Origin of the sequence: Bacillus sp. SRB3LM (assembly GCF_015712745.1) — a bacterium.
Taxonomy (GTDB): domain Bacteria; phylum Bacillota; class Bacilli; order Bacillales; family Bacillaceae_G; genus Bacillus_A; species Bacillus_A thuringiensis_K.
On record NZ_VWVQ01000021.1, the window covers coordinates 346029 to 403699 of the forward strand.

Consider the following 57671-nt stretch of genomic DNA (forward strand, 5'->3'; position numbering starts at 1 on the left):
AGGTGCTCAAGGATTAATCGGTAACCAAGGTCTAATTGGTGATATTGGAGTACAAGGGTTAGAAGGAATACAAGGAGCTACGGGTCCTGCTGGTAGTCAAGGTATACAAGGCATACAGGGAATACAAGGGGAAATAGGTGAGCGAGGACAAACAGGAGCACAAGGAATGCAAGGAGAGAGAGGCATAACTGGACTCTCGGGTGTAACTGGTTCACAAGGTCCTCAAGGTGTTCAAGGAATACAAGGAGAGCAAGGGGCTACTGGTATACAAGGAGAAGACGGCTTCCAAGGGATACAAGGAATTACTGGGGAGGAAGGCCCGCAAGGAGCACAAGGAATACAAGGTGAAGTGGGTCCAACTGGTTCTACTGGAATGCAAGGTGCCCAAGGTATAAGTGGAATAAAGGGGATAACAGGTGCAATAGGTTTACAAGGACCACAAGGTGTGCAAGGAATACAAGGTATAACGGGAGCAACAGGTTTTCAAGGGATAAAAGGAATAAGAGGTATAACTGGAGCGACGGGTAGCATTGGTATTCAAGGCTCAGAAGGACCGCCGGGCGGTCCGACAGGAACAACAGGTCCAATTGGTCCATCTAGTGGGGTGACTGGACCAGCTGGCCCACCCGGTCCACCAGGAGGTCCAACCGGTCCGACGGGTGCGACTGGTTCAACAGGCGTAAGCGGAGGGATAGGACCAATTGGAGCGCAAGGAGTGCAAGGTATAACAGGTCCAACCGGTCCTCAAGGTGTAAGGGGAGCACAAGGTTCACAAGGTGTAGTTGGAGCAGTTGGAGTACAAGGGGCACAAGGTCCTCAAGGTAACCAAGGAATAACAGGTCCAACGGGTGCAGAAGGTTCTCAAGGAATACAAGGTACGCGTGGAGTAACAGGTCCAACAGGTGCAGAAGGCTCTAAAGGTATTCAAGGTATTCAAGGTGTAATAGGCCCAACAGGAGCACAAGGAATGGTGGGAATACAAGGGATAGCCGGTCCAGCTGGTGTTACAGGAGCAGAAGGAGCTCAAGGTGCACAAGGAATCCGAGGAGCAACCGGTCCTGCTGGAGCACAAGGTATACAAGGAGTGCAAGGAATACAAGGAGAAACAGGAGCAGCTGGAATACAAGGTCCTCAAGGTGTTCAAGGGATACAAGGGGCTACCGGATTGACAGGCACACAAGGTGCACAAGGTCCTCAAGGAGTGCAAGGAATAATAGGACCGACTGGAGCTATTGGCTTGCAAGGTCCTCAAGGATTACAAGGAATAATGGGTCCAACAGGAGCGCAAGGAGTGCAAGGAATACAAGGAGAGCAAGGAATTATCGGTCCAACAGGTGCGCAAGGAATTAGAGGTCCCCAAGGAAATACAGGGGAAGTCGGTATAACAGGCCCTCAAGGAGTCCAAGGGGCGCCAGGTAGTCAAGGACCTCAAGGCCCACAAGGGAATGTTGGAATTACTGGTGCAATGGGTGAAACTGGAGCTACTGGAGCAACCGGGGCAACTGGACCACAAGGTTTGCAAGGTTTTCAAGGGATTACGGGAATACAAGGAATAACGGGAACGACCGGCAATACAGGTGCAACGGGTCCGCAAGGAATACAAGGTATACAAGGGGTTCAAGGATTGCAAGGCCCAAGTGGAGTAAGTGGGGTGATAGGTGCTAGTGGTAGTATAGGCCCAGTTGGAGCACAAGGTAGTCAGGGCCCGAGTGGCGTGGTGGGACCGACAGGAGCAACTGGTAGTGCAGGTTCAATAGGTTTCTTGGGAATAGCGGGAGCGACAGGAGCGACTGGCTTACCTAGCGGGGGCGGTTATTTCTTTTCTACTTCAACGAGTACAATTGCAGCGAATGCGTTAATACCAATTAATTCTGGATCTACAATTTTTGGATCAGGAGTTAGTTTAACAAATGCGACAACTATAACGTTAAGTACGCCAGGGATATATTTGATAAGTTATTATTTTCAAGGTGATGCAATTTTTGGGAATGAAACAATTTCAGTAAGTCTTGTGTTAAACGGAACGCAAGTCGCAGGGAGTTTTATTTTTTATGTTACAAAAGGTAATTTTATATTAGAACCAGCGATTTCCAATACGATGGTAATCGAAGTTACTTCTCTAAATTCCACTTTGTCATTACAAAATGGTCCATTAGCTATTGGGCATGTAACGACATTAGCGGGAGTAATAACAGCCAGTTTAAATATATTGAAAATAGTTTGATGCGTTACAAACGGGAGGAGATGCTTGTGAAGAATCAAGATAAGTGTAGTAAGTTTCAAGCACCTATTCCTTTTCCGCCGCCAGGTATTACGGGGCCTACTGGACCAACCGGTCCGACAGGTTCTTTAGGTGGACCAACTGGCCCTCAAGGAATACAAGGGATACAAGGAGTGCAAGGTGTAATTGGTCCGACCGGTCCAACCGGTTTACAAGGTGATCCAGGTCCAACCGGCCCCACAGGAGCAACTGGGATAACTGGTCCGACAGGTTCTGCAACTGGCCCGACCGGAGCAACCGGTCCAACCGGTCCACCAGGAGGTCCAACCGGTCCAACCGGCCCTCAAGGTCTACAAGGAATAACCGGTCCAACGGGAGCAACCGGACCGACTGGAGAAACGGGTCCCCAAGGTCCTCAAGGAATTCAAGGACCACAAGGGGAAACTGGTCCAACGGGAGCAACCGGCCAGACTGGAGTAACCGGTCCTCAAGGAATCCAGGGAATCCAGGGTCCCCAAGGGATAACCGGTCAGGCGGGAGCAACCGGACCGACTGGAGAAACGGGTCCCCAAGGCCCACAAGGAATCCAAGGTCCCCAAGGGATAACCGGTCCAACAGGTGCAACCGGCCAGACGGGAGTGACTGGTGCAACTGGACCGACCGGAATACAAGGCATACAAGGAATGACTGGAGCAACAGGGGTAACGGGGGGAACGGGCCCAACAGGTGCTACGGGTCCAACTGGCTTGACAGGAGCAACAGGATCATCTGCTATATCGACAGGTGGCGGATATTTCTTTTCTACATCAACAAGTACAATTGCAGCAAATGCCAACATCCCAATTAATTCTGGATCCACTGTATATGGAACTGGTGTATCTTTAACTAGTGCTACGACAGTCACAGTAGCGACGCCAGGAATATATTTAGTAAGCTACTATTTCCAAGGGGACGCGACTGGTGGGAATGAGACAGTATCTGTTAGGTTGCTATTAAATGGAACGCAACTAACAGGGAGTTTTATACAAAACGTAACGACATCAACTGTAGTAATTGAACCAGCTATTTCAAATACACTTCTTGTGAATGTGACGAGTGCCAATTCAACATTAATATTACAAAATGGCCCGTTAGGTGTAGGTCATGTGACTACTATAGCAGGTGCGATTACAGCAAGTTTAAATGTAGTGAGAATTTTATAAAGAATATAAAAAACACAAGGAATGTCTTTGTAAGACACACCTTGTGTTTTTTAATATTAAATAAACATTTTCTTCATCTTTTCGGTTGGAAAATATGCTGAAAGAAGTATTTGTGATGTAAGTTATCTACAACTTTATTTGCTTGATATGTGCGTTGTTTTTCAATTCGGAGTCTTTGCTCCATCATTTTTATTGCGTGATCAGATAAACGTAACATAATACATTCTCCTTTTCTATAAATATAGGTGACTATTTGATATCGATCCCATATTGATAATTAAGGAGGCAAAATGTGTAACATAGGCAAAAAGCACCTTCCTCTCCCATTACGCTTACGAGGTTAGCTGTCGGACTCGGGAAGTGAGAGTTTCCCTACTTAAAAAAGATTCGCCCCAAGTAGCATAGCTACAAAAATGGTTCCCCCGCTCCAAAATTTGGACTCAGCAAAAGGTTTTATAAAGTAAAAAATAACATAAAGGAGCGAACAAGTCAAATTATTTTGTGTATTCTGTCTTTTTTAATTGCGTAAGAATCATACCGTCAGGAAGTATTGTATCTGATACTGTAATGAATCCGTGTTTTTTATATAAAGTAATAGCAGGGGTATTCGCTTTACCTGTTTGTACAATGTATGTCATTGAAGAGGGAAACATGTTAAATATATGAATTAGGAGTTTCGTTGCGATTCCTTTTTGAAAAAAATCGGGCGATACAACTAACCTGTGGATATCGATTAGTTTTTCTTCTTGTACAAAAGAAATAAAACCGACAAGTTTATTTTCAGAAAAATATCCATAGAATGTTTCACCACAACTTTGAATATCGTTTACAGTATCATATAAACGAGGTATGGCAGTACTATTTAAGTAGTCTGCTTCAACTTTATAAGCTGGAATTTGAACCTGTAAAATGGATGTTGCTACTTCAATAGAAGTGGAATTTAACTTAAGAATCATAGATAATGAAGCCTCCTTTGAATATGGTATATGAATATAATTGCTTTATGAGTGAGTTTGACAATATTTTTCTTTTTTGCATATAATATATGTATCTCCATATGTAAAATAGTAGTAAATATATTTCTATAGTGAAATATGATTAGCAATGATAAATACATATGTTTGTATTGAATCATACAAACTATAATAGAAATGGAGGACTAAAAATGGGATGGATTATCACATTTTTAGTTGGTGCTATTATAGGTGCAATTGCTAGTTCTATAACGGGTAAAAATTTCCCAGGTGGTATGTTCGGAAATATTATCGCAGGTTTATTAGGTGCTTCGTTAGGTGGTAGATTATTTGGATCCTTTGGGCCATCATTTGGTGGGATTCATGTCGTGCCAGCATTATTAGGTGCAATCGTGTTAATTTTTATTGTATCATTTGTAGTGAAAGCTGCAAAGAAATAGATATATAGATTATGATGAAGAGCCCTGAATAAGGGCTTTTCATCATTCGAAGAGGTGGTTTCATTGGAGAAAATAAATATAAGAAAAAGAGATAAGTTAAGAAAGTTTTTTAGAGAACAAAATTATTTGGCGGTATTACTTGGATTTGCGTTATTGTTCATTAATATTTTATTGCTAACAAAAATATCATTTGTTTTTACACCGTTTATCGTATTTTTAAAAACAATTTTCTTCCCAGTACTATTAGCAGGCGTGCTATTCTATATTTTACATCCATTCGTTTCGCTTTTAGAAAAGAAAGGTGTTTCAAGAATTGTATCGATAGCTTCCATATATTTAATCGTACTAGGATTATTTGTATTTTTAGTTGTAACGGTTATCCCTATTATTAAAGATCAAATTGATGCATTAATTGATAACTTACCTTATTTTGGTCATGAGATTGAACAAGCAGCACGTAGATTCGGGGAAAGTAATTTACTCGGTAAAATTCAGGAGAATTTAAATATTAATGTTGCGAATATGGTAAAAGACTACACAGTTGATTTTACGAAATCTTTATCATCAGTAACAGGAAATGTAACTGGATTTTTGAGTACTGTTACAGAGGTTGTTTTAACATTTGTAATGGTTCCATTTATATTGTTCTATCTTTTAAAAGATGGTGAGCAATTGCCGAATCACTTTTTAAAGTTTATTTCAGAGCAAAGACAACCAGCAGCAATGAGAATACTAGACGATATGCATTATGCGATTAGTTCGTACATTAGAGGGCAAATTATCGTGAGCTTGTTTATCGGTATTATGCTATTAATCGGTTACCTTATTATCGGTATAAAATATGCGGTATTACTTGCGATTTTAGCGATGATTGTAAATATCGTTCCGTACGTAGGACCAATTATCGCGATTACACCAGCGTTAATTATCGCATTTATCGACTCGCCAGCAATGGTGTTAAAAGTAATTATCGTTATGATGGTTGTACAATTAGCAGAAGGTAAATTTATTTCTCCGCAAGTTATGGGGAAAAAGTTAGACATTCATCCGATTACTATCATTTTTATTATTTTAACTGCCGGAAATTTATTTGGGATTATGGGCATTATTTTAGCGATTCCAGGGTATGCGATATTAAAAGTGTTAGTAACGCACGGTTATAGATTTGTTAAGTTGAATACGTGAAAAAAAGAGCTAAAACAGTGGGAACTGTTTTAGCTCTTTTTTATTAACAATTCATTTGCATATTGGCGCGCCCATTGATCCGCTTCTAATATAGCATCTAGTGAAGGATCTTTTACGTTATGATGAGCTTCAACTGTTTTGTAAATTGTTTTTTCAATATCGAAAAAGGCAATTTCATTTTTTAAGAATAGTGCATTTGCAATTTCATTTGCTGCGTTTAATACAGCAGGAGTAGTGCCACCAATTTTGCCACATTCATATGCGTATTGTAGACAAGGGAACTTCTCTAAATCTGGTTTTTCAAAATGTAAACTACCAATTTCTAATAAATTTAATTTTTCATAGGAAGAAGGTAGCCGAGTAGGGTAGTGAAACGCATATTGAATTGGCATTCTCATATCAGGAGCACCGAGCTGCGCAATAACTGATCCATCAATAAACTCTACTAAAGAATGAATAATACTTTCTTTATGAATCATTACATCAATTTTTTCATAAGGAATATCAAATAGCCATCTTGCTTCCATTACTTCGAATCCTTTATTCATTAATGTGGCAGAATCAATCGTTAGTTTTGCCCCCATTAACCAGTTTGGGTGCTTTAAAGCATCTTTTGCTTGTAAAGTTTTCATTTCTTCACGTGTTTTATCACGGAATGCACCGCCAGAAGCTGTAACGATTAATTTCTCAATTTCTTTATTATTTTCGCCGTTTAAACATTGGAAAATAGCTGAATGTTCGCTATCGACTGGAATTAAACGACATCCGTTTTGCTTGGCCAGTTCAGTTACGATATGACCAGCTGCAACTAACGTTTCTTTATTAGCGATGGCAATATCTTTCTTCGCCTTTAATGCTTCAATCGTTGGAAGTAGTCCGAAAACTCCGACAACAGAACTTAATACAAGATTTGAATCAGGGTGAGTAGCTACCGCAATTAAGCCATCAGTTCCGTATGTGATTTTTGTATTCGCTGAAATACGCGTACGAAGCGTGTCTGCTAAGTCTTTTGTTGCAACGCTTACAATACGAGGTTGAAACGTTTTGATTTGTTGCTCAAGAAGATCGATATTATAATTTGCGGTTAAACCGACGATTTTGAAATGTTCAGGATGAGCTGAAACGACATCTAATGCAGATGTGCCGATGGATCCTGTGGAACCTAAAATGGATATATATTTTACCATGAAAAAACCTCCAAAGTTGTTTCGAATATTTCTGCAAACCTATATATCATTAGACAATTGAAGTGGAAATTCCTGCTATATAAAATAGAAAATTCGGGTTTGTTTAGAAGTGAAATGTGATAAACTGTAAAAAATAACGAAAAAGCAATGAAAGAGAAGAGTACATATTCGAAACTTTTCAGAGAGCTGATATGTGGTGAGAATCAGTAAGGGATGAATATGGAATGGACTCTGGAGCTTCTAACTGAAATGAGTAGGTAAAGACGGTTACTTCACGTTATTGAAGTATGAAGTGAGCTAATGATAGCTAATTAAGGTGGTACCGCGGGAGTCTCTCGTCCTTTTTTAAGGATGAGGGGCTCTTTTTATTTTGAGAAAGGAGGAGTTAGTGTGAGTGAAAAAATAATGTTAACAGGAATTAAGCCGACAGGTTATCCGCATTTAGGAAATTATATTGGTGCGATTAAACCTGCATTACAAATGTCAAAGAATAATGAAGGAAAAGCATTGTACTTTATAGCTGATTATCATGCATTAAATGCTGTGCATGATCCGAGTCAGTTTAGTAGTTATACGAAAGAGGTAGCAGCTACTTGGCTATCGCTTGGACTTGGAGAAGATGTGATTTTTTATCGACAAACGGAAGTGCCGGAGATTCTAGAATTAGCTTGGATTTTAGCTTGCCTAACTCCGAAAGGTCTTATGAACCGTGCTCATGCGTATAAAGCGAAGGTGGAGCAAAATAAAGAAGCAGGGTTAGAGGTCGATGCGGGAGTGAATATGGGGTTATACACGTACCCGATTTTAATGGCAGCTGACATATTATTATTTCAAGCTACTCATGTACCAGTTGGAAAAGACCAAATTCAGCATATTGAAATTGCTCGTGATATTGCGACGTATTTTAATCATACATTTGGCACGACATTTACACTTCCAGAGTATGTCATACAAGAAGAAGGGGCTATTTTACCTGGTCTTGACGGAAGGAAGATGAGTAAAAGTTACGGAAATGTGATCCCATTATTTGCAGAGCAAGAAAAACTACGAAAATTAATATTTAAAATCAAAACAGATTCTTCACTTCCAAATGAACCGAAAGAACTAGAAACCTTATTTACAATTTATAAAGAATTTGCGACAGAAGACGAAGTACAGTCATTACGTGAAAAATATGAGACTGGAATCGGATGGGGCGATGTTAAAAAAGAGTTATTTCGCGTTGTAGATCGTGAGTTAGCTGGACCTCGGGAGAAATACGCAATGTATATGAATGAGCCAAATTTATTATATGAAGCGTTAGAAAAAGGTGCTGAGCGGGCACGTGCTATTGCGAAGGTAAATTTAGCGGAAATTAAAAAGCAGATTGGATTTGAGAGGGAACGTTAAGCGTTCCCTTATTTTTTTAGATAATCTGTAATAATCCTCTCAATAACAGGAGGAAGATTATTAGGTAATTTATCAAGTGAAAAGAAGCGTAGTTCTTTTGATTCACTTTGATCGCATACAAGTTCACCATGAAATTCTCGGCAAATATAAACAACGAGTACACCGTGTACTTGATCGCCGTTTGGATAGATTTGAAAGAAGTCTGGCCCTGAGTATGTACGGAATAGTTCTGGATTTTTAATAATAAGTCCAGTTTCTTCAAACACTTCTCGTTTTAAAGCATCTTCTAACGTTTCGTTATATTCTAGGGCACCACCAATAATGCCCCAGCGTTTAAAATCTGTACGGAGTTGCAGCAATACTTCATCTTTTTCATTTAATATAATGGCGTGTGATCCTATTAAAATAAGTGGATGATTTCCTACTAGATTTCTCATATCTTCAATATAACCCATGTCATTGCTCCTTGTATTTAATAATAGTTAGGAAGTTCTTTTAACATTCTTTCTGTTTTACGTGCTGTAAAGGCTAAGTTATGGTCATCTTTTGTTCTGAAAAATAATGTGCGTAAAAAGGTTTTAATATTGGCACATAAAATACAATACTCATTAAGCGAAAGGCGTTTTCTAATTTGAGGAAGCCTTTTTATTTTTTTATGAATAATAGAAATTAACTCGTTTTGAGGAAAATCATGATACAGCATTGCTAGTAATGGCGTAACAATGCGTTCATCTTCGTTATTATGAAAAAGGTCAGATGGAATAAAGATTTTATTTAATAAACAATGAATTAATTCTTCGTACCATTCAAAAGTTGTATACGTATTATGAACAATTTCAGTAAAGGCATCAGATACATGAGCAAGACAATGAGCCCATCCTTTATTTTCGATATAGCCCCGAAAATCCGTTTCTAAGTTTGTGTATGTAATGAGTTTATTTTTTATTTCTTCGATATCCTCCTCTGTACAAAAGTAGTGCGAATTAGCGAATTGGAGTATTAACGCAATTAACGAAACAGTGTAAGAACGTGTGAAAACCCCATCTGTATGTGGGGAGTAAATGTCACAATATAAATACTCATCACTTAAACAAGTTTGCAGAAGTAATTTCAGCTGATCGTCCATAAGGAATTCATGATGAATGAAATGCGCAAAACATTTATATATAAGTTGGTAACGAACGTAGCTATCAGTCGTTCCGATATACTGAAGCATGTTCAAAGTTAACTCATTTACATCTATATGCTGTAGTTGCGTATAGTCATTTTGTTGTATAAGCTCTAATTGTTGTTGCAATGCTGTAATATCCACTGGAGAACCTCCTCCGCACTTTAAAGATGCGATCTTTTCTAGTATTCTATATATTCAAGGACAATCCTGCTCATGCAAGGAGAACGATTAGAAATTCGAGTATGATATAGATGAGGGAAGAATATGACGACGATAGAACAGTTAGAAAAACATTTTAAAATAAGAAGAAGTGCTTCTTCTATTATGATAAAAGAAAATAATGCAGAGGTTTTTACAGAAGAGCAATTAGAGGGAATGATGCAGTATTGCGTTGCCGAAGCTGAAAAAGATGGATTAGAAAAATTACATTTTGAAATTTCTTCAAAAAGCCCAAATTATGATGTGTATAAAAAATGTTTTGAAACGTATTCATTTGAATATGTTACGGAAAGCATGATTGTATTTAAAGATATATACGAAGTAGAAGATATAGAAAGTGAAGTTGATTTTAAGTTAATTGAAGAAGTAGGGGAAGAGGCTTTTTATTCACTGTGGAATGAAGCGACGGGAGAACCAGTCGTTCATGATCAATTTGTGCATATGATGCTACAAGAAATTGGTGAGCAATGGAAAGAACATTGCTTAACAGCGAATGTCGATGAAAAGCCGATAGGAATTGTAATCCCGCATATTGAAAGAGGTACGTTAGAAGAAGGGAAACTTATGTACTTCGCAGTTACTCCAAATATGCGTAATAAGGGATATGAAGCTGCATTATTTGCAGGTGCGTTGTTTGTCTTAAAGGAAATAGGTGCATCTTATTATATTGGTGAGACAAATATGAAAAATGAGTGGATGAAGGATGTTTTTGAAAAGAATGGATGTCAGTTGCTGAGTTGTACTGAGCGGTATGTGAGGGAGTTTTAGGAGGGTGAATGATGTACTCTCTCGAACTCATTTAGTGGGAGGGGTATATATGTTAAAACAATCCATGCATTCATTCGTTTTACTGTATCCAAATGTGTTGTTAGAAGGGTGGAGGATTGAAAAAGTTTCAGAACGTTTTGAAGGTGAAAAGTGGGAAACTGTTTGGTTTCAGATTGATACTCCAACTGGAATGTTTCGAGTAAAGGAGTTTTTTCTCGATATAATGGAGCCAGTATTTCCAGATACCTGTATTTCTCAAGCAAAAGGGGATTGTTTTCAATATAAAAAGCTTGTGTATTAAAAAGGTGTAAATTATAAAGGAAAAGAAAGTTACGTTACATCTACATGGAAAACACAAGTTGAAATTTCTGTTGATCATGGATATGTAAACCTAGGCGAAATGGAAAGGTTTCTACTCGGATTACAACCGGTACATACAGAGTTTGCGAAAACGATATTACATACACCATTTTACTTATTAAGCTTTCAAGCTAAGAGAGGTGAAATGGGTGAGATAGGAAGATGTCGTGAGTGGAATGATCCAGATAACATACGCTATGTAAAGTTATCAATTCATAAAAAGCTGAGTTGGAAACTTGAATCGGTCGGTTTTGGAAATGATGAAACGCAGTATGTATACTGGGACGAAGATAATAAACTATATGCACTTTGGGTTTGTAGGCATAAAAACAAAGCGTATTATCCTGTTTCTTCATGGATAATGAACTATGGCCCAAAACAAATTATAACCGGGTTAGAGTTTTATTCTCACCCTGATCACGGAACAGTTGTATATGAAAATCTCGGTAATGAACAAATCGCATACGTATTTCGAGGGAATCCATGTACAAATTTTGAACAAGTAAAAGAACTTTTTGCCTCTTTGTAAGATAAAAAGAAAAATGAGAACGACAAAGTAGATATTCCTATAATAAAATAGAGAAGGATTAGACTATACGAAGAAAGCGTTGGTGAAAGAATGGAGCAGCAAAGACATTGGCTACAAGCAACTGTAGAAAGAAATGAAACGAATACGTTACATATAAAGTGGGAAGATAATATAGAAGAAGTTCGCATTTATTGGAGTACTTCACCAGATCATATTGAAGAAAATGGGGAGTTACTTGCAACGGTAAATGGAGAATCATCATATACAATTGGAAATTCAAGTGAAAATGAGCGTCCATATTTTAGACTAATAGGTAGTAATGGACAAGCAGTGACAGTAGCTGAGCGTAGACTGCCATTACAAGGCGCGTTTAACTTCCGTGATATGGGAGGGTATGAAACGCTTGAAGGCCGTAAAGTAAAATGGGGCAAGTTGTACCGTTCTGAAGAGTTAGCAGGATTAACAGAGTGGGATATTGAGTATTTACAAAAGTCTGGCTTAAAGTTAATTTGTGATTACCGTACAGACTTCGAAGTGAAGCATAAGCCAAACCCTGAGATTACAGGAGCTCGTCAAGTGTGCTTACCAGTTATGCAAGATTTAGCGAAAGACTTGAATATAAATGAGTTTTTCCAAGTTGGTGACCTTTCTATGTTAGGGAAACCAGGCGAATACCTTGTAAAAATGAATCAAGATTTCGTAAGTGGTAACGAGGCGTTCGTAAGCTTCTTAAACTTAGCGCAAAACCCGGAAAACTTACCGTTAGTAAACCACTGTACAGCTGGAAAAGACCGTACTGGATTTGGATCAGCATTATTATTACTTTTACTAGGTGTACCAGAGAAAACAGTAATGGAAGATTATTTACTAAGTAACGGTTTCCGTGAAAAGTTAAACGAGAAAATGATGGCCTTTTTAGGTGCAAAACTACAAAACGATGAGAGTAGAGCGATATTAGGTGCGATGTTCGAAGCTCGTGCTGAGTATTTACAAGCTGCGATTGATGAAGTGAAAAAGCAATATGGTTCAGTTGAAGCGTATGCTGAAAAAGCACTTGGCTTTACGAAAGAGTCGTTAGAGGAAATGAAAGTGTTATTACTAGAAGATTAATAAGTAAAAGGAGGCTGAGCAGATTAGCCTCCTTTTACTTATAGCGTAGTTGAAAATAGAAGATAATGGTGTATTCAATAAAGAGCAGGTTAAGCGCCTCATAATGAAATATATAAACTTATATTACTATCGTGTTATTATGTTAAGTGACGGTAAATTGGTGTAATTTAACATGCCTACTTTAATAATGATTATAAGTTATTAAACGCAGAGGTGTAATTTTAGTTATATAAAAATTGAATTAAAGTGTGCTTTAGTTAAAAGAATTAAATAAATTTTAAGCAATGAGAACGAAGCTTTTAAAATAGGAGTTGAGGAGAACATCATGAAATACAAAGTTATATTATTCGACGTAGATGATACATTATTAGATTTCCCTGAAACGGAAAGATACGCACTACATAATGCGTTTGTACAGTTTGGTATGCCTACAGGGTATAATGATCATCTTGCAAGTTATAAAGAGATTAGTAATGGATTATGGAGAGATTTAGAAAATAAAATGATTACGCTAAGTGAATTAGCGGTAGATCGATTTAGACAATTATTTGCCCTTCATAATATAAAAGTAGATGCACAGCAATTTAGTGATGTATATCTTGAAAACTTAGGAAAAGAGGTACACCTTATAGAAGGTGCAGTGCAATTATGTGAAAATCTACAAGATTGCAAGTTAGGTATTATTACGAATGGATATACGAAGGTGCAACAATCAAGAATCGGAAATTCACCTTTATGTAATTTCTTTGATCACATTATTATTTCTGAAGAAGTTGGTCATCAAAAACCAGCACGTGAGATTTTTGATTATGCGTTTGAAAAGTTTGGGATTACTGATAAATCAAGTGTACTAATAGTTGGAGATTCGTTAACTTCTGATATGAAAGGCGGAGAAGATTACGGCATTGATACGTGTTGGTATAATCCGAGTTTGAAAGAGAATAAGACGAGTGTTAATCCGACTTATGAAGTGGAGAGTCTGCTACAAATTTTAGAAATTGTAGAAATGGCGGAAGAAAAGGTAGCTTCATTTTAATTGTGCTGATATTTGTCGAAAAATCGATATATTGAAAAAATCGTTGATATATTGTGAGTTGTGATAGATATATTGAAAAAATCGTTGATATATTGTGAGTTGTGATAGATATATTGAAAAAATCGTTGATATATTGTGAGTTGTGATAGATATATTTGAAAAATCGATGATATAAGTTCATATACTAAGATATAGAACAAAAAATAACGCTACTATACAAGGTCATTCACGTGTTATAATGCGTGAATTAAATATACGTATATAAATAGTTTCTCAGAGTGATGCGATGTCATGTATGATTAGTGTAACAACTAGAGGTGAATAAAGGATGTTAACGTTTTTATTTGAGTTAGACAAGAATCTCCCGCAGAAGGATGAGCCACGGTATGATGCTTATTCAAAGGGTTTTATCGAAGGAGATGTAACGATTTGTGCGAGTGACAGCGTATTTTTTCAAAAATCATGTATAAAGGTTGCAGAGCTGGGCATTTATTTAGGTCAGTGGATGGAACAAGTTCAACATGGGCAGAACGTGCCTATGAAATATGAAACGGCTAACCGTGAAGAGGTAATTCTTGGTTTCTTCTATGAAGAGGATCATAATCAATGGAATGTTTCTTCCAGCTGGCAAGAATTTGAACTGCAAGAGCGTATAGCTACTACAACATTAATAGAGAGTGTTCAACGCTATTTGTATGAGCTAAATAAAGAACTGCGCATGATGGAATATCCTGTGACATTTGATCAGTACTTAAGAGGAGAGCGAATGATGCAGCTCTCTTACAAACGACCGTGTGACAGCAAAGCAGATACGACGCCGATAGAGGTTTATAATGGAAGCGAGCAAGTAGGCGTAGTACGGGGCTATTATAAAAATACGTTGATGAGAGTGCTGGATTTTATTCCGAAAATTGGTAGTAATATCATTTATGAAATAAAGGATAGTAAGGGAAATATTCGCGTCATTGCAAAGGATGTAAGTAGGCAGCGTCAAAGAAGAATTTTAGTAACATATAAAGATAATCATGATGCAGAGCATGAAATACTTGTATGTGACGGAAAGTTATTGGATGCAAATTTCTTATTTACCTTTACATATAAGAAAGAAGAATATGTTGTTCATAAAACTTCATTTGGAATGGGAAAGTTATTACGAAAAGGCTATGTAATCGCAGATTGGAATATTCGTCTTGAGGAAGATATGTATTACATTGAGATGAATGTATATGATGAAGATTACATGCAGGATCAATACTTACTATTAGGCATATTTCATGCGGTTTTATATGGATAATCAATGAGAAATACCGTCATTCGTCTTGGAAAGAATGACGGTATTTTTTATGTGATTCTTGTGACTGGATGCCTTTAATCAATCCTCAAAAATAAAAACCTCATCAATCGTACTATGAAGTGCCCTCGCAATATCGTGAGCAAGCTGCAAGGAAGGATTATATTTTCCTTTTTCGAGATGGCTAATTGTTTCACGACGTACACCAACTTGTTTCGCTAAATCTTCTTGCGTCATGTTCAATTTGGCGCGGTATTCTTTTATTTTCGTTACGAACGCCATGGTGCATCTTCCATTTCATCAACTGGTTTATCGTAAAAGAACATAGAGAATCCGAACGTAAGAATAAGTGTGCCGAAAATAAGAGCGATATCAATTTCTTGTAGCACCGGGTTTGGAAATAACATTTCAATGAACATAATGATAGCGGTAGTTAGTAACGTAACGATAAAGGCATTGCGGCACGATTTATTAACGATTTGTTCAAACAGTTCATCGTGTTGAACCGTTCTATATGAGGTGAAAAAGGAGAAGAAACAAAACATAGTAAACAATCCTTTTCCATAAAAAAAGCCAAGAAAACCGAAGAAACCAAGAAATCCTAAATATTTTATCCAAGTTGTTTTCATGATAGTTCCTCCTTATCATGTTAGAAATAAATCACGTTATGTTATAAATATATCACATATGAATAGGAATGGTAATAATAGTTTTCCAGTTTGCTTCATAATAATAGTAAAAAGAGGAAATAGGCTGCGAAATAAAGAGGATAATATTGTAAAATGGTTGTAAGGAGGGGGAGGAAGGTATGCTAAATTGGATTATGATCGTTGTATTACTTGTAGTGATTACTGTAGTCGCGACGGTGTTAATTGGGCGAAAGGGTGATGCAAATTATAGTAAATCTACAAAGGGGAATATTAGAAGACTTACGATGATTTATATTATACTAGCTGTCGTTTTAATCGTTGGGTTAGGTCTGTATATTTATTTTAAAGGTTAAAAACTGAAAAATACAAAAATCTAAAAATATAAGTATGCTATAATGTTAATATAGTTATTTGGTAATTAAGGAAAGGATTGGATGTAATGATTGAAATTACGAATGTGTCAAAAAGTTATAATGGTTCTACCTATGCAGTAAAAGATTTAAGTTTATCTGTGCCTAGCGGAGAAATCTTTGGATTTTTAGGACCGAATGGTGCCGGTAAATCAACGACAATTAAGATGATTACTGGTATCCATGGGGTGGACAAAGGAACGATTACGATTAATGGTATAGATATTATGAAAAATCCGATGGAAGCGAAAAGGACGTTTGGTTATGTCCCAGATAGTCCAGATATGTTTTTACGATTAAAGGGAATTGAATATTTAAACTTTATGGCAGATATGTATGAAGTGCCGAAAGAAGTACGCCAAGAACGAATTGAGTCCTTAGCGAAGAAATTTGATCTTTATAATGCTTTATCAGATCAAATTCAAAGTTACTCGCACGGTATGAGACAAAAGATTGTTATTATTGGTGTGCTCGTGCATGAGCCAGATGTATGGATTTTAGATGAACCGTTAACGGGGCTGGATCCGAAATCTGCATATATTTTAAAAGAAATGATGAGAGAACATGCGGATAAAGGAAAGATTGTATTCTTCTCTACACACGTATTAGAAGTGGCAGAAAAATTATGTGACCGCGTCGCGATTATTAATAAGGGGAATTTGCAGTTCAAAGGGAATTTAGATGAAATGAGAGATCATTTTAAATCCAATGAATCACTTGAAAAAATGTTCTTGGAGATGACGGGCAATGAGTAAAATTTGGACGTTAACGAAAGTATTATTGAAATTAAATTATGCAGATTTTATAACAGATAAGAAGAAGCGATGGGCGTATGTATTTTCATTTGCAGCTATTTTATTTGTCGGCTTTTTACTGTTTGGTTCTATCACGCATGCAATGTATGAGGGAATGATACATTTAGGGCAAGATCCAGGAATGATTATCGCAATGGGACTTGCGATTGCGAGTATATGGGTATTTTTAATGAGTATTACGAACATTTTAACTGTATTTTACTACAGCAATGACATTGAAATGTTACTTCCGTTACCATTAAAACCAGCGCAAATTATTTCGGCAAAATTTTTAACGGTATTAATTACACAATACGTAATGAGTTCATTTATTTTATTACCAATCTTCATTACATACGGTTTAAAAAGTGGCGCATTTATTACATATTACATATATATGATTTTTATTTACTTACTCTTCCCAATCGTGCCGTTAGTATTAGCTTCGTTACTGATGACAATTATTATGAGGTATACAAATATAGCGAAAAATAAAGACCGAGGAAATATATTTATTGGAATCGTAAGTATATTATTTATTGTAGGAATTAACGTATTTATGCAGTGGAGAAATAAAAGTGCGTTTTCTGGAGACGGGGCTGCGGAATATCTTGTAAATAATCAATCTTCTCTTTTAGTACAAATGACAAATTATTTTCCAACTACATATTTTGGAGCAGTGGCATTAGTAGAAAATGCAAATTGGAAGGGACCTTTATATGTAATAATCTTTGCAGTTATTTCATTTGTCTTCTTTGTGTTGTTTTATTACATTGCAGAGCGTACATATTTAAAAGGGGTTATTGGACTTTCAACGAGTACAGCAAAGAAACAAGTCATTTCCGCGGAAGGTTTACAGAAATCAACAGTACAAAGTTCGCATTTAAAAGCGTATGTGAAAAAAGAATTTAAAACGTTATTCCGTACACCACAATTTTTCTTAAATTGCATTGTACAAACTTTCGTTATGCCAATTATGTTGTTCTTTATTTTATTTGTGCAAGATGGAAATTTAAAGTTTATTACAGAGTATATTAACAATCCAGAGACAACGGGATTTGCAATTGGTGTTGGCCTTTGTGCATCTTTATTTTTAATGGGTAGTAACGTCATTGCAACAACGTCATTTTCGCGAGATGGAAGCTCTTGGTTTGTGAATCGTTATTTACCAGTAAAGGCTTCGGATATCTTTTTTGCGAAAGCAATCACTGCTTGGTTAATTAATGTAATTATTTTAGCAGTATTCGGTATTACGATGGCAGTTGTAGCGGGAATTTCTCCAGTATTTATGGTTCTTTGGTTCTTATTAAGTGCGAACGGTTTATTGTTAATTAATTTAATCGGAACACGCTGGGACGCACAAACTGCAGATATTCATTGGGATACAGAGCAGAAATTATTTAAAAGTCGATATACAACTTTGTGGAATTTTTTAGTTAATATTTTAATAGCTTTAATTATTGTGGGGGGAGTAAGTGTATTATACTTCTTCCTTCATGTCGGACTGTGGGTTATGTTTATCGTTTTATTTGTAATGTTTACGATTGTAAATTATATTTTTATTAAAATGTTAAAATTAGGTGCTGAACGTATACTGTCAAATATTCAATAAGAAGATAGATCCTCTGTATTCATGCAGGGGATCTGTGTATAGATGGAGGAGAAAAAGGTGAAGAAAATAGCAATTGTAACAGGGGCAACTCGTCTGAATGGAATTGGTGCAGCTGTATGCAAGGTGCTTGCTCAAAAGGGGATAGACATTTTTTTCACGTACTGGCCAAAGTATGATAAAGCGATGCCATGGGGAATGAGTGATCAAGAACCCTTTTTGCTGAAAGAGGAAATTGAAAGTTACGATGTTCGATGTGAAATGGCAGAAATCAATTTATCGCAGTCTTATTCGCCAAATCGTTTGTTTTATATGGTATCAGAACGGTTAGGTGATCCATCTATTCTAGTTAATAATGCAGTATATTCTATTCATACGAGAATTGAGGAATTAGATGTAGAGCAGTTGGATAAACATTATACAGTTAATGTTCGGGCTACTATGTTATTAAGCTCATTGTTTATAAAACATTATTCACTTAAAACGGGCGGGAGTATTATTAATCTTACTTCAGGACAGTCAGTAGGTCCAATGCCAGATGAACTAGCATATGCAGCAACGAAAGGGGCAATTGAAGCATTTACAAAGTCAGTAGCACCAGTTGCGATGGAGAAGGGGATTACAGTGAATGCTGTAGATCCAGGACCGACGAATACAGGATGGATTACAGAGGAGCTGAAGCATCATTTAGTATGGAAGTTCCCGCAAGGTAGAGTTGGAGAAACAATGGATGCTGCGCGCTTAATTTCTTTTTTAGTAAGTGAAGAAGCGAAATGGGTTACTGGGCAAGTCATTCACTCGAATGGTGGTTATTCATAAAAATATTATGTTAACAAATGTTGAGAAACAAAAAACGAAAGAAAATTTTATTTTTTTGTATAAATAAAATGTCAAGAAAGATAAAAATTTGATAGAAGAGTATATCGTCATATGAAGATAGTAATTCTTAATGTGACAATATACTCTTTTTCTTTTACTTACGAGCAGAAAAATGAAGTAGAAGAAACTCGAATATTCGAATTGATTTATCAGTTTTTGTACGTATTATTATGAAGATTACTGTCGGAAAGATGGTAATTCGTATGAAAAGGGATTTTTTAAGGGGAAATCGAATCGTAAAGGGGAGGATAAATAAAGTAAACATAGGGGGATTTATATGAAAATGAAAAAGGTCGCTATCGCATCGATAACAATTGGTACAATGCTTACTATGGCAGCTTGTAGTCCATCAGCAGATAAAGAGGCAGAAAAGAAAGAGCAAGTAACAGCGCAAAATGAAGGAGAAGCAAAAACGACAAGTGCAGATGAAGCGTCCAAAACAACGAAAGATACTGAAAAAGAAACAAATACTTCTTCAAATGAAAAAACAGATAAAGATGCAAAAAATACGAAAGAATCATCAGGAACAGAAAGTAACGGTAAAACATCAACTCAAAATGAGAATGTGAAAACAAAAGAAAAAGAAACGACAGGAAAAACGAATGACCAAACGACTAGCGGGAAAACAGCAGATCAAAGCACAAGTACAAGCTCAAACACAAACACAAACAATAACGAAAAGACAACGAAAGATCCGAAGAAAAGTGTTGCTGTGAAAACGAACGTTAAAGAAGTGGTGGCATTAATTGATAGCTTGGATAAGCAGTTAGCTGCTAATCCAAAATTGGAAACAGTGAATAAGCTTGGCAAACAAATTAATGAAAAGTGGGACGTGATTGAAAAAGAGCTAGAAGCATCACATCCGACGGATTCTAAAACAATCGGTCAAAGCATGTATCCGTTAATTGTAGGAGCGGAGAAAGAAAAAATCGATATTAATAAAATGAAATCATTAACGACGAAAACGAAAAAAGATTTAAATCAGTTATTGACGAAACTTTCATAGTTTCAAAAGCCTACTCGTGTGAGTAGGCCTTTTTTAGGTTGTTGTAATGTGCATAGTATAACTTATTTATTTTCATTTTCAATTACGATGCGAAAGGAACTGAATGCTTGTTGACTGATATAATCTTCTTCGCTAACTTTAAAAGGAAATGGAAAAGCAACGAGTTGAAAATTACTTTCCTGATCCACTGAAGGCAATGTGAAATTAAAGATTTGTCTTGTTTCAGGTGCAACCTTAGTATAAACGACTTTTCTATTGTTAAATATTTCAACTTGTTTCCAATCTTTAAAAGCCACGATTGCGTAAGTCATTTCATCATTTGTTTCATTACCGCTTGATAAAATTAATTGCTTGCCTTCCTTTTCAAAGAAGACAGTTTGTAAGTTCTCTTCACGGTTCGTAACAAATAATGGTTCGTAAAGACCATCTTTTAAAATAGCATCTGGATCTATAAGGGAGAATTTTATTTTTTCGTTTTCTTTCTGAAGAGGATGCATTGAATATCGCATACTTAGAATATCTTCTAAAATAGCTGCTTTATTTAAGTTATTATCTTTTAATTTGTATTCAGGTTTTTTAATTATTAAAAAGGTTAATTCATTTGCATTAGGAGAGGTGTGTAAAGAGATTTTCGTAGTAATTGAACTGTTTGGTTTCATATCAAAAAAATAGTGTGATATTTCATTAGTAGTATCTTCTATTTTAAAAGGTTTTTGTACGTAATCTTCTAGAACAATTAATCCATATTTTCGGTTTTCATTAATAGTATGTACGAATGATAATGTTACATTAACTCTATTATCCTCACTAGTAATGGTACTACCATTGTTAATATGTTGACCTTGATTATCCTTCAATCCGTAAGAAATAGTATTGGTTTGTTGCTCTCGTTTATTTTCTATGGAAGGTGGATGAGGTTGTATGATTGAAGTATTGAACAAAATATAAATTGTAAGTAATGAAATAAGTAAAACACCGCTAATAATATATATTTGTTTCATAAATAGCACCTCAATATATGTAAAATATTAGAGAAAAAAGATATGCAAGATGCATATCTTTTTTCTCTTTCTTACCAGAAAGCTTTTGTTTCGTGATTCACATCATTATAACCACTTAATTTATAGGTATGATTACCGATAGCGTAATCATCTCCATAATAAATGCTTGTGTTGGTCGCTGTAGCACTTACAAAGGATGATTTTTTTGCACTATTACTTTTCGTATTTACTAATGAGCCATCGCCATTGAAAGTTCTTGCTTTTGCATAAACATAGTCTTCGGTCGTAGTTGATTTCGATTTCGCAACTGCATATGGGTTACCAAAAAAGGGAGTATATACGCTAATGTTAGAGTCATTCTTAGGTGCAGCTGCAACAGTCAAACTAGGAACAATAGATGTTTTTGTTGATTGAATTGTATCAAAGTCAACTAAAATGGGCTGCTTGTCTACAGTATCGACCTCTGAAGCACTTGCGTTATTAGTAAAACCAAAACCTAAAACCGCTAACCCTAAAGTTGTCACCGATAAAGATTTTTTCATATTCACTAATTTTCCCACCTTTTAAAATTTTTGAGTTCGAACTCAATTCATACAATATATGAAAATTTCGAAACTCTCAATGTTTTATCCCATACTTAACTTTTCTTTTATTTTCAATTCAACATATCTTCATTTGGAAAAAAGCGAATATATCTTCTAATGCTTAGCCAGCAAGGAATACAGGTTTAACCTTATGAATTTCGTGTAAATTTAAATCTATTCATGTCATAATCTCTGTTATTTTTAAGTTCATATGGGAAACGTATTAAAAAAAGGATGGTGACAAAAATGACAATTGATCGAATTTGTACAATTGGACCCGCAAGTAATAATAAAGAAACGTTAGCGCAGTTAATAAAGAATGGTATGAAAATTGTTCGACTGAATTTATCGCATGGGACGCATGAAAGTCATAAAGACATCATTCGTTTAGTGAAATCATTAGATGACTCTATTAAATTTTTGGGTGATGTACAAGGTCCTAAAATAAGATTAGGTGAAGTGAAGGGAGAGCAAATTACACTTCAGGCAGGAGATTCTTTTATTTTACATACAAAACCAGTTACAGGAAGTAATACAGAAGCGAGTGTTGATTATGAAGGAATTGCGAATGATGTGAAAATAGACAGTAGAATTTTGATTAATGATGGAGAAGTTGAATTAATTGTTGAAAAGATAAGTACGGACAAAATAGAAACAAAGGTTAAAACAGGTGGCAATATCTCATCTCATAAAGGAGTTAATTTACCAGGTGCGGTTGTTCGTTTACCAGCTATTACAGAGAAAGATAAAAAAGATATTCAGTTTCTTTTAGAAGAGGATGTTGATTTTATCGCATGTTCTTTCGTAAGAAAACCTAGTCATATAAAAGAAATACGAGATTTTATACAACAGTATAAAGAAACTTCACCTAATGTAATTGCAAAAATAGAAACGATGGAAGCAATCGAGAATTTTCAGGATATATGTAAAGAAGCAGATGGAATTATGATTGCAAGGGGCGATTTAGGAGTAGAGTTACCATATCAATGCATTCCGCTTTTACAGAAAATGATGATTCAGGAATGTAATCGAACGAATACATATGTCATTACAGCAACACAAATGCTTCAATCTATGGTAGATCATTCTATTCCAACAAGGGCTGAGGTGACTGATGTGTTTCAAACTGTACTGGACGGGACGAATGCAGTTATGCTTTCAGCTGAAAGTGCATCAGGAGAACATCCAATCGAAAGTGTGAGAACATTACGTCTCGTTTCAGAATTTGCGGAGCATGTTAAAAAAGATGGACCTTTTGCGATGAAAGATGTACTGCGATTACTGCGTGAGTCTCTGGATGAGTAATAAAAAGAGGGCGGATATACATCCGCTCCCGTGTTTTTCATTCATACTATTCTTGCTCATCCAAAATCTTTTCAAACGCAGCAGATACTTTATCAAACTCTTCATCATTTTCAATGTATGAAAACTCATTATCTTCTTCTACTTTTAAAAAGAAAATATCAATGTCTTCCTCAGTTTCTGTTTGGATATCTTCAACAAAGGCAACTGCAATATATTCTGCGCCTTCGACATCCATCGCTCCAAGTACTTCTACTTCTTGCTCTTCGTTATTCTCATCACTAAGAGTAAACACTTCGCCAACTTCAATATCAGACATATTCATTCTCCTCCTGTTCGACTCTAAAAAATAGAGTGCTCAAACTGCATACATACTAATATATCTTTCCATGAAAAACCAAATTCATACATAAGAAAAACGACTGATAGTTCTTTAGTATAAGTATCCAGCTATTAGGAGCATTATTTGTGTGTGCTATATTACTTAATCCATTCAACAATTGTATCCATAGTCTGTCTTGTTTTATCACGTTTTGGATCTTCTTTACGGTAACCAAAGGCAACCATAACTGATACTTCAAGATTTTCGCCTTGTATAATGCCTTCTTGACGAAGTAAGGAGTCTACTTTCTCTTTATCGAATCCTTCTATCGGACAAGAATCAATGCCGATTTGAGCTGCGCTCGTCATCATATTACCTAAAGCAATATAAGTTTGTTTAGATGCCCAATCAAATACAGTACGATCGGATTGTAATAAGTTAAAATCTGTTTCCTGGAACTTTTTGAAGAATTCATATCTAATTTTTTGAATGTCTTCAGGCAATCCAATAATATCGTTCATCATATATTTAATATACTCTGCATCATAGTGCATATCTTTAATGTTTCTTGAAAGAACAATGACGAAGTGGCTTGCTGTTGCAAGTTGCCCACCAGCGCCCCATGAATATGGTTGTAGTTTTTCTCTTAATTCTTTATTTTGTACGACAATAAATTTCCAAGGTTCATATCCAAAAGAAGAAGGAGATAATCTGCCTGTTTCTAAAATGAATTTAAAATCCTCTTCTGAAATTTTGTGCATAGGATCGAACTCTTTACATGCATGTCTGAAATGAAAAGCCTCCATAATCTTTTCTTTTGTAATTTCGTTTGTATTTGTCATAAAAGTTCCTCTTTTCATAAATTTATTTTTGTAAGTAAATTATATTTTTAAAGTAACATAGATACAAGTACGCACATTTATGTGGTATAGTATCAAAAAAGATACTATTGATAAGGGAAGGGATTTATTATGGATTGTCCAAACGAAAATAATATAAATTACCCATTTTTAAACAAATATTCTTGTCCAGTTGAAGCGATGGTTGAGGTTATTGGTGGAAAATGGAAAGGTGTTATTTTGTATCATTTATTAGATGGGAAAAAGAGGTTTAATGAATTAAAAAGATTAAAACCTAATATCACACAAAGAATGTTAACACTTCAGCTTAGAGAACTTGAAGCAGATGGCATCATACATCGCGAAGTATACCGTGAAGTGCCGCCAAAAGTAGAATATTCATTAACTGAGCTTGGGGAATCTCTTCGTCCAGTAATTCTATTAATGATGGAATGGGCAACCCATAATATGGAGAAAGTCTTGGAGAGTAGGAATACGAAAAATAATAATTAAGAGTTGAAATTGGTATAGACGAGATATGTGAAATAGTTGTAGAAATAAAAGGTGTTTTCCATATGTGAAGACACCTTTTATTTTCATGTTTTTTACTTTTTAACATCAACTGCTGAAATTGCGAAGTCATTCAAGTTTACAGTTTTGCCATACCAATCAGCGTGTTTAAAAACAACACCTTTTCCATATCCTTCAGTTGAAGTATGTTCCCATAGCGTTGTTGAATAGCTAGCAGTAGGGGATGCTGTACTTATGGAAGAAATTCTATTTTGCCAACTAGGAGGCAAATTTTTAAAACCACTGCTATGAGAAAAATACTCGCCACCTTTATTTGCATGTTCATAGAAGTCTGTACTATTAGGTCCGCTCCCGCCAACCCCAAGGGGAGTAATTGTATTATTCAATCTTTGTTTATCTTTTTCAATAAAAGACTCTAAACTTTCTTTGCTCGAAAATCCATAAGATAACCAGTCTCCATTTTGATTTTGTTTCGGTAGTACTAACGTTATTTTTATGTCTTCCTTTAATGGCGCACTCAATTTGTTAAACGAATCTACAGTCTTTTCATCTACAGTTACATATTCAAAAGAGGTAATCGAATAATCCTTTTCGGTACTAGCTGATACTAATCCCACTCCTCCAGTTAACGACGAAACAGTTAATAATGCACCTGCTATCAACTTTTTCAGCATGGATTCATCTCCTTAAAACTTAGATTTTTTTCATAACTAAAATGTATGTTAATTTGAATGTATTATAAATATTTAGAAATTTATAAAGATTAAACAGAATATTCTTTTATTAGCCTGGAGTAAGGAAAGTAATTAAAAATGAAAAAAGGTTTACTTAAAAAGTAAATCCTTTTTGCTGACCTATTTCAAAACTCTATGAATTGAAGTTTTATTTTACCCAGCTATGAATTATACACTTCTTTTGTATTCGTAGAAACCGCATCTAATAAAAGTAAAATGGCTGCTATCATATGTAGAACGAGGTCTATATAAGGGAAAAAGGCAACTAGAGTAACGATAATACCGATATAATGAGGGCACGTATTCATGTCTTCTTTTTTAGCTAATAAAAAAGTAGTGATATGTAAAGTAATCAATAGTAGTAAAATTATCCCATCTAAGTTAACAAGTTCCTGAAATGAATAATAACAAGGAAGTAATAAAAGATGAGAGATCCCTGTGGTCCACTTTAGTGCTTGTATGTAGACTTTCAAAATAAATCCTCCTAAAATAATTAATATCTGTATATCACCAAAAATAATAGGTAATTGGATATTATATATTTTTAGTTTTAAGTAGCTTGTAATTATTTTATGTAAACTAATTATTGATTATCTATAAAATAGGAAAGCCACCCAAACGAGGGTGGTTTGTATTATAAATAACTGCTTAAAGAAGAAAGGGAGACCTTTACTTCACTACCTTCTTTCATATTTCTTAGCATAACGGTTTCTGTACTAAGTTCTTCTTCACCAATAATAAGCACATAAGGGATATTCTCTTTATTGGCATAATTAAGGGCACGTTTTAATTTGCGTCCTGCTAGTTCTAGTTCGATTTTTAACGAAGTAATGGTGCGTAATTGCTGGGCAATTTGTAAGCATTGTAACTCTGTCCCGAGTGGGATGATAAATAGATCCGCTGTAGATGGGTTTGTTTCTTTCTGCGATAGTGCTGTATAAATAACGTCTAAACCGAATGAAATACCGACTGTTGGATAGTTCATATTATCACCACGGAATGCTCCGATAATGTTATCGTAACGGCCGCCGCTACCGATGCTGGATGTAATCGATCCATCTTTTAAAAAGATTTCATATACGGTGCCAGTATACATTGTGAGTCCTCTTGCTAAAAACGGATTGAATATCGTATTTTCATTTATTCTGAGAGCGATTAAATATTGCTGTAATTGTTGCAATTCGTTTACTCCATCGGCAACGAGTTGGTTATTGAAAGCTTCTTTAAAGTCGGCAATTGAAAGTTTTAGACAAGATAATACGGTATTACATATCGTATCAGCCATTTCTTCAGAAATTCCGCGTTCTAATACATCTTTTCGTACACCATCAATCCCAATCTTTTCGATTTTATCTAATGATAAAATGACGTCACTCGTTAACTCAGTAGGGATGTTAATGAACTCGAGAATACCGTTTAACAATTTTCGGTTATTATATTGGATCGTTACTTCTAAGTTTAATATTCGGAACAGCTCAAACGCCATGCTCATGAGTTCCGCTTCAGCCATGACTGATTCTACACCGACTATATCAACGTCGCATTGTATAAATTCACGAAATCTTCCTTGTTTAATTGGCCCATCTCGAAATACTTTCCCAATTTCATAACGTTTAAACGGAAGGCGGATATTCTGATTCATTGCCACAACTTTTGCGAATGGAATAGTTAAATCGTATCGTAACGCAAGGTCACGTTTTCCTTGATCCTCAAGTTTATATATTTCTTTTAATATTTCATCGCCACCACCGTACTTGTAAGACATAAGCTCATACATATTTAACGTTGGTGTCTCTAACGGCTTGCATCCGTATCGTTCAAACGTATCTTCACAAGCCCTTTTAATTTTATTTCGCAGCACTTGCTCCTCTGGTAAATAGTCTTTCGTTCCTTTTACATTTCTCATTTCCATCATAATCACTCCTTTTTTAAATTAAAAAAAGCTATGCAGGTATAAAAATACCCACATAGCTTTATGAACGCTTCGTAGGTCAACAGGAAAAGCCCTGTACCCACGAAGAAAAATTTTTCTTCGGATACACGGCGTTACGTATGATGATGAAGTTGGAAAGAAGTATTAAAATTTCTCATTACAAATCTCTCCTTAACATAAGTTTTTCCAAATTATATCAGATGATTTTTCAATTATCAATATTTTTAGTTTTGAAAAATACGTGAAGTTATGTAGGAGAAATGGAAAAGGGTGTATAATAAAAGCAAAAATAATGTTATGAAATGACTTTTTAAGGAGAAACCCATGAAAAAAGATAAAACAAATGCGATGCGAATATTAGATAAAGAGAAAATTGAATATTCGATGATGTCATATGATCCAGATGATGGGAAAATTGATGGCGTATCAGTAGCCGAGAAAATTGGAAGAGAAGTGAAAGAAGTATATAAAACGTTAATCGCTCAAGGGAATAGTAAAAATTATCATGTGTTTATCATCCCGGTAGATGAGGAACTAAATTTAAAAGCTGCGGCAAAATCAGTAAGTGAAAAAAAGATTGAAATGATTCCTGTTAAAGATATTACGAAAGTGTCAGGGTATATTCGCGGTGGTTGTTCGCCAGTCGGAATGAAAAAGCTATTTTCTACATGTATCGATGAAAGCGCCCAATCACTTGAAACGATGATAGTAAGCGGCGGGAAAATCGGTATACAAATTGAGCTTAAAGTTGATGACTTGGTGAAAGTGACGAGAGCGCAGTTTGGTGAGATAACGAAATAAATAGTAAGACTTGAAGGGATATAGAATCCTTTTACAAATGGGAATGAAAAAAGGGATGTGTGAGACACATTCTTTTTTTATTTGTAGAGAAAAGAATTCATATTAGCATCGGATTTTTAATTTCTATATTAAATTTTATATATTTGAGCACAGTTTTCTTTAAATGCTTTTGAACAAATTATCAAATATGTATTATTGCATAAATAAATTACAATTTATAAGTTAATATTAAACTACTTTTAAATTGTAAAGAATATTTTAATAATCTTTATAAGAGAAGGATATTCCTTGTAAAAAGTGAAATTGTTTGGAATGTGAATAAACAAAAAGTTTAGAAGTGATACAGACTGGATAGAGTCTTGTATTAAATAAACAGAAAAGGGGTATGGGTTTCTAAAAGGTTTCGGGGGTTAGAAAGCGCTTTTTAGTTAATAGCTTCAAATTATATTTTAAAGGGGAATGGGTATATGAAGTTTCGAAATACAAAGATTGCTATGATTACACTATCTTCATTTTTTATTTTAGGTTCTGCATCTCTATCATTCACAGATACTATACACGGTGAAGTAGCTCCTGCATCAGCACAAGAGATTATTGTAAAAAGTTATGACGATACATATTATAATAACGCAATAGGAAAAACGGGCTTAGAATTAAAGAAGGAACTGCATAATATTATTGATAATCATACAAAGTTATCATACAGTGCGGTTTGGGAAGCACTAAGAGATACTGATGAAGATCCAAATAATGAAAATAATGTGATACTCTTATATACTGGTCGTTCGCAAGGGAAGCTTACGAATGGATCAGGAGTAAATAACTGGAACCGTGAGCATGTTTGGGCAAAATCTCACGGTGACTTTGGAACGACTGCAGGACCTGGAACAGATCTACATCATTTAAGAGCGACGGATGTATCTGTAAATAGTTCACGTGGAAATCTGGATTTTGATAACGGTGGTGTAAATCATTCTGAAGCGACAGAATGTAAATATGATAGTGATTCTTGGGAACCTCGTGATAGTGTAAAAGGAGATATTGCTAGAATGCTGTTTTATATGGCTGTTCGTTACGAGGGGGACAACGGCGAAATAGATTTAGAACTAAATGAAAAAGTGAATAACAATAAAGATGCATACATGGGGAAACTATCTGTTTTATTAAAATGGAATGAACAAGACCCGGTCGATGATTTAGAGCGAAAGCGTAATGAAGTGATTTTTACAAAATATCAACATAACCGCAATCCTTTTATTGATCATCCTGAATGGGTAAATAAAATTTGGAACTAAGATTTTTAAAGGTATTATATTTTGATAAAAGGGATTGATCATTATGATCAATCCCTTCTTATATGTTTACTAGAATAAATGATTTTTATAGGATTGAAGAGGAGAATAGGATAGATATTTTATCAAGTTAAGTATATATGGGTATTTTAGTACGGTCCCCACTCAATATTCACCCCAACAATAAGAAAAACAAGTCCAATGATAAACCAAATGAATGCAAGTGGAGCCATGAATCGAATCCATTTGCCGTAAGAAATGCCGCTTGCTGCGAGAACGCCCATTAAAACACCGGAAGTTGGATTTAAGCAGTTGACTACACCTTCTCCAAGCATAACAGCCTGTACTGTAACTTGGCGTGTAATGTGCATGAAATCAGCTAATGGAGCTAATATCGGAATAAAAATAACCGATTCTCCTGTCCCGGATGAAATAAGGAAATGTAATGCGGCACTACTCACATACATGCCGATAACACCAAATACAGGGCTTTGTCCTTCGAGAGTTTGTGCGAGTTGGTTAACAATCGTATCAAGCAATTTTCCTTGTTCTAAAATGACTGAAATACAACGAGCCATTCCAACGATTAAAGCACCGTATATGAGATTTTGGCAACCTGCTAGAAAAGTAGAAGCGATATCGTTTGCTTTCATACCACCTATTATTCCCGCTATAATTGCTATGAAAATAAAAGTAGCAGTCATTTCTGCGTCCGTCCAATGTAGACGAAAAGTGCCTATTAAAAATGCAATTAATGATAAAGCTGAAACGATTAAAATTAATTTATGACGTATCGTCCAAGGAACTTCTTTTTTCTCTGTTTCTTTTTCGCTTGAAAGAGCGTTACTTGGAAACCAGTTATCGCCAAGAATGCTTCCTTTATTCGATTTTTTCAAGCGCTTTACATACCAATTTATATAAAGGATAGTGGCAAGTAAAAAAGATATATAGATTGCGGTGCGTAAACCAATTCCGGAAAACATCGGAAGTTCTGCAATCTTTTGTGAAATGCCTAAAGGTGAGGGAGATAAAATAGTAGCATTAAAGCCAGCATAAGTACCTAAATAAATAATTGCTACACCGACGATAGCGTCCCATTTTAATGTGCGTGCAACGATGATGCCGATGGGGATAAAACCGATAACTGAATTAACGATAATGCCAGTCGTTCCAAGAATAGAAAAAAGTGCGGCAACTATACAAATGAAAAGTAATTGCTGATTACGAAATTTGTTAATAACATGATAGATTAAACCGTCAAGGGCACCTGTTTTTTCAAGAATTGCAATAGCCCCGCCCGTAAATAAAATTAGAAAGATAATAGGAGCAGCAAGTGTCATTCCTTTTTCAATAGCGGTAAAAAAAGAGACAAATCCTACAGGTGATTGCGGAACAGAATGGTAGCTACCTGGTATTGTTGTTGTAACGGTCCCGTTTGTAACCCTTTTAAATTCTCCAGCAGGAACGAAATACGTAGCAATGGCGCAAAGTAAAGCAATAAAAAATAGTAGTACGTACGCATCGGGCATTTTAAACTTTTGTTTACTAGATTGTTTTTTTGTCTCAGTTTGTATTTGCATAAAATCCCTCCTTCTTCACTTATTTAATTTTTAATATTCTGAATTTAATCCGTGAAATAGATTATAATAAAGGTAGCTTCTTAAGGCAATAGTTTTTGTATCCTTTCCCGTACATACAAATTATTGCAATATTAGACAGGGAAACGAAAATAAGCCAAGAATATGTTATGTAGAAAGAAAAAGGAAAAGAGGGAACAAGATGTGGAAAACTACAGATCTATGTGATGAATTTGAAAAGGAATTACAAATATGTCGCCAGTCTTTTCGGTCTTTTGGGAAGAAAGAACAATTCCACGGGAAAATTGCAACTGTAAAAGTGAAAGATGATAATGTACTAGTGAAGGAAGGATTGCAAACATTACCAGAAGGAACAGTATTAGTTGTTGATGGCGGAGCGTCTACTAATTGTGCGTTACTTGGTGATAATTTGGCAGCTATTGCTGAAGAAAGAAAGCTAGCAGGAATTATTGTGAATGGGTATGTTCGTGATTCTAGTGAACTAAAGAATATTAATATTGGTATTTTAGCGTTAGGGACAATGCCAAATAGAAGTGTGAAAGAAGGAAAAGGAGAACGAAATATTTCATTGCATTTTGGACAAGTGGATTGGAATCCAAATGAATATGTTTATGCGGATGAAGATGGCGTCATTATTAGTGAAAAGAGTTTACATAGTTAAGAGTTAATAAGTTATTATTCTTAGAAAATAAATCCGATAAAGCATGGACAAAATTCTTTGTCAATAGTAAAATAATACAGAAATTTAAAATTTACAGAATGTATAGGTTTATCGTTTTACGATAACTTAAATGGAAGTAAGTTGTGCCGAGAAAAGTGAATGTTATCACAATGATACGTTCATAAACAAAATTATTTTTCCTATACAAATATAGCCGCGAATAATGCGGGTAGGAGGTGTTGTACATTTTTGTTCGACACTTACAAAAAGAGAGTGTCAATCGCACGCCCTTGAAGGGCCTTTTTTTGTGTAAATGGTAGTAAGGGAGGAAATTTTGGGATGGCAATGTTGAAAAAGTGGCTGCTTACGTCGTTAATGGCAGTGACACTTGTATTTGTTTCTTTTGCGAATACAGTACATATTACGTTTGCTGAAGAAAATACAGCAAAACTTGCAATTATTGGGGAATCACAAAAAGGCATTATGTTATGTCCGAAAGAAGAGCAGATTAAAGATGGGGAAACAGCTTTAAGTTTGCTGCAAAAGGTCATGGGGGACAAGGTAGAATCTGAAACGATGTCGTTTGGAACATATGTAAAAGGCATCGATGGCTTAATGGCCGGGGCTACAAGTGGTTGGACATACGATGTAAATGATACATCTGCACAAGTTGGGGCAGATAGTTATAAATTAGAGTCTGGTGATGTTGTTGTATTCCGTTTTGTTTCAGACTGGAGCAATATGAGCCAGGAAACATTGAAAGAAACGTTAGATAAGTTCGGGACTTGTAAAACAGAAGAACCAAAGACGGATGATCCAAAACAAGAAAAACCAGAAGAACCGAAGACGGATGATCCAAAACAAGAAAAACCAGAACAACCAAAGACGGATAATCCAAAACAAGAAAAACCAGAAGAACCAAAGACAGATGGTTCAAAACAAGAAAAAACAGATGGTACAAAAACAAATGATGAAAAACCAGAACAACCAAAGCAAGAGAACATTCAAGATCCAAGTGCACAATTAAACGAAGCCATTTCTAAAACATCAGATAAGATGTTACAAGATGGAATTGAAAGTGACTGGGTAGCTGTAGCGCTTTCTCGTTCTGGAAAGAATGTGCCAATTGAGGCGAAATTAAATTATGTTAAGTCAGTAACTGAAAAAGTAGAAAAGCGCATTAATCGTTTTTCAGCGACAGATTTAGCTAGAACAATTATTATGATGAATGCAATGAGTGCAGACCCTAAAAATGTAGGTGGACATAATTTAGTTCAAAAATTGTATGAGTCAGATAAAGTGAATTCTGTTACAGGTTATGCATTTGCTTTACTTGCATTTGATACGAAGAAGTATGAGATTCCAGTTGAATCAAAATGGAACAGAGTTGCTCTAGTGGAAGCACTGTTAAATAATCAGCATACAGACGGTGGATGGACTTATAATAGTTCAGGTAGTAAAGATAGTGCTAGTAGTGTTGATGTAACAGGTATGGTTTTATCAGCATTAGCTCCTTATCAAGAGCGATCAGATGTGAAACCAGCTATACAAAAAGCTGTTGCGTATTTATATAACGAACAGCTGCAAAATGGCGGTTTTTCAGCTGATGGACAAGAAAATTCAAATAGTACTGCGCAAGCAATTATTGGATTATCGCTTGTTAAAGATGTAGATCAAAATCGTCTTCATAAGGCAATGCAAAACCTATTATCATATCAACTTTCAAATGGTGAATTTAAATGGTTACCAAGTGATCAAAATGGTAACGGAATGGCTACAGAACAGGCTCTTTTAGCATTACTTCAATTTAAGGAAATGGGAAAATCTATTTATGATTGGTCTAATGTAGACGATGGTAATGTAATTAAGCCAAAACCGATTGAAGAGCCAGAAAAGGTCGTTGAACAAGAAAATAATGTAGTAGAAAAAGAAGTTATTGAAGAACCGAAAGAACAAAAACAAGTACAACAAGAAACAAAAGATGAAAATCTAAAAGTAGTTGTAGATAACGAACCGGTTAAGAATAAAAAAATCGGAAACGGTAACAGTCTACCAAAAACAGGAGCATCTTCTCATAGTGCAGCAACAGAAGTAAGTATGGGTGTATTATGTATTGCTTCTGCATATGTATTATGGAGACGTAAAGCAGCTTAACAAAAAATTAGGAGCAATTATTTGCTCCTAATTTTCGTATGAAAGGTGAGAGATATGATGAGTAAGGTGAAATGGTTCATTTCTTTACTGCTTTCGCTCGGGCTACTTGCCGGATGTGAAGAGGCAGCTGTAAAGCCTGAGAAGAAGGTAGAACCGAAGCAAGAAGAGGTAGCGAAACAAGAAGAACAAAAAGATGAAGCGAAGCCGGAAGAAAAAACAGAAGAAAAGCAAGCTGAATCAGAGCAAAAGCAGCAAGAAGAGCAGAAAGAGAAACAAGAACAAAAAGTAGAAGAGAAGCCGAAAGAGGAAAAGCCGCAGGCACAACCAGAGGTAAAGAAAGAAGAGAAACAACAGGAACAATCGAAAGAACAGCCGGCTGTAAATAAGCAACCAGAGCAGCAACCAGCACAAGAAGAGAAACAACAACCGAAAGCACCAGAAGTAAAAGAAGAAGCAAAGGTTGTGAATCAGCCGAAAGAAACACCGAAGCAGGAGCAAAAAGTTGATCCGAATAAAGCGGAGAAAACGATACCGACTCCGGCAGTACCAAAACCTGAACCACCAAAACCAGATCCAGTACCAGTACCGAAACCGCAAGCAAAACAAGTAACAATCTCGGTAAAAGGAAATAACGGATATATAATGGGTGCGAAAAAGATGGATGTACAAGAAGGCGATACAGTGTATAAAGTATTGCAACGTACAGGATTAGATGTTGATGCAAGCGGATCTAGAGATAGTATTTATGTAAAAGGTATTAATGATTTATATGAAAAAGATATTGCGGATACTAGTGGATGGAAATATCGTGTGAACGGTGCTTTTCCAAACCATAGTGCTGGTGTAGCTACGGTAAAACCAGGAGATACAATTGAGTGGGTATACGTATTACAATAAGAAAGGCATTCGGTAAAGGGCTATGAAAATAAGTTTTTCTTCTTTACATCCTTTTGTGAATTTTTTCTATTATATCGGGGTGATGATACTATGTATGATGTGTCTTCATCCTCTTTTTTTAATTGGAGCAATAGTATTAATTATTATGTTAAATGTGATGCAAGGAAATAGCGAAAAGATAAGAAAGATGCTACCGAGCACAATTGTTTTCTTCTTTGTGGTAATTTTATTTAATTCGTTATTAACGCATAGAGGTCGAACTACGTTATTTTGGTTAGGTGATAGCCGTATTAAGCTTGAGGCGATTATGTTTGGAATAGTAATGGGGTTATTACTAGTTGCAGTTATGTTTACGTTTGCGTCATACAATGATATTATTTCCAGTCATAAATTTTTATATTTGTTTTCAAGAATTTCACCGAAAGTTGCATTGTTAACGATGATTACAGTGAGATTTGTTCCTTTGTTTATAAGGCGATTAAAGAAAATCACACTCGTTCAAAAGACGAAAGGTGTGCAGGTAGATTCAGGTTCGATAATTGAACGCGTCAAAAATGGTATGCAATTGCTGCAAGTATTATTAATTTGTTCATTAGAAGATGCACTGCAAACGGCAGATTCTATGCAAGCTCGTGGATTTGGTGTAACGAAGCGTACGACGTATATTCGCTATAGAATGGAAAGGCGTGACTGGTATACGCTCAGTTATTTAATCATTTTATTTATAGCTGCTATTGTATGTAGTAATTACGGCGGAGGGAAATTGATTATTTATCCGAAAGTCGAATCGATTCTATTTCAGCAATACGATGGGATGATGTTTGTCGTATTTTCGATGTTTATTAGTTTACCAATCATAATGGAAGGGAGAGAATGGATATGGTGGCGCATGCAGAAATAAACAATTTATCATTTGTATATGCTGATGAAAATGAAAAAGCGTTACAGCATATTTCTCTTTCTGTTCAAAAAGGTGAGTTTATTGCACTTGCTGGAGGATCGGGATCTGGGAAGACGACGTTATTAAAACATTTTAAAAAGGAGTTACTTCCAATTGGTACGCGTTCTGGAGAGATATTTTATGAGGGTGTTTTAATAGAGGAAGTAGCTGATTTGTTATCTGCCCAAGAAATTGGGATGGTATTTCAAAACCCAGAAAACCAGATCGTTATGGATACAGTGATTCAAGAATTAGCATTTTCTTTAGAAAATATCGGATTACCATCACATATTATTCAAAAAAGAATAGCAGAGCTTATTAGCTTTTTAGGATTTCAAGATTTATTGCATCAATCTGTTCATACGTTATCTGGTGGGCAGAAGCAGCTTGTCAATTTAGCTGCGGTATTAGTTATGCAGCCGAAATTGCTATTATTAGATGAACCGACAGCGCAGTTAGATCCAATCGCTGCAAAAGAGTTTTTAGGATTATTAAAACGGATTAATGAAGAACTTGGAATTACGATTATTTTAAGTGAACATCGTTTAGATGAAGTTATCCCGCTTGCAACACGCGTTGTTTGTATGGATAATGGCCGTATTATGTATGATGGTAGTCCTAAAATTGTTATTACGGATATGTGGGGAGTAGAAACATTCCGTCCATTTATTCCGCAAATTCCAAGGCTATTTTTAGAGTGGAATGTGAGAGATATTCCGTTTACAGTGCGAGAGGCGCAAATGAAAATGAATGATTTTGCAGCGATATCATATGTAAATGACCTAATAGCACAAAGTGAAAAGCAAGAGGTAATTTTAAGCGCAGAGCATATTTCGTTCCAATATGAAAAAAATAGTCCGCTTATTTTACGTGATTTATCAGTTTCGATTGAAAAAGGAAAATGGGTAGCGCTCGTTGGGAAGAACGGTACAGGTAAGTCTACACTGTTAACGATTTTAGCAGGATTACAAAAAGCGAGAAGAGGAAAAGTAAAGTGGAACGGAAAAGTGATACATAAAATCGATTCGAAAGAACGGTTTAAAAGTATTGGGTATGTATCGCAGCATCCGTATTACCATTTTACATTTGATACAGTATGGGACGAGGTTTATGAACGTGCGCGTGAATTATATGGAGAACAAGGAAAAGAAATAGCAGAAGATACGCTAAAACAGTTTTGGTTGTACTCGCTTAAAGAACGCCATCCGCATGATTGTAGCGGAGGGGAGCAACAATTACTTGCGTTATGTACGACGTTATTATCAAAGCCAACGTTATTATTACTTGATGAACCGACAAAGGGATTGGATCCATGGAAGAAAGAAAGAGTAGGAGAACTATTTAGGAAGCTGCAAAAAGAAGGTACAACAATTGTAATGGCAACGCATGATATTGAGTTTGCAGCGAAATACGTGGATCAATGTATGATGTTATTTGATGGAACAGTCATTATGAATGATGCACCGAAAGAATTTTTTAGCGGCAACTTCTTTTATACAACATCTATTAACCGATTCATTCGAAAAGAATTGCCATATGCATTAACGTGGGAGGATGTGTACGAAGCTTGTCCAAACGATATGTTGCATTCATAATATGTATCTTTGCAGTAATAATCGGCACATTACTCTTTACGACACTTGTCATGGACGGTTATTACATGTTAAGTAGTTTGTTTATATTAGCGGTTATTATGTTACCTTTCTATATCCGTTTTGAAAGAAAGGTGTTTGTTTCACGTGAAATTGTTCTCGTTGCTGTATTAGCAGCAATTGCAGCAGTAAGCCGGGTGCCATTTTCTATTTTACCAAGTGTACAACCAACTTCTTTTGTCATTATCGTTTCTGCAATTGTATTTGGAAGTGAAACTGGTTTTATGATTGGTGCTACAGCAGCAATCGTATCTAATATTTTTTTAGGACAAGGTCCATGGACACCGTGGCAAATGTTTTCGTGGGGTATGATTGGTTTTATAGCAGGTCTACTTCGTAATACATTTTTTATGAAAAAGCTATGGGGAAGACTTCTTTACGGAGTAATTGTTGGCTTTTTATTTGGCTGGATTATGAATTTCTGGGGCCTTCTCGGTTTTATACGAGAAGCAACGTGGGAAACTGTCATTTCGTATTATATCGCAAGTTTTTACTTTGATTTGAGCCATGCGATTTCGAATGTTATTTTCTTATTACTATTTAGTACTTCATGGATTACGATTCTTACAAGATTTAAAAAGAAATACGGTATATTAGATGAGCATAACGTGACATAGAAAAGCATACTCATATAAGGTAGGGTCGCGACTTACATATTCGTTTGCCTCTTTCATGCTTCTTACATATTGTAAGGAGCATTTTTTTGTCAAAAAATTGATTTAATATGCATCCGTTATTATATAAAATTATTTGTATAATGGTAGGTGAGAACTTTTTTCAAAAGTGAGGTGTATAGTTAATGAAGTTAGTTATTCCGAAGCAACATGGTGCATGGGCCATGCTTGTTATTCCTTTTTTATTAAGTGTCATACTTGGGAAACCTACTATTTATCATATTCCATTGTTTTTAGCGTGGTTTTTTATCTATTTAGCCACGTATCCATTTCTTACGTACATAAAGCAAAGACGAAAAAAAGAGTTTTTACAAGCTGCCATTGTTTATTTCATTATTGCGTTCCTATTTGGGATGATTTCTTTATTATATGAGTGGCGAATTCTTTTATTCGTAATAGTAATGATTCCATTATTTATAGTGAATATGTATTACGCCCGTCAAAAAAATGAAAGAGCACTATTAAATGATATTTGTGCAATCATTGTGTTTTGTATCGGTGGGTTAATTAGTTATTACTTTTCAATGAAGCAAATCGATCATACAGCTTTATTCATTGCACTTATTTCATTTTTATACTTTTTAGGTAGTACGTTCTATGTGAAAACGATGATTCGTGAAAAAAATAACCCGAAGTATCGTCTTATATCTTGGGGATATCATATCTTGTTAACGATAATTGTATTTGCGATTAATCCGTGGTGTTCTCTTATTTTTATACCAAGTGTCATTCGAGCAATTGTGTTGTATGGCAAAAAAATTTCTATTATAAAAGTAGGAATTTTAGAAATTGCTAATTCTGTATATTTTTTAATCATAACGGCAATAATTATGAAGTATGCCATTTGAAAAAACTTCCCATCAATTGATGGGAAGTTTTTAATCTTTTTCTAAAATGTGAACGGTGTACTCGCAACGTTGAATAGCTTGTTCAACAGCATAAAGTGATTGTTCAATACGAGCGCGATTAAAATCTTTTTCAACTGTTTCGAGCGCTTCTTCTAAACAATTTTTAGCTTCTTGTAATGATTGAAAAGAATCTTGTACATATCCGCGAGCATTTTGATGCATTTCATAATCCTCCTTGCATGTTCATATATGGGTAGTATGAACAGTAAGGAAGAAAATATAATTTGTTATATTTATTATATTTGTTTGACAATTAAAGTGGAATTACGTATAGTAAGAATTAAGTGAATATTTTCTTATCCAGAGAGGTGGAGGGACTGGCCCGATGAAACCCAGCAACCGCGATGCAGGTGCTAATTCCAGCAGAACATATTTGTTCTGGGAGATAAGACGAAGATATATACGTAACTTCTTCTTATCGGAGAGGTTTTTTTATTGCAAAAAAACCGATTACGAAAATTTATATTAAGAAGAAAGGGGTTGCGCATTACTGTGACACTCGAAAAATACGTAAAACTGCGTAGTACAGTTTATGAATATATGATAGAGCAAGATAAGCCGATATCATTGTTAGATATTCAAGAACATATCGTTTCGCATCATGAAGGAAAATTCACGAAAAAGATGTTGCATCAATTTTATTTATCAAGATTATTAGACGAACTAAAACTGGATGGGAAAATTACATTAGCTGATGAATATCTCTATGCTGAAAAAGGGGTATTGTATAAGGCGAGAAAAGGGAGCTAAGCTCTCTTTTTTTCTTAAAATAACGGAGTATGTAGAGTAAAAGACTGCTAAAGCAGCCTGATACAGGGAATGGTGTTGAGTGTGTAGTGTCAAAAATTGAATGTGCCTGAAAGAGGCAATTCATATCGGCTGCAAATGAAAAGAGACACCTTCGCCGAATAGGTGTCAGTCATTTTGTCATATAGACTTGCTATTTGACAGTTATTAGAATAACATGCAGGGGCTCTAGAAGTCAAAAGGGAATTAAAGGAAGAGGTGTTGTTATGTATGCTTATTTAATAAAAGAACTATATAGGCATATTCCGAAATATATTATTGATAGAGGATATGAATATTATGAAGATGGACATGTAGAAGATGTTGAAGTACATGATAATAAAGTATTTGCTTTTGTGAATGGTAATGCAGGAAATTATGAAGTCGTTATCGACCTCAAAGATTTTTCAGAAAGTAACTGTGAGTGTCCCTATGAAAATTATTGTAAACATATGGCGGCAGTTGTTTATGATATGCAAGGCACTGGTGAGAGTGCAGTTAAAGAGAAACTGAAAGATTTAGAAAAGGAAGAGTTACTTACTGTATTAAACCGTTTATTACAAAGTTCGAAAAACGTGCAAATTGTAGAGAAGTTGTTAAAGAAGGGGAAACTTTAACTTATAGAGGGAGTTGTTATGTAGTGAATGTACTAATTGTATACGCTCATCCTAATCCTTCAAGTTTTAACGCGGCGATTTTAAATCATGTGCAAAAAGGACTACAGGAAACAAATCATTCAGTTACCGTACTTGATTTATACAAAGAACAATTTGATCCAGTCCTCGTATTTCATGAAGAGAAGAAAAGACGTGATTTAGTAAATGAAGAAGAAACAGCTCGGTACAGAACGTTAGTAGAAGAAGCAGATACACTTTTATTCATCTATCCAATATGGTGGTGGGGGATGCCAGCAATTTTAAAAGGATTTATCGATCGTATTTTCGTAGCTGGATTTGCTTATAAATATGAAGGGGTTCTGCCGAAAGGATTATTGCAAGGGAAAAAAGCGTGGGTTATTAATACGTTAGACTCGCCTCTATGGTACGTCGCATTGTTATATCGATCAGCAGATTGGATTATGATGAAGAGAGGTGTTTTACGTTTTTGTGGCATTCGCGATATAAAACGGTCAGTGTTTCAATCTGTGAAAACGAGTAAAGTATCAAAGCGTGAAAAATGGTTATTACAAATAGAAGAAAAGGCTCGTACATTATGAATGAAGTCGACCGTATTATAAACTGTGTTCAGTATGATGGCGAACTTTTTCGGAAGTATGTTACGCGTTTACTTCAATTGAAAAAATGCAGCGATACATTTCAACAAATTCAAATTGAGTTAAGAAATGACTACTTGATAAGAGGAATTTGTGAAAGAGAAGTTGATGAGGTAGTACGGGGAAGTAAAGAATATGAAATGCATTTTCTTCCTAAAGTATTACAGTGGAATTTTTTGAGGGAAAATCCATATCTAATTGAAAAAGTGTGTGAAGATTTTTTTGCGTTTGAGGCATTACATCTTAAGGACGTAGAGTGGAATACAGTTATAAAATGCATGGGAAATAAATGATTTATTATGTAAAAAAACTAGTATAAAACTAGCTTTTCGTTTAAATAAATAAGAAGTATAGACTAAATGATAAAACCCGCATATAGTAAGTTCACAACACAAAATCCCATAATGTCACGAGCACCTAAACCAGCTATCGCTAATGCTGGTAATGCCCAGAAAGGTTGAAAGGAACGGTATTTGAATATTGATCTAGTTGATTAATATGCAGCAAGTGCAAAAGGATTTTATTTTCTTTTGTGGAATGTTATTTATATTTACCTTATTAAAATTTAGAAAGGAGAATATTTATGAAACATTCCTTAATGGAGACAAATTCAGAACCAGAAAAGAAAGAATCGTTGCTTACACGATGTGCAAATATATTTTCGAAATGGTCTCAGAAATATGTCCCGGATGCCTTTGTTATTGCAGTGCTGCTCACTTTATTTACTTTCATTATAGCTTTGTTGATGAATCCCTCAAATCCGTACAAAATCGTAAAATCTTGGGGGGATGGGTTTTGGACTTATTTAACGTTTACAATGCAAATGGTATTGCTAATGGTTACAGGGATGACGTTAGCTTCTGTCCCGTTTATTAATAGAGCCTTGCAGTCTGTTGCAAAGTTAGCCGATACACCTCAAAAGGCCTATACGATGACATTTTTGATCAGTGCAATTGCATACTATATCAATTGGGGTCTAGCCGTAGTTGTGGGAGCTATCATTGCAAAGGAAGTAGCAAAAAAGAATGCGAATGCACATTTTCCATTACTTGTAGCAGCTGCTTATGCTCCGACAGCCTTATATAGCGCAGGTCTCTCCAGTTCTATTGGCCTGACAATTGCCACAAAGGATCATTTTCTTGTAGATATGATTGGAATTATTCCTACCTCACAAACAATCTTTAGTTACTCTACTTTAATTATTTTTTTCACTCTATTCATCACGATGCCAATTATTATTGTACTTATGGCTCCTAAAAGTGGGATTATCAGCTATAAAGCAATCGAAACTGATACAAATTCTTTTGTAAAACCTCCTCAAAAAAGTTTAACTCCTGCGGAAAAACTGGAATGGACACCAGTTTTAGGAATAATATTAGGCGCAATCGGCACGTTGTATTGTGTTTATGAATTCATGAACGGTCATAGTTTAGATTTAAATATCATTAATTTGTTTTTCTTGTCACTTGGTTTGCTCCTACATGGTTCTCTTGGTAACTTTGCACAAGGATTCAAAGAATCTGCGCAATCCATTTCTCCAATTATCTTACAGTTTCCATTTTATGCAGGGATTATTGCTGTTTTAGGTAGTTCAGGTTTGGGAAGCTCAATCATTGAATGGATGGCATCCATTGCGTCAAAGGATACATTTGATATATTTACATATTGGTCAGCCGGGTTGGTAAACTTATTGGCGCCATCTGGCGGGGGGCAATGGGCTTTACAAGGACCACTGCAGGTCCCGGCAGGATTGAAGTTAGGTGTAGATCCGGCTACTATCGCTATGGCGGTAGGTTGGGGGGACGCATGGACAAATTTGATTCAGCCGTTCTGGGCATTACCTCTTTTAGGTGTGCTGGGATTGAAAATTAAAGACATTATGGGTTATTGTTTCATTCTTTGCATTTGGGTTGGCATAGTTACAAGTTTATTGATGTTATTTGTATATTAGCTTTAATAGGAATGCCAATACTATCAAGTAATACTATTAAAATGAAAAAACCTATTCTTTCTATAAATATATAGGAAAGGATAGCGTTTTTTTATGTCTATTCTTGTATCTGATGAATTACAATTATTTGCTTAAGAATTTTAAAGATTGTTATCTCCAAATATCTTACGAGAGATTACTAGGGATGTTGGTTTTGTGCAACAAACAGATAGGTACCAAGCAAGTATTTAGTTACTTTATATGCTTGGATGAGTCAAAATACCACTAAAACTTCTTTCACATGTATGGAATGTACGGTTTTTTTATCCACAAGCTGTTCTTTATCAAGCTCATCATGATGATCACCATTAACATTATGGTTGAAAGTATACAATATGGTATGGCAGAACCGAGAGTGTTGGAAGTACTACGAGAACTGTTGGACATTATTAATAAGCGACAATAAAAATTTTTTCCTGAACGCAAGAGGAGTTTTTTATTGGGAATAGTAAGGATGAGGGGAGGTGCATTACATATGGGAAAAGGTAGAAGTAATAATGCAGGTAAAAAGCAACCAAATTTCGATGATTCATCTAATTTCGCTAAACAAAGCCAACCGACAGAAAAGAAGAAGAAATAAAAAAAAGGATCTCTCTATATCAAGAGAGATCCTTTTTTACTATATTGACGTTTTAGCACAACAGATCGAGTGTTCAATTGAATAGTCATAACTGTGCAAGGTTTAAACTCCTGCTTCCACTACTGTGGAAGCTTTTCTAAATGATGTGCAATATCAATATACATATTTGAATAAACCGAATGTATTTCATTACTTGGCGTTGCGTTAGAAGAGAAATGAACGATTACCATATTGGCTTTCGGATCGATGTAAAGTGTTTGTCCGTAACTACCTAACACTTCGAAAGCACCTTGTTCATTGTGGGGAATCCACCATTGATTATGATAAGAAATAGAAGCGCCACTACTAATTTCAAGTTCACCTTCTTGTACATTTTTTACACTTTCTGTAATAGAAGAAGGGAGAATTTGTTTTCCGTTATATTCCCCGTTGTTTAATAGTAATTGCCCAAATCTCGCCATATCTCTAGCAGTTGCATTTAATCCAGCACTAGCTTGTTCTACTTTTGTTTCATCTGTAACGTAATACGCGTTTTCTTCCATACCAATTTGAGACCAAATTCGTTCACTTACATTTTCAGCTAGTGATTTACCAGTAATAGTTCTAATAATCCAAGCGAGCGTTTCTGTTGATCCGTTATTGTAAGAAAAGGAAGAACCAGGCGGTGCAGTTTCTTCGGCTTCCCGTAACATATCATAAATTTTCATCGGACCGTCGTAATTTTTGCCGCGGGGTAAAATATTGCTAGCTAAATATAATTGTGCATCTTGATTTTCTAGCCCAGGTTGCTCATATCCATGAGTAGGATATTCAGCTGAAACTTGCATGTCCATTAATTGCTGAAGTGTGGCATTACCGAACGGTGTGTTTTTTAATTCTTTTATGTAAGTGTCAGCTGTTTTTTCTAAGTCAATACGTTTTTCTTCAGCGAGAGATTGTATAATTGCCCCGGTAAAGACTTTTGCTAATGATGCCATACCATGAGGTTCATTCTGTTTATACCCATTGAAATATCGTTCGTAAACAAGTTGTCCATTATGTACAACGACAAAAGCATCTGTTTTGTTATCGTCTAAAAGTTTTTTTAGAGGAGTTGTATTTCCGAATCTACGCTCCACAGCAAAATCGTCTAAGTTTTGCAATGCGGAAGGGAAGTGAGCAATTTGGTCAGGATTGTTTTTTACGTTATTAACTAAAGTGAATTCTTTCATATGGGTATATGACCAACGTAAGTAAGGGTCATTTAACCAGTTTTCTTTTGTTACATTATGTTTTGATGGGGTCGTTTTATTTTGTTTGAAGTAAGTAAACCCAAGCCCTGTAATTACAAATATGAATGTTAGTATAAGTAAGAGTAGGGGAGATCTTTTTAGTTTCATATATGGCCCTCCTTTTTATTTCTACTATAAGTATACGCTCGTCTTGAAAGAAATACAAAATAAGGAAAGTAAACGGGGAAGTTTACTTTCCTTATTAACGTTAAGCGGAAATTTTTCCGTCTGTAGGTTGTTTCTTGAATTTTTGTTTTCGTCCGTGTAATCCATAATATAAAAGTAAAGTGAACGCAACGATAATAGCTGCGATAAAATACATATTATGATAACTGGATTTCGCTGCGACAATACCTAAAATGAAAGAACCAAAACCAATACCACTATCAAAGAATGAGAAATACGTAGCTGTCGCAGAACCACGTCTATGGTTTGGAGCGGCAGAAATCGCAATCGTTTGGAAACTCGGAATTAATGTCCCGTAACCTAAACCGATTAGCATACCTGCGCCAAGGAACCAAAATGAAGTTTGTGCTTGGCTTAATATGAACATTCCGATTGTGAAAATAATGATAGCAGGGTAAACGAGTACATTTTCACCGAAGCGATCAAAAATCTTTCCTGTAAATGGACGAGAAATGACAACAACAAGTGCGTATAAAATAAAGAAGTAACTTGCAATTTCACTTAAACCGAGTTCTTTCGCATAAATAGGAATAAAGGATAAAATACCACTATAAGAAAAGGCTAAAACAAATCCTGTAAGTGCAATTGGAATAGAAGATGGTTCGATTAAGTCTTTCCATTTCATTTTTTCACGTTTTTGTTTGCTAACAGGTGCTTCGTGAGGAATATCGACAAGTAGCCCTAATAAAAATGCAAGTAATGAAAATACGGAACAAACGATAAATAACACAGTAAACGAAAAATGAGAAATAATTGTTAAACCTAAAAAAGGACCAATTACCATCGGTAGACTCATAAATACGCCGAAATATGCAAGTGCTTCGCCTCGTCGATGAGCTGGCGCAACATCAGTTACGATCGTACCAGTAGCTGTCGTTGCCATCCCGAACCCAATACCGTGTAAGAAGCGAAGGGCAAGTAATAAGAATAAACTTTGCGCACCGAAATACATAACAGTAGCGGCTAAAAATAATGAAAGTGAAATAAATAATATTTTCTTTCTTCCTAAATCATCGAGCCATTTTCCTGTGAATGGTCTACATAAAACAGAAGAAATAAGAAACACAGTTGCAACTAAACCAATTTCCTCAGGTTTTCCTTTTAGGCCGTCTATTACATAGACAGGCAGAGTAGTCATAAGCATGTAAAACGTTAAGAAGAGAAATAGACTACTAAAACAAGTTCCGAGGAAATCCTTCGTCCAAAGTTTCTCACTTTGCATCGTCATCCCTCCAATTTAATCTAAATTTTTAATAATTTGTTGTAACACTTGAAATGCTTGATGTAAATCATCTTCGTTAATACCTTCTAGCGTTTTTTCTTCGAAAGTATCAACTTCTTCTTGCCATATTGGAATCATCTTTATCGCTGTTTCGGATAAAGAAATGAGCTTCTCACGGCGATCTTTACCTTCTGTACGAATAATCCATCCCATCGTTTCCATACGTGTTAACGTACGAGTCATCGTTGGTGATTCAACATTTAAATACTGGCATAATTCTGTTTGCGTACAAGAACCAGTTTGATTAATGCGGAAAATAACAGCCCATTGCGCACTAAATAACCCTGTTGGAGATACACGTTCATTAAATTTCTTCGTAAACTTTCGAGAAGTCTGGCTGACGATGTGAAAAAAATGTTGTTTTTCGTCCATGTATTTTGATCCTTTCAAATTAGTTACCTAGCTAACTATATACTTTTTTATAATAATTGTCTAGTAATAGACATGTTGATTTATGTAAAAAATTCTTATAGGTTTTATGTTGCGAACGTACATTCTACGTGCTATTCTTTAATTAAGTAAAGAATTTTCTTTCTATTAAATAGAATGGGGGAACTTGTGATGATTAAGCCTGCAACAATGGAGTTTGTTTCACTATCGAACGGAGAAACGATTGCATATCAGGAAGTTGGAAGGCGAAATACAGATATTCTTTTACTCATTCACGGGAACATGACATCGTCACAACATTGGGATTTAGTTATTGAAAAGTTGCAAGATCAATACCATATTTACGCTCTTGATTTAAGAGGGTTTGGACAATCAACGTATAATCAGTCCATAGATTCATTACAAGACTTTGTAGAAGATATAAAATTATTTATCGACGAGTTAAAGCTAGAGAAATTCTCATTAATGGGCTGGTCAATGGGCGGTGGCGTTGCGATGCAATTTACAGCGAACCACCCAACTTTTGTAGAAAAGTTAATTTTAGTAGAATCAGTAGGAATGAAAGGATACCCAATCTTTAAAAAAGATACGAATGGGCAGCCGATTGTATCAAGTTTAGTAAAGACGAAAGAAGAAATTGCGCAAGATCTAGTACAAATCGCTCCAGTATTAGACGCGATAAAAAATATGAACAAACTATATTACCGTACAGTATGGAATCTATTAATATATACACATAATCAACCTGAACCGGACCGTTATGAAAAGTATTTAGATGATATGTTAACGCAACGTAATTTCGTAGATGTGAATTATGCGCTCATTACATTTAATATTTCAGATGAACATAACGGGGTTGTAGGGGGAAGTAAGCAAATTCATCGTATTAAAGCGCCAACACTCGTCATACAAGGTGATAGAGATTATGTCGTACCGCAAGTAGTCGGTGAGGAATTAGCGAAACATTTGCCAAATGCAGAGTTGAAGGTATTAGAAGATTGCGGACACTCGCCGTTTATTGATTGTTTAGATGTATTTATAAAACATGTAGAGGATTGGTTAGAACAGAAATAATCCCCGAAATGAGAAGTGTTGCATATACTATAACATTTGTATGTATAAGGGGAGATTATCAATGCATAAACCATCCTTAATCGCTTATTCGCCATATAATCATCATATCTATACAAAAATAATGATAGATCCGATGTATATGCAAGTTTCACCAGCTGTAGTTCCTTTACAGATGCAGCAGCCACTAACAGCTCATATGCAACATTACTTATATGGACCTTCATTTTATGAAAATCCATATTTTAAACACTTTCATTACAATGTGAAAGCGCAAGTTTGGGAAGGATAGGAAGCTAAAAGGTTCATTCTTTTAGCTTCTTTTTTATTATGAATATTCGTACACGCATTTGCAAAAACAGTTTATAATGAAAAGTGGAAGCGTGAGAAGGAGAGGGAAAGGGATGTCAATGCGTTTTACTTTTTGGATTATGGTTGGGATTGTAGCAATCTCGGGTTTATCACAAGGAATGCTCTTACCTGCCATTGCAATGATTTTTGAACAAGAAGGGGTTAGTTCAAGTATTAATGGTATTCATGCGACGGCATTGTACATTGGGATATTAGTCATTTCGCCGTTTCTTGAAAAACCGATGCAAAGGTTTGGAATGAAGCCGATTATTGTTATAGGTGGGTTTCTCGTTATTATTTCATTATTCTTTTTTACACAAACATTTTCGTTTTGGGTATGGTTTATCCTTAGATTTCTAGTTGGAGTCGGAGATCATATGCTTCATGTCGGAACACAAACATGGATCACGACAACATCAGACCCAAGTAAAATAGGGAGACAAGTATCGATATATGGTGTATTCTTCGGAATTGGTTTTGCCGTTGGTCCGTATTTAGCAAGCACTGTGCAGTACGGTCTTGCAACACCATTTATTATATCTACTATACTTTGTCTAATAGGTTGGCTTTTACTACTTCCAACAAAAAATGCATTCCCAGCGCAAGATGAAAGAGAAGTGAAGAGTGAATCATCATTTTCTCGTTATAAACAAGTTGTTGGATTAGGATGGATTGCATTGCTAGGTCCACTTGCATATGGCGTACTTGAAGCGATGTTAAACAGTAACTTACCAGTATACGCACTTCGTAAAGGGTGGTCTGTTTCAGATGTATCCTTCTTATTACCAGCATTTGCAGTTGGGGGTATTATTACACAAATTCCGCTCGGTATATTAAGTGACAAATACGGAAGGGACCGTATATTAACGTGGACGTTTAGCATAAGTACGGGCATTTTTCTACTTGCCGCCGTATTTGATCAATATTACTGGATCGTCTTTGCCTGCATGCTTTTAGCGGGTATGGTTATTGGATCGTGCTTCTCTTTAGGGCTTGGATTTATGACTGATTTATTACCGAGACACTTACTACCAGCAGGTAATATATTATCCGGAATCGCTTTTAGTTTAGGAAGTATTATGGGACCTGTATTAGGCGGCGTATTTATAGAAAAAATACAGTATACAAGCTTTTTTATTGCGGTTATGATTATAATGGGAATTCTCGCAATGTTATATATGGTCTACATGAAAAATCAATTCGCATCAAGAAAAATAGAAAGTAGGTTAGGGCATGACAAAACAACCTAATAAAAAGAAATTTGAAGTACTTGAAAATGAAACAATTACAGACTGCTTAGCACGTATGGAACAAGAAGGCTACGCTCCGTCTCGTCGTATGGAAGAGCCAATCTTTCATGAAGTAAAGAAAGACGGCAAAACAGTAGTTGAGCCGTGCGGTAGGAAGATTGTTTTTGAAGGGAAATTGAAGTAATCCAATAACAAATTCTCTTTATAGTATAGAGCCATCCAATAGTTGGGTGGCTTGTTTTTTATTAATCAATGAAGGAATTGAATAGAATGAATCTCTCGTTCATTTCTCCTAATTGGCTTCTTTATATGGGGCAAAAGATTGCTACTTTTTTCGTATATTGGTAAAATAAGTTCTTGGGTCTTACTTATTGTTATCGGTATAATGTTTGTCGCTTGAATGAAAGAAATTAGTTACAAAAATTTCGCACTATGCAAAGGGGTACAGCAACGATCCCTTTTTTGGAGGCACCTTAAACATAAAGCGAGAGAAGAGGCTATATGAACGATTCTCCTATCTTGTTTAAATATTAAACGAGTTATTGCAATTGGAATAGGTATATCAAACTAGTCGACATCCTGATGGATTATGTTTTTCTAGTAATCTATTACTTCTGATGGAATCGATAGATTGCTAGAAAGCGGAAAACAATTATTAGTATATTCCGAAGCAGGTGTAACAGAGTGTCCTTCCATAATTAAGGGTAAAACCAAAATACGTTTTTTTAAAGAATGATTTGTTAGAACTAGTTATAAGGAATAAAACAGAAAAGAGGATCACATGTTAGATACTTTACAGAGAAGTAAAAAGTTTTTTTTAGTATGTCTTATTTTTTTAGTGCTTTTAACCGCTTGTGGTAATACTGATGTTAAGACATCTAAAGCTTCATTACCACCGGCTGAATCCAATATAGATACATCATTAAAAGCACCAAATTGGGTAGAGAAAAGTCCTATCCAACAGTCTCCTAATTTTACGGAAGATAAAAAAGTACAATCGGTTGTGAATTTAATAGCTACGGGTGATAATTTATATCATGACGCAGTAATTAAAGATGGCAAACAAAAAGACGGTTCATATGATTATAATTATATTTATGAAAATATCAAAAAAGCTGTTAAATCAAGTGATCTTGCTATAGTGAACCAGGAGACTCCGATTGCCGGGAATAATTTAAAAGTACAAGGATATCCGACTTTCAATACACCTGAAGAAGTAGGGCAATCTTTAGTGGGCACTGGATTCAATATAGTGACGCAAGCGACAAATCACGCTATGGATATGGGTATTAAAGGTGTTGCGAATACAAGAGAATACTGGAAAAAATATCCGGATGTTATCCCGGTAGGTATTAATGAGAGTAAAAACGAGCGTAATGAAATAAAAACGATTACAAAAAATGGTATTCGTTTTGCGTTACTAAATTATACATATGGTACGAATGGAATTAAAATTCCAGCTGATAAGTCTTGGGCTTTAAATTTAATTGATAAAAAAGCGATACAAAATGATGTGGAAAAGGCAAAGAGTAGCTCTGATATGGTGATTGTTATGGTGCATTGGGGAGTAGAATATACCTCAACACCTTCAAAGCAACAAAAAGAAGTTGCTCAATATTTAACAGATTTAGGTGTAGATGTAGTAATTGGAAATCATCCGCATGTAATTCAACCAATTGAGTGGAAACAAAATAAAGATGGACATGAAACGCTAATCTATTATTCTCTTGGAAATCTTATTTCTGCGCAAGAAAAATTAGAAACATTAGTTGGAGGATTATCTTATGTACAATTTGTTAAGTATGAAGATAAAACTTTTGGTATACGACAAGCGGCAATCGTACCGACAGTAACCGACTATGCTGATGGTAAGAAACAATTTAAAATTCAATTCTTAAAAGATTACTCGGATGAAAATTCTAAAAAACATGGAATTAAAAAGTTTGTCGGCCCCGTTTCTTTGAAGGATTTCAAGGAAATTCCTAGAGACGTGTTGGGAAATTGGTATAAAGACTAATAAACAAAAAGGGAATGAGATACAATTAAAAAATTTATAATTTTAGCATTGGTATTGGCAATGGGATGGAGTCTTGCTGCTTGTAGTGGAAAGCAAACATCTCAGGAAACTACTAATAATAACGATAAAAATAAAAATGAAATACATGCGAAGAAAAAAGATGTTTTACCTATTTCTGATGTTAATGATTGGAGAATTATCCTTGTAAATAGAGAGCATATGTTATCAAAGGAACTAGGAATTGAATTAACAAGTATCACCCAAAATGCGAAGCCAAATATGAAAATAGATAGTAGAATTGCAACTTCCTATCAGGATATGGTAGCAGCTGCAAAAAAAGAGGGAATCAATCTTTATTTAAGATCAGGTTATCGAGCTATAAAATTACAACAAACTTATTATGATGCGTCAGTTAAAAGCTATAAATCTCAAGGTTTGTCGGATAAAGAGGCTAGTGCTAAGGCGTTGGAATATCTTCAGTATCCTGGTGCAAGTGAACATCATACTGGATTAGCGTTAGACATTATTTCAGTTGAATGGCAGAATACTGTAGAAGATTTAAATGCAAAATTTGAAACTACCGATGCATTCAAATGGTTAGATAAGAATGCTGCAGAATATGGATTTACTCTCCGCTATCCAAAAGAGAAAGAGAATATTACTGGCATTAAGTATGAGCCATGGCACTATCGTTATGTAGGGAAAGAAGTTGCCGTTTATCTAAAAGAAAAAGGGTTAACTTTAGAAGAATATAACGAAAAAATTAAGTCTGGTAAGTAAAAATATGCTTTAATTTTATTAAACATTATGCACTGCTACAAGAAAAGGTAAATCTGAGGATTTGTTAACCTTCCGCCTAGTATTGTAAAAACTGAGTATGATAATTTGAGCACGTACGAACCAGTTATCGTGTAAAAAGATGTATGTATTAAGAAATTAAAGTTAAGGATCTGATATTCATATCAGATCCTTTTTCTATCGTTCTTTTAAGAGCGACTGAGCCAAAATATTGGAATGAATATAGAAATAAAACAGCCAAAGGAATAGTAAAACGAATCAGGGAGTCTACTCGTACGCTTCATTGGGATTATCCAGAAATAGTTGTTGATGAAAATAAGAAAGAACTGGTCTTACTCTCAAGCAAGGATTTAATATGAATGAATTGGATAAAAGGAAATAATAAAAAACACTGCGCCTGGCAGTGTTTTTTATTATTTCTGCACATAAATACATAGTCATATTGATTAAAGTTTCACTTTATTGAAGAAAAATGCGAAAGCCATTCATAAAATATGGAAATGTTAAAATCCCTTTGATAAAATAGCAATATGTAAAAAAATTATTTGTTAATTCTTAATGTAATGAATATTCATGTTTAAATATACGGATTTAACTACATAGTTATTGTGCTAAAGGGGGAGAAAGATGTTAGATGAATTGTATAATGCTTTTTTAAATGCGTCTGGTTTTACAGAAAGTGCGAGGAAACGAGATCGGTATGATGATTTACATGATTATTTAAAAGATAAAGAAAGAGAGTTAAAGCAATTCATTCAAGAGGCTGAATCAGCGAAGAAAGAGTATGAGAGTAAAAGTAATGGCTTAGAAGCTAATAAAATTCCGGCAGTTGAATTTGAACAAAAACGTCATGAAAAGGATGAAGACTTACATACAGTATTATCCTATTTTAAAAGTGCATTAAGCGATATTGGATCTGCAAAAAGTACAGCTTATGCAAAGTATTTGGAATATAAAGCGAAAGCAGAATCGGAGAAAGCGTCAGCATACGCTGCAGCGACCAAGGCTTTTGAAGAAAAGAAAAAGGAATTTGAAAACTTTATCCATTAAGCATACAAAGAATGGAGGGAACCAACATGAGTGGTAAAGAGGTTGAAATTATAGGAAGTAACACTGCAAGTGCCATTTCTTACGCACAAAACATTGAAAATGGTATGAAGGATTCTTTAAACCAAGCGAAAGACTTAAAAGCATATGTCACAGGTGCGAAATGGAATGGAAAAACGCGAGATGCTTTTTTAAGTTACCTTGATTTGATCATTCAATATAATTCAGAAATGGTAGAGGCATTTGAAGGGCATACGAAAGCTTTGAAAGAGTTAGATAAAAGCATTCAAACGTACGGAGATAAATCGGAAGTAAGGGCGATAAAACAATTGTGATGGAGAAACGAGGGATAAAAGAATGGGGAAAGAAATGAGTTTTGCACCTGCTGAATTATATGTTCTCGCAGGTGCAGCTGGGGTTACCGATATATTTGGATTGCCAAACCGTGACGCAATTATTTTACTTGATGCAGAATGTGTCACGAAAGCAACTACGAGTTTAAAAGAAAAAGGCCTACTTACAAGTGAAAATGGAATTACCCCTGCAGCTTTTCAAATAATTGAACTATTAAAGGAATATGAAAATTGTCATGAATACACGAGAATGAATAATGTATTAATTGGCTTTTTAAAAGAGGATAAAGACCGAGTGGCTGTATTAACAGAAATAGAACCAAATAAAAAATACGAGATCGACTACATACCAAAACCGGACGTATATTTTTCATTATTAACACGCATACCCTTCTTATTGAGAGAACCGAGAGAAATAGAAGATACATTTTTCTCAAAGAGAATGACAGAGGCAGAACAACAAACATTTGAGGAAAAAGATTTATCAAATAAAGACGTTATAGCGATAGAAACGTATACGAGGCCTCGAAGTAATAGAGGAGGAAAATGGGAATGTTTCTTATATTTCACTGAAGGAGAAGATTTCGTTCAAATAGATGTAGATCGTAATCGATATGACTGGGTGAGCCTCTATGCGGTTAATAAGAAATTGTATGACGTGTTAAAAATGCCATATAAAAAGTTAATTGACCCGAGACAATTCTCGTTAGGAGGTATTCAATAATGCAAGTATCAATGGGAGATAGTGGTTCTGGTGGTGGAGAAGAAGTATTAGTTAATTTTCAAGAACTACTAGATATAGTAATGAAGTTAGAAAATATATATAAAATCCATGTAGACGTCATTGGAACGAATATTGAGAGTTTATTAAGCTGTGATTTTTATCAAAAAGGTGAAGCGATGAGAGTAATTGAAAAATATCCTGATATATTACACAAAACACTAGAATTGGCTGAACACTATTCTAGGTCAGCGACAGTTGTAGGGAATGTATGTGTAGAAATGCTTGAAAAGGACGAACAATTACGTGAAATATTAAGTAAGTTGTAGAAATCACCATACGGCTGGGGGGATGAAAACGAGATGGATGTGAAATATAGACCTGAACCATGGCAAAACATGGGAGATGGTATGAATCGAATTACAAAAGATGCACTCATGAAATTACGGGAAGCAAATGAATCATTAAAAAGAATTGATGGAAGAATACGAGATTTAGACTCGGATGGTAGTATCCATTTTAATCCTAAAGATCAATCGCAAAAAATCGGGGAATTACTTGATAGTTATACGACATTACAAAAATATTGCGGAGAAGCAGGGCGATTAGTCTCTGAACATATAGATAAACCTTTTTTAGTAGAAATGGATAAATTCGCTCAAAAAGTGAGAGATACATCTATTCTCAGTTTTGAAACAAATAACCGAATTGGCTCCACAACAACGACAGTATTACCAGGTGCGCATGCAGGCTACGGAAGTGTACCACAAACAATACAGAAGAAGAAAGATAAAATAACAGTAGAAGATATTTTTAAAGATTCACCTGCATTTGATAACGTACTGAGAGGGGAGTACAAAGAACTAAAAAAACAAAATCCAGATGCAAAATTAAATTATGAAGAATACAAGAAAGTAGTCCCATCCACACGAGGATTTGAATACAAATCGATAGAAGATGAACAGAAAAAACTAGAAATGGTGCGAGACATAGGAATAGGCGTAGGAATCATCATCACAACAATCCTTTGTCCACCACTCGGGGCCGCTGCCGCAGTAGTATACGGAGGTGTACAAATAAAAAGCGGTATCGACGGAGAAGACTGGGGAACACATAGGAAATTGAGCCAAGAAGAGCGGGTAGGAAACATCATTTTTGGCGGATTAGATGCAATCCCAGTTGTTGGAGCAGTAGGAAAAGGAGTAAAAGCATTCAAAGGGACGAGTGAATTAGCTGATTTAGCGAAATTATTAAAATTCAAAGAAGGAATGCCTGGTTTTAATCCAAATTTGGGTAAAAATGTGGTACAATCGCTTAAGGAAAATAAGACTTTAAAAAATGCACTAGATGCTATGAAAAATACTCCTATTCCAGTAGCAGTTAGGATGGTGGATACTGGAATAGGAATGAGGCTTCCTTATATAGAATCTTCAACTGTTGGAGAAGTAGCTGGAAAGTTTTCAAAAGCAAGTACGGCAGCTAAGGATGACGCTTATCAACTTGCTAAGGGTAGTGGTGGTTCAGGAGTTAGTAAGGAAGGTAGTGTGGCTAAGGGTACGGGTAAAGAATATAAAAACTATAAGGATGTAGAATATACTGGAACAACTAAAGTTAATGGAGAAGTAAGGGATATTAGCAGACGGGTTTTTCAAAGGTTAGATATTGATTATATGAGAATTGACCCTAAAACTGGTATGACAAATCTCCAATTGATGAAAAAAGGAAGAGCACCAATTTGGCAAGATGGGACTGCTATAGAACTTCATCATTTAATTCAAAGAGAGCCCGGATCAATGGTGGAGCTCCCGGGTAGTATGCATAAGGAATATTATAAAATATTGCATGGCTTAGTGGAGAATGGTGGAAGCTTTAGAAACGACCCTGTGTTAAAAAAGCAATATGAAAATTTTAGGTCGAAATATTGGAGATGGAGAGCTAAACAAATAGATAAAGCTGAATTATAAAAGGAGGAATTTTGAATGAATAAAGAGGAATTAACCAATTTTATTAAGATAAATATGGAATCAGATGACTTTACTGGTGGAGTAGATAAAAAACAAGTTGATTATGTTCAAGATACCCTACAGTTAAAATTGCCAGAAAGTTATAAGTGGTTTTTAACTAATTATGGCTCTGGTGGGTTATTTGGTGTTGATATTTTAGGGGTGGCTAAGTCTAATATAGCTTCTGTTGTTATTGAAACAGAGAGTTATAGGGATTTAGGAATGAGTGAGAATTTAGTAGTTATTGAAGATATTGGGGAATATGCTTATTGTCTAGACACTAGTAATATGGAAAACAATGAGTGCCCAGTAATAGCATGGGATAGACAAGGTGGACTTGATGACTACAATACAGCAAAGAATTTTTATGAGTTTTTATCACAAAGGTTATTGGATGCAAAAGAAGCATGGGAAGAAGAGTTTTAATATAGATAAATGACCTTGTTTAGCTTAAAGCTGAATAAGGTCATTTTTATTATAAGAAGATTAATTGTTTATGATGAATAGAAGTTATAAGTATTATTTGTATATTTTTTGTTTTATATATGATTATATTTAAATTTTAATACGTAGGTAGACAAGAAAAGAGAATGAAAACGAATTTGTTTTTGATGTGGATAGAAAAAATATATGGTGTTTGAAAGTAAGTACTCCATGATGGTTGTACCATCATGGAGTACTGTGTGCAATGATAGAATAGAAAACGAAGTATGAGCTTAGGCGAGATGACATTTTACTGGATGATGAATATTAAGGTATGGAATGGACATAAAACTAACGAATTCGTACAAACTCGTAAGTTTTAATGTAGTAGTTGTCATAACATGTAAATGGTGCCATGCTATTACTATAAAATTTACAAATTTATGCTACTTAAAAACATATGAACTTAAAGCACTTGATTGTCAACTAAAGGAACGAGTGCTTTTTTAATAGATAGACATGCTATAAATTTTTAGAAATTATTTTTTATGAATTCAGGCTAATGAAAATTACTATTATTATATAATTGAAAATATATTAGCCAAAGGTGTGGACTGACCACGAAT

At 35.3% G+C, this 57671-nt stretch carries 60 protein-coding genes, 4 pseudogenes, 2 riboswitches and 1 other annotated feature (1 of these 67 only partly in view); of the genes and pseudogenes, 44 read left to right on the forward strand and 20 right to left on the reverse strand.

Annotation, left to right across the window (positions count from 1 at the left end; genetic code table 11):
* Both F3I02_RS14970 and F3I02_RS14975 read left to right on the forward strand, forming a co-directional pair.
* Window positions 1-2224, forward strand: the 3' portion of a protein-coding gene (locus F3I02_RS14970) for a collagen-like protein (RefSeq protein WP_163050839.1). 284 nt of this gene lie to the left of the window's left edge; only the last 2224 of its 2508 coding nucleotides appear in the window; its start codon lies off the left edge, out of view; the stop codon is at window positions 2222-2224.
* 83 nt (window positions 2225-2307) lie between these two features.
* Window positions 2308-3423, forward strand: a pseudogene (locus tag F3I02_RS14975) (collagen-like domain-containing protein); the annotation flags it as partial.
* Window positions 3424-3496: 73 nt separating this feature from the next.
* On the opposite strand, the gene F3I02_RS14980 reads toward F3I02_RS14975, so the two are convergent.
* The gene (locus F3I02_RS14980) at window positions 3497-3640 is read right to left on the reverse strand and encodes a hypothetical protein (protein ID WP_000945243.1); all 144 of its coding nucleotides are present in this window, start codon (window positions 3638-3640) and stop codon (window positions 3497-3499) included.
* 96 nt (window positions 3641-3736) lie between these two features.
* Window positions 3737-3879: riboswitch (cyclic di-AMP (ydaO/yuaA leader) on the reverse strand.
* A 38-nt stretch (window positions 3880-3917) separates the two neighbouring features.
* Window positions 3918-4379, reverse strand: a complete 462-nt coding sequence (locus F3I02_RS14985) for a GNAT family N-acetyltransferase (protein ID WP_046945753.1) — start codon at window positions 4377-4379, stop codon at window positions 3918-3920.
* 209 nt (window positions 4380-4588) lie between these two features.
* On the opposite strand from F3I02_RS14985, the gene F3I02_RS14990 reads away from it, so the two are divergent.
* Together F3I02_RS14990 and F3I02_RS14995 are read left to right on the forward strand one after the other, a co-directional pair.
* Complete coding sequence (locus F3I02_RS14990) at window positions 4589-4837, forward strand: GlsB/YeaQ/YmgE family stress response membrane protein (RefSeq protein WP_000539714.1); 249 nt, start codon at window positions 4589-4591, stop codon at window positions 4835-4837.
* Between the two features lie 63 nt (window positions 4838-4900).
* On the forward strand, window positions 4901-6022 hold the full coding sequence (locus tag F3I02_RS14995) for an AI-2E family transporter (protein WP_000411481.1): 1122 nt from the start codon (window positions 4901-4903) through the stop codon (window positions 6020-6022).
* Between the two features lie 29 nt (window positions 6023-6051).
* Here the strand turns inward: F3I02_RS14995 and F3I02_RS15000 are convergent, their stop codons facing one another.
* Window positions 6052-7209, reverse strand: a complete 1158-nt coding sequence (locus F3I02_RS15000; RefSeq protein ID WP_196478109.1) for a 1-deoxy-D-xylulose-5-phosphate reductoisomerase — start codon at window positions 7207-7209, stop codon at window positions 6052-6054.
* Between the two features lie 138 nt (window positions 7210-7347).
* Window positions 7348-7555 (forward strand) — a binding site (T-box leader).
* A 44-nt stretch (window positions 7556-7599) separates the two neighbouring features.
* Here F3I02_RS15000 and F3I02_RS15005 point away from each other — a divergent pair.
* Entirely contained in the window at window positions 7600-8598 is a 999-nt protein-coding gene (locus tag F3I02_RS15005; protein ID WP_001290882.1) for a tryptophan--tRNA ligase, read from the forward strand.
* An 8-nt stretch (window positions 8599-8606) separates the two neighbouring features.
* Here the strand turns inward: F3I02_RS15005 and F3I02_RS15010 are convergent, their stop codons facing one another.
* Window positions 8607-9053 carry an NUDIX hydrolase gene (locus F3I02_RS15010; protein WP_000540455.1) on the reverse strand — a complete coding sequence of 149 codons (447 nt, stop codon included), beginning with the start codon at window positions 9051-9053 and terminating at the stop codon, window positions 8607-8609.
* 17 nt (window positions 9054-9070) lie between these two features.
* Complete coding sequence (locus tag F3I02_RS15015) at window positions 9071-9910, reverse strand: DUF2785 domain-containing protein (RefSeq protein WP_000355454.1); 840 nt, start codon at window positions 9908-9910, stop codon at window positions 9071-9073.
* Between the two features lie 123 nt (window positions 9911-10033).
* On the opposite strand from F3I02_RS15015, the gene F3I02_RS15020 reads away from it, so the two are divergent.
* The 5 genes and pseudogenes from F3I02_RS15020 to F3I02_RS15040 all read left to right on the forward strand — a co-directional run bounded on the left by F3I02_RS15020 (window position 10034) and on the right by F3I02_RS15040 (window position 15085).
* Window positions 10034-10756, forward strand: a complete 723-nt coding sequence (locus tag F3I02_RS15020; RefSeq protein ID WP_000207421.1) for a GNAT family N-acetyltransferase — start codon at window positions 10034-10036, stop codon at window positions 10754-10756.
* A 49-nt stretch (window positions 10757-10805) separates the two neighbouring features.
* Window positions 10806-11645 (forward strand): annotated as a pseudogene (locus F3I02_RS15025) (hypothetical protein).
* Window positions 11646-11735: 90 nt separating this feature from the next.
* The gene (locus F3I02_RS15030) at window positions 11736-12755 is read left to right on the forward strand and encodes a tyrosine-protein phosphatase (protein ID WP_196478110.1); all 1020 of its coding nucleotides are present in this window, start codon (window positions 11736-11738) and stop codon (window positions 12753-12755) included.
* Window positions 12756-13080: 325 nt separating this feature from the next.
* Window positions 13081-13791, forward strand: coding sequence for a YjjG family noncanonical pyrimidine nucleotidase (locus F3I02_RS15035; RefSeq protein ID WP_131251684.1), 711 nt, complete (start codon window positions 13081-13083; stop codon window positions 13789-13791).
* A 328-nt stretch (window positions 13792-14119) separates the two neighbouring features.
* A complete protein-coding gene (locus tag F3I02_RS15040; RefSeq protein WP_196478111.1) occupies window positions 14120-15085 on the forward strand; it encodes a tubby C-terminal domain-like protein in 966 nt (321 codons plus the stop codon).
* 78 nt (window positions 15086-15163) lie between these two features.
* On the opposite strand, the gene F3I02_RS15045 is transcribed toward F3I02_RS15040, so the two are convergent.
* The gene (locus tag F3I02_RS15045; RefSeq protein ID WP_042512355.1) at window positions 15164-15364 is read right to left on the reverse strand and encodes a helix-turn-helix transcriptional regulator; all 201 of its coding nucleotides are present in this window, start codon (window positions 15362-15364) and stop codon (window positions 15164-15166) included.
* On the reverse strand, window positions 15352-15711 hold the full coding sequence (locus F3I02_RS15050; RefSeq protein WP_074593369.1) for a DUF3796 domain-containing protein: 360 nt from the start codon (window positions 15709-15711) through the stop codon (window positions 15352-15354). The genes F3I02_RS15045 and F3I02_RS15050 overlap by 13 nt, the downstream gene beginning before the upstream one ends.
* Before the next feature lie 179 nt (window positions 15712-15890).
* Here F3I02_RS15050 and F3I02_RS15055 point away from each other — a divergent pair, with 179 nt between their 5' ends.
* From F3I02_RS15055 to F3I02_RS15075, 5 genes are all read left to right on the forward strand, one after another.
* Window positions 15891-16085, forward strand: coding sequence for a hypothetical protein (locus tag F3I02_RS15055; RefSeq protein WP_000935864.1), 195 nt, complete (start codon window positions 15891-15893; stop codon window positions 16083-16085).
* An 86-nt stretch (window positions 16086-16171) separates the two neighbouring features.
* Window positions 16172-16897, forward strand: coding sequence for an ABC transporter ATP-binding protein (locus F3I02_RS15060; RefSeq protein WP_000570195.1), 726 nt, complete (start codon window positions 16172-16174; stop codon window positions 16895-16897).
* The gene (locus F3I02_RS15065) at window positions 16890-18548 is read left to right on the forward strand and encodes a putative ABC transporter permease subunit (protein ID WP_000036868.1); all 1659 of its coding nucleotides are present in this window, start codon (window positions 16890-16892) and stop codon (window positions 18546-18548) included. The genes F3I02_RS15060 and F3I02_RS15065 overlap by 8 nt, the downstream gene beginning before the upstream one ends.
* Window positions 18549-18605: 57 nt before the next feature.
* Window positions 18606-19364: an SDR family oxidoreductase gene (locus F3I02_RS15070; protein ID WP_002164101.1), complete on the forward strand. Its 759-nt coding sequence runs from the start codon at window positions 18606-18608 to the stop codon at window positions 19362-19364.
* Window positions 19365-19701: 337 nt separating this feature from the next.
* Complete coding sequence (locus F3I02_RS15075) at window positions 19702-20430, forward strand: hypothetical protein (protein ID WP_000782526.1); 729 nt, start codon at window positions 19702-19704, stop codon at window positions 20428-20430.
* 62 nt (window positions 20431-20492) lie between these two features.
* Here the strand turns inward: F3I02_RS15075 and F3I02_RS15080 are convergent, their stop codons facing one another.
* Entirely contained in the window at window positions 20493-21431 is a 939-nt protein-coding gene (locus F3I02_RS15080; RefSeq protein WP_000810172.1) for a hypothetical protein, read from the reverse strand.
* A gap of 71 nt (window positions 21432-21502) precedes the next feature.
* The gene (locus F3I02_RS15085) at window positions 21503-21979 is read right to left on the reverse strand and encodes a XoxI protein (protein WP_151522578.1); all 477 of its coding nucleotides are present in this window, start codon (window positions 21977-21979) and stop codon (window positions 21503-21505) included.
* A 282-nt stretch (window positions 21980-22261) separates the two neighbouring features.
* Here F3I02_RS15085 and F3I02_RS15090 point away from each other — a divergent pair, with 282 nt between their 5' ends.
* Window positions 22262-23320: a pyruvate kinase gene (locus tag F3I02_RS15090; protein WP_196478112.1), complete on the forward strand. Its 1059-nt coding sequence runs from the start codon at window positions 22262-22264 to the stop codon at window positions 23318-23320.
* A 46-nt stretch (window positions 23321-23366) separates the two neighbouring features.
* Here F3I02_RS15090 and F3I02_RS15095 read toward each other — a convergent pair whose 3' ends face one another.
* Both F3I02_RS15095 and F3I02_RS15100 read right to left on the reverse strand, forming a co-directional pair.
* Window positions 23367-23642 (reverse strand): DUF1292 domain-containing protein, encoded by a 276-nt coding sequence (locus F3I02_RS15095; RefSeq protein WP_102981856.1) that lies wholly within the window; start codon window positions 23640-23642, stop codon window positions 23367-23369.
* A 155-nt stretch (window positions 23643-23797) separates the two neighbouring features.
* Window positions 23798-24481: an NAD(P)H-dependent oxidoreductase gene (locus F3I02_RS15100; protein ID WP_151522576.1), complete on the reverse strand. Its 684-nt coding sequence runs from the start codon at window positions 24479-24481 to the stop codon at window positions 23798-23800.
* A gap of 129 nt (window positions 24482-24610) precedes the next feature.
* On the opposite strand from F3I02_RS15100, the gene F3I02_RS15105 reads away from it, so the two are divergent.
* Window positions 24611-24991: a winged helix-turn-helix transcriptional regulator gene (locus F3I02_RS15105; RefSeq protein WP_000340573.1), complete on the forward strand. Its 381-nt coding sequence runs from the start codon at window positions 24611-24613 to the stop codon at window positions 24989-24991.
* A gap of 92 nt (window positions 24992-25083) precedes the next feature.
* On the opposite strand, the gene F3I02_RS15110 is transcribed toward F3I02_RS15105, so the two are convergent.
* The 3 genes from F3I02_RS15110 to F3I02_RS15120 all read right to left on the reverse strand — a co-directional run bounded on the left by F3I02_RS15110 (window position 25084) and on the right by F3I02_RS15120 (window position 27655).
* The gene (locus tag F3I02_RS15110; RefSeq protein ID WP_074593374.1) at window positions 25084-25683 is read right to left on the reverse strand and encodes a hypothetical protein; all 600 of its coding nucleotides are present in this window, start codon (window positions 25681-25683) and stop codon (window positions 25084-25086) included.
* Between the two features lie 221 nt (window positions 25684-25904).
* Window positions 25905-26216, reverse strand: coding sequence for a hypothetical protein (locus tag F3I02_RS15115; protein ID WP_131251699.1), 312 nt, complete (start codon window positions 26214-26216; stop codon window positions 25905-25907).
* Between the two features lie 161 nt (window positions 26217-26377).
* Entirely contained in the window at window positions 26378-27655 is a 1278-nt protein-coding gene (locus F3I02_RS15120; protein WP_074593376.1) for a histidine--tRNA ligase, read from the reverse strand.
* A 345-nt stretch (window positions 27656-28000) separates the two neighbouring features.
* On the opposite strand from F3I02_RS15120, the gene ybaK reads away from it, so the two are divergent.
* Together ybaK and F3I02_RS15130 are read left to right on the forward strand one after the other, a co-directional pair.
* On the forward strand, window positions 28001-28477 hold the full coding sequence (ybaK, locus tag F3I02_RS15125) for a Cys-tRNA(Pro) deacylase (protein ID WP_000710851.1): 477 nt from the start codon (window positions 28001-28003) through the stop codon (window positions 28475-28477).
* A 467-nt stretch (window positions 28478-28944) separates the two neighbouring features.
* Complete coding sequence (locus F3I02_RS15130; RefSeq protein WP_196478113.1) at window positions 28945-29772, forward strand: endonuclease I family protein; 828 nt, start codon at window positions 28945-28947, stop codon at window positions 29770-29772.
* 146 nt (window positions 29773-29918) lie between these two features.
* Here F3I02_RS15130 and F3I02_RS15135 read toward each other — a convergent pair whose 3' ends face one another.
* On the reverse strand, window positions 29919-31349 hold the full coding sequence (locus F3I02_RS15135; protein ID WP_196478114.1) for a YfcC family protein: 1431 nt from the start codon (window positions 31347-31349) through the stop codon (window positions 29919-29921).
* A 199-nt stretch (window positions 31350-31548) separates the two neighbouring features.
* Here F3I02_RS15135 and rraA point away from each other — a divergent pair, with 199 nt between their 5' ends.
* The 7 genes from rraA (at window position 31549) to F3I02_RS15170 (ending at window position 39193) form a co-directional block, all read left to right on the forward strand.
* Window positions 31549-32028, forward strand: coding sequence for a ribonuclease E activity regulator RraA (gene rraA, locus F3I02_RS15140; RefSeq protein WP_000266038.1), 480 nt, complete (start codon window positions 31549-31551; stop codon window positions 32026-32028).
* 339 nt (window positions 32029-32367) lie between these two features.
* Window positions 32368-34182, forward strand: a complete 1815-nt coding sequence (locus F3I02_RS15145) for a DUF4430 domain-containing protein (RefSeq protein WP_196478115.1) — start codon at window positions 32368-32370, stop codon at window positions 34180-34182.
* A gap of 57 nt (window positions 34183-34239) precedes the next feature.
* Window positions 34240-35079 (forward strand): DUF4430 domain-containing protein, encoded by an 840-nt coding sequence (locus F3I02_RS15150; protein WP_196478116.1) that lies wholly within the window; start codon window positions 34240-34242, stop codon window positions 35077-35079.
* A gap of 22 nt (window positions 35080-35101) precedes the next feature.
* Window positions 35102-35980 (forward strand): energy-coupling factor transporter transmembrane component T, encoded by an 879-nt coding sequence (locus F3I02_RS15155; RefSeq protein WP_002164100.1) that lies wholly within the window; start codon window positions 35102-35104, stop codon window positions 35978-35980.
* Complete coding sequence (locus F3I02_RS15160) at window positions 35953-37614, forward strand: ABC transporter ATP-binding protein (RefSeq protein ID WP_033703060.1); 1662 nt, start codon at window positions 35953-35955, stop codon at window positions 37612-37614. The genes F3I02_RS15155 and F3I02_RS15160 overlap by 28 nt, the downstream gene beginning before the upstream one ends.
* Window positions 37587-38288 (forward strand): ECF transporter S component, encoded by a 702-nt coding sequence (locus tag F3I02_RS15165; protein WP_000044903.1) that lies wholly within the window; start codon window positions 37587-37589, stop codon window positions 38286-38288. Before F3I02_RS15160 ends, F3I02_RS15165 begins: the two co-directional genes overlap by 28 nt.
* A 182-nt stretch (window positions 38289-38470) precedes the next feature.
* Entirely contained in the window at window positions 38471-39193 is a 723-nt protein-coding gene (locus tag F3I02_RS15170) for a YwiC-like family protein (protein ID WP_000779974.1), read from the forward strand.
* A 30-nt stretch (window positions 39194-39223) separates the two neighbouring features.
* On the opposite strand, the gene F3I02_RS15175 is transcribed toward F3I02_RS15170, so the two are convergent.
* Entirely contained in the window at window positions 39224-39415 is a 192-nt protein-coding gene (locus F3I02_RS15175; RefSeq protein WP_000554032.1) for a hypothetical protein, read from the reverse strand.
* A 131-nt stretch (window positions 39416-39546) separates the two neighbouring features.
* A riboswitch (SAM riboswitch) is annotated at window positions 39547-39645 on the forward strand.
* A 100-nt stretch (window positions 39646-39745) separates the two neighbouring features.
* Here F3I02_RS15175 and F3I02_RS15180 point away from each other — a divergent pair.
* The 4 genes from F3I02_RS15180 to F3I02_RS15195 all read left to right on the forward strand — a co-directional run bounded on the left by F3I02_RS15180 (window position 39746) and on the right by F3I02_RS15195 (window position 41605).
* Window positions 39746-40003, forward strand: coding sequence for a hypothetical protein (locus tag F3I02_RS15180; RefSeq protein WP_000171476.1), 258 nt, complete (start codon window positions 39746-39748; stop codon window positions 40001-40003).
* 263 nt (window positions 40004-40266) lie between these two features.
* Window positions 40267-40656 (forward strand): SWIM zinc finger family protein, encoded by a 390-nt coding sequence (locus tag F3I02_RS15185; RefSeq protein WP_000271476.1) that lies wholly within the window; start codon window positions 40267-40269, stop codon window positions 40654-40656.
* 23 nt (window positions 40657-40679) lie between these two features.
* Complete coding sequence (locus F3I02_RS15190) at window positions 40680-41255, forward strand: NAD(P)H-dependent oxidoreductase (RefSeq protein WP_001101654.1); 576 nt, start codon at window positions 40680-40682, stop codon at window positions 41253-41255.
* The gene (locus F3I02_RS15195; protein ID WP_142237952.1) at window positions 41252-41605 is read left to right on the forward strand and encodes a group-specific protein; all 354 of its coding nucleotides are present in this window, start codon (window positions 41252-41254) and stop codon (window positions 41603-41605) included. The genes F3I02_RS15190 and F3I02_RS15195 overlap by 4 nt, the downstream gene beginning before the upstream one ends.
* Before the next feature lie 40 nt (window positions 41606-41645).
* Here the strand turns inward: F3I02_RS15195 and F3I02_RS15200 are convergent.
* Window positions 41646-41772, reverse strand: a pseudogene (locus F3I02_RS15200) (TIGR00366 family protein); the annotation flags it as partial.
* Window positions 41773-41895: 123 nt separating this feature from the next.
* On the opposite strand from F3I02_RS15200, the gene F3I02_RS15205 reads away from it, so the two are divergent.
* Both F3I02_RS15205 and F3I02_RS34910 read left to right on the forward strand, forming a co-directional pair.
* A complete protein-coding gene (locus F3I02_RS15205; RefSeq protein WP_196478117.1) occupies window positions 41896-43263 on the forward strand; it encodes a short-chain fatty acid transporter in 1368 nt (455 codons plus the stop codon).
* 147 nt (window positions 43264-43410) lie between these two features.
* Window positions 43411-43559, forward strand: a pseudogene (locus F3I02_RS34910) (IS4 family transposase); the annotation flags it as partial.
* Window positions 43560-44001: 442 nt separating this feature from the next.
* Here F3I02_RS34910 and F3I02_RS15210 read toward each other — a convergent pair.
* The 3 genes from F3I02_RS15210 to F3I02_RS15220 form a co-directional block, all read right to left on the reverse strand.
* Window positions 44002-45261 (reverse strand): serine hydrolase domain-containing protein, encoded by a 1260-nt coding sequence (locus tag F3I02_RS15210; protein WP_000769542.1) that lies wholly within the window; start codon window positions 45259-45261, stop codon window positions 44002-44004.
* 100 nt (window positions 45262-45361) lie between these two features.
* Window positions 45362-46561, reverse strand: coding sequence for an MFS transporter (locus F3I02_RS15215; protein WP_001190318.1), 1200 nt, complete (start codon window positions 46559-46561; stop codon window positions 45362-45364).
* 15 nt (window positions 46562-46576) lie between these two features.
* On the reverse strand, window positions 46577-46993 hold the full coding sequence (locus F3I02_RS15220) for a MarR family winged helix-turn-helix transcriptional regulator (RefSeq protein WP_000343675.1): 417 nt from the start codon (window positions 46991-46993) through the stop codon (window positions 46577-46579).
* Window positions 46994-47182: 189 nt separating this feature from the next.
* On the opposite strand from F3I02_RS15220, the gene phaZ reads away from it, so the two are divergent.
* The 12 genes from phaZ (at window position 47183) to F3I02_RS15280 (ending at window position 57048) form a co-directional block, all read left to right on the forward strand.
* Window positions 47183-48085, forward strand: coding sequence for an intracellular short-chain-length polyhydroxyalkanoate depolymerase (gene phaZ / locus F3I02_RS15225; RefSeq protein ID WP_196478118.1), 903 nt, complete (start codon window positions 47183-47185; stop codon window positions 48083-48085).
* A gap of 61 nt (window positions 48086-48146) precedes the next feature.
* Entirely contained in the window at window positions 48147-48374 is a 228-nt protein-coding gene (locus F3I02_RS15230; protein WP_000549500.1) for a hypothetical protein, read from the forward strand.
* Window positions 48375-48486: 112 nt separating this feature from the next.
* Window positions 48487-49683: an MFS transporter gene (locus F3I02_RS15235; protein ID WP_000062798.1), complete on the forward strand. Its 1197-nt coding sequence runs from the start codon at window positions 48487-48489 to the stop codon at window positions 49681-49683.
* Window positions 49667-49867, forward strand: a complete 201-nt coding sequence (locus tag F3I02_RS15240; RefSeq protein ID WP_000166303.1) for an NETI motif-containing protein — start codon at window positions 49667-49669, stop codon at window positions 49865-49867. Before F3I02_RS15235 ends, F3I02_RS15240 begins: the two co-directional genes overlap by 17 nt.
* A 597-nt stretch (window positions 49868-50464) precedes the next feature.
* Window positions 50465-51700, forward strand: coding sequence for a CapA family protein (locus tag F3I02_RS15245; protein WP_000887610.1), 1236 nt, complete (start codon window positions 50465-50467; stop codon window positions 51698-51700).
* 48 nt (window positions 51701-51748) lie between these two features.
* Window positions 51749-52480, forward strand: coding sequence for a M15 family metallopeptidase (locus F3I02_RS15250; protein ID WP_106082288.1), 732 nt, complete (start codon window positions 51749-51751; stop codon window positions 52478-52480).
* Window positions 52481-53125: 645 nt separating this feature from the next.
* On the forward strand, window positions 53126-53548 hold the full coding sequence (locus F3I02_RS15255; protein WP_196478119.1) for a hypothetical protein: 423 nt from the start codon (window positions 53126-53128) through the stop codon (window positions 53546-53548).
* Window positions 53549-53574: 26 nt separating this feature from the next.
* The gene (locus F3I02_RS15260) at window positions 53575-53880 is read left to right on the forward strand and encodes a WXG100 family type VII secretion target (protein WP_000014535.1); all 306 of its coding nucleotides are present in this window, start codon (window positions 53575-53577) and stop codon (window positions 53878-53880) included.
* A gap of 22 nt (window positions 53881-53902) precedes the next feature.
* Window positions 53903-54622, forward strand: coding sequence for a DUF5081 family protein (locus F3I02_RS15265; RefSeq protein WP_000514121.1), 720 nt, complete (start codon window positions 53903-53905; stop codon window positions 54620-54622).
* A complete protein-coding gene (locus tag F3I02_RS15270; protein ID WP_001198201.1) occupies window positions 54622-54948 on the forward strand; it encodes a hypothetical protein in 327 nt (108 codons plus the stop codon). Before F3I02_RS15265 ends, F3I02_RS15270 begins: the two co-directional genes overlap by 1 nt.
* Window positions 54949-54981: 33 nt before the next feature.
* Window positions 54982-56583: an HNH/ENDO VII family nuclease gene (locus F3I02_RS15275; RefSeq protein ID WP_196478120.1), complete on the forward strand. Its 1602-nt coding sequence runs from the start codon at window positions 54982-54984 to the stop codon at window positions 56581-56583.
* A gap of 15 nt (window positions 56584-56598) precedes the next feature.
* Window positions 56599-57048, forward strand: coding sequence for an SMI1/KNR4 family protein (locus tag F3I02_RS15280; RefSeq protein ID WP_001030887.1), 450 nt, complete (start codon window positions 56599-56601; stop codon window positions 57046-57048).
* The last annotated feature ends 623 nt before the right edge of the window (window positions 57049-57671 follow it).

Excerpts from the sequence above, each read along its gene's own strand:
- F3I02_RS15260 (WP_000014535.1), top strand. The coding sequence starts at position 53,575 with ATGAGTGGTAAAGAGGTTGAAATTATAGGAAGTAACACTGCAAGTGCC.
- F3I02_RS15160 (WP_033703060.1), top strand. The coding sequence starts at position 35,953 with ATGGATATGGTGGCGCATGCAGAAATAAACAATTTATCATTTGTATAT.
- F3I02_RS15075 (WP_000782526.1), top strand. The coding sequence starts at position 19,702 with ATGAAAATGAAAAAGGTCGCTATCGCATCGATAACAATTGGTACAATG.
- F3I02_RS15255 (WP_196478119.1), top strand. The coding sequence starts at position 53,126 with ATGTTAGATGAATTGTATAATGCTTTTTTAAATGCGTCTGGTTTTACA.
- ybaK (WP_000710851.1), top strand. The coding sequence starts at position 28,001 with ATGAAAAAAGATAAAACAAATGCGATGCGAATATTAGATAAAGAGAAA.
- F3I02_RS15095 (WP_102981856.1), bottom strand. The coding sequence starts at position 23,642 with ATGAATATGTCTGATATTGAAGTTGGCGAAGTGTTTACTCTTAGTGAT.
- F3I02_RS15205 (WP_196478117.1), top strand. The coding sequence starts at position 41,896 with ATGAAACATTCCTTAATGGAGACAAATTCAGAACCAGAAAAGAAAGAA.
- F3I02_RS15045 (WP_042512355.1), bottom strand. The coding sequence starts at position 15,364 with ATGGCGTTCGTAACGAAAATAAAAGAATACCGCGCCAAATTGAACATG.
- F3I02_RS15050 (WP_074593369.1), bottom strand. The coding sequence starts at position 15,711 with ATGAAAACAACTTGGATAAAATATTTAGGATTTCTTGGTTTCTTCGGT.
- F3I02_RS15090 (WP_196478112.1), top strand. The coding sequence starts at position 22,262 with ATGACAATTGATCGAATTTGTACAATTGGACCCGCAAGTAATAATAAA.
- F3I02_RS15080 (WP_000810172.1), bottom strand. The coding sequence starts at position 21,431 with ATGAAACAAATATATATTATTAGCGGTGTTTTACTTATTTCATTACTT.
- F3I02_RS15065 (WP_000036868.1), top strand. The coding sequence starts at position 16,890 with ATGAGTAAAATTTGGACGTTAACGAAAGTATTATTGAAATTAAATTAT.
- F3I02_RS15130 (WP_196478113.1), top strand. The coding sequence starts at position 28,945 with ATGAAGTTTCGAAATACAAAGATTGCTATGATTACACTATCTTCATTT.
- F3I02_RS15120 (WP_074593376.1), bottom strand. The coding sequence starts at position 27,655 with ATGGAAATGAGAAATGTAAAAGGAACGAAAGACTATTTACCAGAGGAG.
- F3I02_RS15240 (WP_000166303.1), top strand. The coding sequence starts at position 49,667 with ATGACAAAACAACCTAATAAAAAGAAATTTGAAGTACTTGAAAATGAA.
- F3I02_RS15060 (WP_000570195.1), top strand. The coding sequence starts at position 16,172 with ATGATTGAAATTACGAATGTGTCAAAAAGTTATAATGGTTCTACCTAT.
- F3I02_RS14985 (WP_046945753.1), bottom strand. The coding sequence starts at position 4,379 with ATGATTCTTAAGTTAAATTCCACTTCTATTGAAGTAGCAACATCCATT.
- F3I02_RS15020 (WP_000207421.1), top strand. The coding sequence starts at position 10,034 with ATGACGACGATAGAACAGTTAGAAAAACATTTTAAAATAAGAAGAAGT.
- F3I02_RS15275 (WP_196478120.1), top strand. The coding sequence starts at position 54,982 with ATGGATGTGAAATATAGACCTGAACCATGGCAAAACATGGGAGATGGT.
- rraA (WP_000266038.1), top strand. The coding sequence starts at position 31,549 with ATGTGGAAAACTACAGATCTATGTGATGAATTTGAAAAGGAATTACAA.
- F3I02_RS15185 (WP_000271476.1), top strand. The coding sequence starts at position 40,267 with ATGTATGCTTATTTAATAAAAGAACTATATAGGCATATTCCGAAATAT.
- F3I02_RS15215 (WP_001190318.1), bottom strand. The coding sequence starts at position 46,561 with ATGCAAAGTGAGAAACTTTGGACGAAGGATTTCCTCGGAACTTGTTTT.
- F3I02_RS14990 (WP_000539714.1), top strand. The coding sequence starts at position 4,589 with ATGGGATGGATTATCACATTTTTAGTTGGTGCTATTATAGGTGCAATT.
- F3I02_RS15150 (WP_196478116.1), top strand. The coding sequence starts at position 34,240 with ATGAGTAAGGTGAAATGGTTCATTTCTTTACTGCTTTCGCTCGGGCTA.
- F3I02_RS15055 (WP_000935864.1), top strand. The coding sequence starts at position 15,891 with ATGCTAAATTGGATTATGATCGTTGTATTACTTGTAGTGATTACTGTA.
- F3I02_RS15110 (WP_074593374.1), bottom strand. The coding sequence starts at position 25,683 with ATGCTGAAAAAGTTGATAGCAGGTGCATTATTAACTGTTTCGTCGTTA.
- F3I02_RS15105 (WP_000340573.1), top strand. The coding sequence starts at position 24,611 with ATGGATTGTCCAAACGAAAATAATATAAATTACCCATTTTTAAACAAA.
- F3I02_RS15170 (WP_000779974.1), top strand. The coding sequence starts at position 38,471 with ATGAAGTTAGTTATTCCGAAGCAACATGGTGCATGGGCCATGCTTGTT.
- F3I02_RS15235 (WP_000062798.1), top strand. The coding sequence starts at position 48,487 with ATGTCAATGCGTTTTACTTTTTGGATTATGGTTGGGATTGTAGCAATC.
- F3I02_RS15175 (WP_000554032.1), bottom strand. The coding sequence starts at position 39,415 with ATGCATCAAAATGCTCGCGGATATGTACAAGATTCTTTTCAATCATTA.
- F3I02_RS15035 (WP_131251684.1), top strand. The coding sequence starts at position 13,081 with ATGAAATACAAAGTTATATTATTCGACGTAGATGATACATTATTAGAT.
- F3I02_RS15030 (WP_196478110.1), top strand. The coding sequence starts at position 11,736 with ATGGAGCAGCAAAGACATTGGCTACAAGCAACTGTAGAAAGAAATGAA.
- F3I02_RS15000 (WP_196478109.1), bottom strand. The coding sequence starts at position 7,209 with ATGGTAAAATATATATCCATTTTAGGTTCCACAGGATCCATCGGCACA.
- F3I02_RS15195 (WP_142237952.1), top strand. The coding sequence starts at position 41,252 with ATGAATGAAGTCGACCGTATTATAAACTGTGTTCAGTATGATGGCGAA.
- F3I02_RS15155 (WP_002164100.1), top strand. The coding sequence starts at position 35,102 with ATGAAAATAAGTTTTTCTTCTTTACATCCTTTTGTGAATTTTTTCTAT.
- F3I02_RS15145 (WP_196478115.1), top strand. The coding sequence starts at position 32,368 with ATGGCAATGTTGAAAAAGTGGCTGCTTACGTCGTTAATGGCAGTGACA.
- F3I02_RS15280 (WP_001030887.1), top strand. The coding sequence starts at position 56,599 with ATGAATAAAGAGGAATTAACCAATTTTATTAAGATAAATATGGAATCA.
- F3I02_RS15265 (WP_000514121.1), top strand. The coding sequence starts at position 53,903 with ATGGGGAAAGAAATGAGTTTTGCACCTGCTGAATTATATGTTCTCGCA.
- F3I02_RS15100 (WP_151522576.1), bottom strand. The coding sequence starts at position 24,481 with ATGACAAATACAAACGAAATTACAAAAGAAAAGATTATGGAGGCTTTT.
- F3I02_RS15220 (WP_000343675.1), bottom strand. The coding sequence starts at position 46,993 with ATGGACGAAAAACAACATTTTTTTCACATCGTCAGCCAGACTTCTCGA.
- phaZ (WP_196478118.1), top strand. The coding sequence starts at position 47,183 with ATGATTAAGCCTGCAACAATGGAGTTTGTTTCACTATCGAACGGAGAA.
- F3I02_RS15040 (WP_196478111.1), top strand. The coding sequence starts at position 14,120 with ATGTTAACGTTTTTATTTGAGTTAGACAAGAATCTCCCGCAGAAGGAT.
- F3I02_RS15210 (WP_000769542.1), bottom strand. The coding sequence starts at position 45,261 with ATGAAACTAAAAAGATCTCCCCTACTCTTACTTATACTAACATTCATA.
- F3I02_RS15135 (WP_196478114.1), bottom strand. The coding sequence starts at position 31,349 with ATGCAAATACAAACTGAGACAAAAAAACAATCTAGTAAACAAAAGTTT.
- F3I02_RS15010 (WP_000540455.1), bottom strand. The coding sequence starts at position 9,053 with ATGGGTTATATTGAAGATATGAGAAATCTAGTAGGAAATCATCCACTT.
- F3I02_RS14980 (WP_000945243.1), bottom strand. The coding sequence starts at position 3,640 with ATGTTACGTTTATCTGATCACGCAATAAAAATGATGGAGCAAAGACTC.
- F3I02_RS15270 (WP_001198201.1), top strand. The coding sequence starts at position 54,622 with ATGCAAGTATCAATGGGAGATAGTGGTTCTGGTGGTGGAGAAGAAGTA.
- F3I02_RS15245 (WP_000887610.1), top strand. The coding sequence starts at position 50,465 with ATGTTAGATACTTTACAGAGAAGTAAAAAGTTTTTTTTAGTATGTCTT.
- F3I02_RS15230 (WP_000549500.1), top strand. The coding sequence starts at position 48,147 with ATGCATAAACCATCCTTAATCGCTTATTCGCCATATAATCATCATATC.